At 62.7% G+C, this 57232-nt stretch carries 43 protein-coding genes, 3 tRNA genes, 1 other RNA gene, 1 pseudogene and 1 riboswitch (1 of these 49 running past the window's edge); of the genes and pseudogenes, 21 read left to right on the top strand and 27 right to left on the bottom strand.

What is annotated here, in order from left to right:
* Nucleotides 1–804, bottom strand: the 5' end (the start) of a protein-coding gene (locus tag AB7E19_RS11655) for an LTA synthase family protein (RefSeq protein WP_427935347.1). 1467 nt of this gene lie to the left of the window's left edge; 804 of the gene's 2271 nt are visible here — the first part of the coding sequence; it begins with the start codon at nt 802–804; its stop codon lies off the left edge, out of view.
* A gap of 251 nt (nt 805–1055) precedes the next feature.
* Between AB7E19_RS11655 and AB7E19_RS11660 the strand changes: the two genes are divergently transcribed.
* A complete protein-coding gene (locus tag AB7E19_RS11660) occupies nt 1056–2150 on the top strand; it encodes a hypothetical protein (protein WP_427935349.1) in 1095 nt (364 codons plus the stop codon).
* 116 nt (nt 2151–2266) lie between these two features.
* On the opposite strand, the gene lysC is transcribed toward AB7E19_RS11660, so the two are convergent.
* Nucleotides 2267–3619, bottom strand: a complete 1353-nt coding sequence (lysC, locus tag AB7E19_RS11665) for a lysine-sensitive aspartokinase 3 (protein WP_010674363.1) — start codon at nt 3617–3619, stop codon at nt 2267–2269.
* A gap of 87 nt (nt 3620–3706) precedes the next feature.
* Nucleotides 3707–3931: riboswitch (Lysine riboswitch) on the bottom strand.
* Between the two features lie 109 nt (nt 3932–4040).
* The gene (gene argA, locus AB7E19_RS11670) at nt 4041–5369 is read right to left on the bottom strand and encodes an amino-acid N-acetyltransferase (RefSeq protein WP_427935352.1); all 1329 of its coding nucleotides are present in this window, start codon (nt 5367–5369) and stop codon (nt 4041–4043) included.
* Nucleotides 5370–5621: 252 nt separating this feature from the next.
* Between argA and msrA the strand changes: the two genes are divergently transcribed.
* A complete protein-coding gene (msrA, locus tag AB7E19_RS11675) occupies nt 5622–6254 on the top strand; it encodes a peptide-methionine (S)-S-oxide reductase MsrA (protein ID WP_010674365.1) in 633 nt (210 codons plus the stop codon).
* A 303-nt stretch (nt 6255–6557) separates the two neighbouring features.
* Here the strand turns inward: msrA and AB7E19_RS11680 are convergent, their stop codons facing one another.
* From AB7E19_RS11680 to AB7E19_RS11690, 3 genes are read right to left on the bottom strand one after another with little or no spacing between them, the layout of a single operon-like run.
* A complete protein-coding gene (locus AB7E19_RS11680; RefSeq protein WP_041215402.1) occupies nt 6558–6893 on the bottom strand; it encodes a DUF3802 family protein in 336 nt (111 codons plus the stop codon).
* Nucleotides 6894–6953: 60 nt separating this feature from the next.
* On the bottom strand, nt 6954–7433 hold the full coding sequence (locus AB7E19_RS11685) for a GNAT family N-acetyltransferase (RefSeq protein ID WP_041215401.1): 480 nt from the start codon (nt 7431–7433) through the stop codon (nt 6954–6956).
* Nucleotides 7434–7436: 3 nt separating this feature from the next.
* Nucleotides 7437–7808 carry an MmcQ/YjbR family DNA-binding protein gene (locus AB7E19_RS11690; RefSeq protein WP_039038958.1) on the bottom strand — a complete coding sequence of 124 codons (372 nt, stop codon included), beginning with the start codon at nt 7806–7808 and terminating at the stop codon, nt 7437–7439.
* Nucleotides 7809–7914: 106 nt separating this feature from the next.
* On the opposite strand from AB7E19_RS11690, the gene AB7E19_RS11695 reads away from it, so the two are divergent.
* Entirely contained in the window at nt 7915–8709 is a 795-nt protein-coding gene (locus AB7E19_RS11695; RefSeq protein WP_219596838.1) for an alpha/beta fold hydrolase, read from the top strand.
* A 15-nt stretch (nt 8710–8724) separates the two neighbouring features.
* Here the strand turns inward: AB7E19_RS11695 and AB7E19_RS11700 are convergent, their stop codons facing one another.
* Nucleotides 8725–9702: a LysR family transcriptional regulator gene (locus AB7E19_RS11700; RefSeq protein WP_080988704.1), complete on the bottom strand. Its 978-nt coding sequence runs from the start codon at nt 9700–9702 to the stop codon at nt 8725–8727.
* A gap of 61 nt (nt 9703–9763) precedes the next feature.
* Between AB7E19_RS11700 and AB7E19_RS11705 the strand changes: the two genes are divergently transcribed.
* The 6 genes from AB7E19_RS11705 (at nt 9764) to AB7E19_RS11730 (ending at nt 17856) form a co-directional block, all read left to right on the top strand.
* On the top strand, nt 9764–11461 hold the full coding sequence (locus AB7E19_RS11705; protein ID WP_041215398.1) for an L-lactate permease: 1698 nt from the start codon (nt 9764–9766) through the stop codon (nt 11459–11461).
* 12 nt (nt 11462–11473) lie between these two features.
* The gene (locus AB7E19_RS11710; protein ID WP_080944315.1) at nt 11474–12295 is read left to right on the top strand and encodes a (Fe-S)-binding protein; all 822 of its coding nucleotides are present in this window, start codon (nt 11474–11476) and stop codon (nt 12293–12295) included.
* Entirely contained in the window at nt 12288–13724 is a 1437-nt protein-coding gene (locus AB7E19_RS11715; RefSeq protein ID WP_427935357.1) for a LutB/LldF family L-lactate oxidation iron-sulfur protein, read from the top strand. The genes AB7E19_RS11710 and AB7E19_RS11715 overlap by 8 nt, the downstream gene beginning before the upstream one ends.
* A 1-nt stretch (nt 13725) precedes the next feature.
* Nucleotides 13726–14370 carry a LutC/YkgG family protein gene (locus AB7E19_RS11720; RefSeq protein WP_427935359.1) on the top strand — a complete coding sequence of 215 codons (645 nt, stop codon included), beginning with the start codon at nt 13726–13728 and terminating at the stop codon, nt 14368–14370.
* Nucleotides 14370–17162: an FAD-binding and (Fe-S)-binding domain-containing protein gene (locus AB7E19_RS11725; protein ID WP_427935361.1), complete on the top strand. Its 2793-nt coding sequence runs from the start codon at nt 14370–14372 to the stop codon at nt 17160–17162. The genes AB7E19_RS11720 and AB7E19_RS11725 overlap by 1 nt, the downstream gene beginning before the upstream one ends.
* Nucleotides 17163–17298: 136 nt before the next feature.
* Nucleotides 17299–17856 carry a hypothetical protein gene (locus AB7E19_RS11730; RefSeq protein ID WP_427935363.1) on the top strand — a complete coding sequence of 186 codons (558 nt, stop codon included), beginning with the start codon at nt 17299–17301 and terminating at the stop codon, nt 17854–17856.
* A 257-nt stretch (nt 17857–18113) separates the two neighbouring features.
* On the opposite strand, the gene AB7E19_RS11735 is transcribed toward AB7E19_RS11730, so the two are convergent.
* The 4 genes from AB7E19_RS11735 to AB7E19_RS11750 all read right to left on the bottom strand — a co-directional run bounded on the left by AB7E19_RS11735 (nt 18114) and on the right by AB7E19_RS11750 (nt 23708).
* Nucleotides 18114–18815, bottom strand: a complete 702-nt coding sequence (locus AB7E19_RS11735) for a cold shock domain-containing protein (RefSeq protein ID WP_324046040.1) — start codon at nt 18813–18815, stop codon at nt 18114–18116.
* Between the two features lie 562 nt (nt 18816–19377).
* Complete coding sequence (locus AB7E19_RS11740) at nt 19378–20418, bottom strand: lipocalin-like domain-containing protein (RefSeq protein WP_427935366.1); 1041 nt, start codon at nt 20416–20418, stop codon at nt 19378–19380.
* A gap of 173 nt (nt 20419–20591) precedes the next feature.
* The gene (locus tag AB7E19_RS11745; protein ID WP_427935368.1) at nt 20592–23006 is read right to left on the bottom strand and encodes an FtsX-like permease family protein; all 2415 of its coding nucleotides are present in this window, start codon (nt 23004–23006) and stop codon (nt 20592–20594) included.
* Between the two features lie 21 nt (nt 23007–23027).
* Nucleotides 23028–23708 (bottom strand): ABC transporter ATP-binding protein, encoded by a 681-nt coding sequence (locus tag AB7E19_RS11750; protein WP_010674380.1) that lies wholly within the window; start codon nt 23706–23708, stop codon nt 23028–23030.
* Between the two features lie 152 nt (nt 23709–23860).
* On the opposite strand from AB7E19_RS11750, the gene AB7E19_RS11755 reads away from it, so the two are divergent.
* The 3 genes from AB7E19_RS11755 to AB7E19_RS11765 all read left to right on the top strand — a co-directional run bounded on the left by AB7E19_RS11755 (nt 23861) and on the right by AB7E19_RS11765 (nt 26494).
* Complete coding sequence (locus AB7E19_RS11755) at nt 23861–24334, top strand: DUF4357 domain-containing protein (protein ID WP_010674381.1); 474 nt, start codon at nt 23861–23863, stop codon at nt 24332–24334.
* A 135-nt stretch (nt 24335–24469) separates the two neighbouring features.
* The gene (nhaD, locus tag AB7E19_RS11760; protein ID WP_427935371.1) at nt 24470–25894 is read left to right on the top strand and encodes a sodium:proton antiporter NhaD; all 1425 of its coding nucleotides are present in this window, start codon (nt 24470–24472) and stop codon (nt 25892–25894) included.
* A gap of 33 nt (nt 25895–25927) precedes the next feature.
* Nucleotides 25928–26494 (top strand): pyridoxamine 5'-phosphate oxidase family protein, encoded by a 567-nt coding sequence (locus AB7E19_RS11765; protein ID WP_045525131.1) that lies wholly within the window; start codon nt 25928–25930, stop codon nt 26492–26494.
* A 59-nt stretch (nt 26495–26553) separates the two neighbouring features.
* Here the strand turns inward: AB7E19_RS11765 and AB7E19_RS11770 are convergent, their stop codons facing one another.
* The 16 genes from AB7E19_RS11770 to AB7E19_RS11845 form a co-directional block, all read right to left on the bottom strand.
* Complete coding sequence (locus AB7E19_RS11770) at nt 26554–27750, bottom strand: Bcr/CflA family multidrug efflux MFS transporter (protein ID WP_427935373.1); 1197 nt, start codon at nt 27748–27750, stop codon at nt 26554–26556.
* Between the two features lie 52 nt (nt 27751–27802).
* Entirely contained in the window at nt 27803–29491 is a 1689-nt protein-coding gene (locus tag AB7E19_RS11775) for a hypothetical protein (protein WP_427935375.1), read from the bottom strand.
* A 69-nt stretch (nt 29492–29560) separates the two neighbouring features.
* Complete coding sequence (locus AB7E19_RS11780) at nt 29561–30823, bottom strand: hypothetical protein (protein WP_427935405.1); 1263 nt, start codon at nt 30821–30823, stop codon at nt 29561–29563.
* 106 nt (nt 30824–30929) lie between these two features.
* Nucleotides 30930–31490, bottom strand: coding sequence for a hypothetical protein (locus AB7E19_RS11785; RefSeq protein WP_286700710.1), 561 nt, complete (start codon nt 31488–31490; stop codon nt 30930–30932).
* Between the two features lie 142 nt (nt 31491–31632).
* The gene (locus AB7E19_RS11790) at nt 31633–33057 is read right to left on the bottom strand and encodes an FAD-dependent oxidoreductase (protein WP_427935378.1); all 1425 of its coding nucleotides are present in this window, start codon (nt 33055–33057) and stop codon (nt 31633–31635) included.
* A gap of 75 nt (nt 33058–33132) precedes the next feature.
* Nucleotides 33133–33972, bottom strand: coding sequence for an FTR1 family iron permease (locus AB7E19_RS11795; RefSeq protein ID WP_261999452.1), 840 nt, complete (start codon nt 33970–33972; stop codon nt 33133–33135).
* A complete protein-coding gene (locus tag AB7E19_RS11800) occupies nt 33972–36941 on the bottom strand; it encodes a YncE family protein (RefSeq protein ID WP_427935380.1) in 2970 nt (989 codons plus the stop codon). The genes AB7E19_RS11795 and AB7E19_RS11800 overlap by 1 nt, the downstream gene beginning before the upstream one ends.
* A gap of 4 nt (nt 36942–36945) precedes the next feature.
* Nucleotides 36946–37395 (bottom strand): hypothetical protein, encoded by a 450-nt coding sequence (locus tag AB7E19_RS11805; RefSeq protein ID WP_103261862.1) that lies wholly within the window; start codon nt 37393–37395, stop codon nt 36946–36948.
* Between the two features lie 118 nt (nt 37396–37513).
* Nucleotides 37514–37999, bottom strand: coding sequence for a YqhA family protein (locus tag AB7E19_RS11810; RefSeq protein WP_010674393.1), 486 nt, complete (start codon nt 37997–37999; stop codon nt 37514–37516).
* An 82-nt stretch (nt 38000–38081) separates the two neighbouring features.
* Nucleotides 38082–38783, bottom strand: a complete 702-nt coding sequence (locus tag AB7E19_RS11815; RefSeq protein WP_010674394.1) for a peptidase — start codon at nt 38781–38783, stop codon at nt 38082–38084.
* A 31-nt stretch (nt 38784–38814) separates the two neighbouring features.
* Complete coding sequence (locus AB7E19_RS11820) at nt 38815–39615, bottom strand: transglutaminase family protein (RefSeq protein ID WP_202014519.1); 801 nt, start codon at nt 39613–39615, stop codon at nt 38815–38817.
* Complete coding sequence (locus AB7E19_RS11825) at nt 39612–40538, bottom strand: alpha-E domain-containing protein (RefSeq protein WP_010674396.1); 927 nt, start codon at nt 40536–40538, stop codon at nt 39612–39614. Before AB7E19_RS11825 ends, AB7E19_RS11820 begins: the two co-directional genes overlap by 4 nt.
* Nucleotides 40532–41968 (bottom strand): circularly permuted type 2 ATP-grasp protein, encoded by a 1437-nt coding sequence (locus AB7E19_RS11830; protein WP_427935384.1) that lies wholly within the window; start codon nt 41966–41968, stop codon nt 40532–40534. The genes AB7E19_RS11825 and AB7E19_RS11830 overlap by 7 nt, the downstream gene beginning before the upstream one ends.
* 358 nt (nt 41969–42326) lie before the next feature.
* Nucleotides 42327–44039 (bottom strand): hypothetical protein, encoded by a 1713-nt coding sequence (locus tag AB7E19_RS11835; RefSeq protein ID WP_427935386.1) that lies wholly within the window; start codon nt 44037–44039, stop codon nt 42327–42329.
* A 225-nt stretch (nt 44040–44264) separates the two neighbouring features.
* Nucleotides 44265–44340 (bottom strand) — tRNA-Asn (locus AB7E19_RS11840).
* A gap of 2 nt (nt 44341–44342) precedes the next feature.
* Nucleotides 44343–44418 (bottom strand) — tRNA-Asn (locus AB7E19_RS11845).
* A 467-nt stretch (nt 44419–44885) separates the two neighbouring features.
* On the opposite strand from AB7E19_RS11845, the gene dauA reads away from it, so the two are divergent.
* From dauA to AB7E19_RS11890, 9 genes and pseudogenes are all read left to right on the top strand, one after another.
* Entirely contained in the window at nt 44886–46622 is a 1737-nt protein-coding gene (gene dauA, locus AB7E19_RS11850; RefSeq protein WP_322132002.1) for a C4-dicarboxylic acid transporter DauA, read from the top strand.
* Between the two features lie 270 nt (nt 46623–46892).
* Nucleotides 46893–46980, top strand: a tRNA-Ser gene (locus AB7E19_RS11855).
* A gap of 223 nt (nt 46981–47203) precedes the next feature.
* A non-coding RNA gene (locus AB7E19_RS11860) (RtT sRNA) lies at nt 47204–47333 on the top strand.
* A gap of 696 nt (nt 47334–48029) precedes the next feature.
* Nucleotides 48030–48548, top strand: coding sequence for a type VI secretion system effector Hcp1 (gene hcp1 / locus AB7E19_RS11865; RefSeq protein ID WP_042015720.1), 519 nt, complete (start codon nt 48030–48032; stop codon nt 48546–48548).
* A gap of 283 nt (nt 48549–48831) precedes the next feature.
* Nucleotides 48832–50877, top strand: coding sequence for a type VI secretion system tip protein VgrG (locus tag AB7E19_RS11870; protein WP_427935388.1), 2046 nt, complete (start codon nt 48832–48834; stop codon nt 50875–50877).
* The gene (locus tag AB7E19_RS11875; RefSeq protein WP_427935390.1) at nt 50867–51595 is read left to right on the top strand and encodes a DUF4123 domain-containing protein; all 729 of its coding nucleotides are present in this window, start codon (nt 50867–50869) and stop codon (nt 51593–51595) included. Before AB7E19_RS11870 ends, AB7E19_RS11875 begins: the two co-directional genes overlap by 11 nt.
* Nucleotides 51592–56460 carry an RHS repeat-associated core domain-containing protein gene (locus tag AB7E19_RS11880; protein ID WP_427935392.1) on the top strand — a complete coding sequence of 1623 codons (4869 nt, stop codon included), beginning with the start codon at nt 51592–51594 and terminating at the stop codon, nt 56458–56460. Before AB7E19_RS11875 ends, AB7E19_RS11880 begins: the two co-directional genes overlap by 4 nt.
* A 2-nt stretch (nt 56461–56462) precedes the next feature.
* Nucleotides 56463–56819, top strand: coding sequence for a hypothetical protein (locus AB7E19_RS11885; protein WP_146042856.1), 357 nt, complete (start codon nt 56463–56465; stop codon nt 56817–56819).
* A gap of 297 nt (nt 56820–57116) precedes the next feature.
* Nucleotides 57117–57232, top strand: a pseudogene (locus AB7E19_RS11890) (IS481 family transposase); the annotation flags it as partial.

Genomic DNA, 57232 nt, shown 5'->3' on the forward strand with positions numbered 1-57232 from the left:
CAGCCCCATATAGAGGCTGAAGCCCGCGAGGGCACAGAGGCTCCAGCCCAGCACCATGCTGCCCCAGGCGAGGTAGTAGTGCTCTGGCCGAAAGCCCGACCAGAACAGGAATTCCCCCAGCTTGAACACCACGAAGCCGTGAAGCAGCACGAAGGTGAGGTTGCCGAGCAGCAGGCTGCCTGCCACCCGGGCGCGGTAGCTTCGGCGCAGCCGCGGCAGCAGGGCCTTGAGCACGGCGGCGCTCACCAGCAGCACCAGCAGCAGGCTGGTCATCAGGTAGAGGAGGTTGAAACCGCGCTCCGGCAGGGTCTGGAGGATCTGGCTGTATTCGGCGCTCTCCGGCCTGTCTGCCAGCAGCAGCCCGATGCGCAGCTGGTAGCGGCTGTCCAGGGCGTCGTCGGGGGCGCGCAGGGCGCTGTTGAGGCTCAGGGTGCAGCGCTCCTTGCGGCACTTCTGGCGCTTGTCCACCGCCTGGCTCAGCTGATCGATGCGCACCCCTTTGTCGTTGAGCAGCTCCACCCGCACCTTGTCCCCCTCCTGCAGGGGTTTGAGCAATTGCCACTGGCTGCGCACCACCAGATAGAAGCCCCGGTTGTCACTTTTGTAGAGCAGGCTGTAGCGATTGAGGGTAGCGATGGGCTGATCCGCCGGGCCCAGAATGAGGGGGGCGGCACGCCCGAGCCAGCTGACGGGGTTGAGCAGCGGCAGGGCGAGGGTCAGCAGCAGCAGGGCGGTCAGCAGACCCAGCAACAGCCCGGCCAGGGGCTGGGAGGCGGGGCGGTGGCCGGTGACGGGGGCATTCATAAGGGCTCATCCTTGGAGCGGTCATGGCAGCGACGACTGCCTCTATTTTGACCCGATGGTGCGTGGCTTGTTCCTTGATGTCAATTTAATGACAACAAGATGAATATTCCGTGATGAGCACAGTGAAGCAATTTGTGATCCCGATCTGCCAGGGGCACTCATTCTGTGATGAAAGCGTCATCATGAGCCTTTGCTGCTGGTCTGGGAGGGGGGCGCTGTTTAGTCTCTCAGTAACGGTTGGAGGTACATGTATGAATCCCAAAGTTGCGGCGCGTCAGGCCAGATTGCTCCAGATGCTGGAGAGCAAAGAAGAGATCCGGATCGGGCGGGAGCGGGACTGCCCCCTGCCGCTGCCCCAGCTCGTCCGGCTGACCGAGGATCACCCGGACGTCGTCAAGGTCTACGGTCACGGGCTCACCGCCGAGGTGTTCCATCTCAAGGTGGAGGGGCACCACTGGTGCCTGAAACGCTGCCGCCAGGACTCTCTGGTGGCCAATGTGGACGGCAAGACCGCCTTTCTCACCGAGCAGGAGCGGCGCCGGGAGATAGAGAGCCTGCGGGAGCTGCACCCCACCATCCTCTCCAACGTGGTCTGCACCAGTTTCGGCTCCGCCCGGGCCGGGGTGCTGGTCTCCCCCTGGCTGCGGGGGGAGCCGGTGCGCACGCTCTGCGAGCGCAACCTGGCGCAGATGCTGGCGGTGGAGGCGGAGCTGGCCCGCTGGGGCTGGTTTGACTGGGATCCGAGCCCGGGCAACCTGCTGGATGACGGCCAGCATATCTCGGTGTTCGATTTTGGCTACATGTGGCCCTTCGATCCCCTGCACGAGTTCAACTCCAACGGCCTCACCGATCCCGACTTCCATGTGCCTGAGCGGCTGGAAACCCGCACCCTCTCCGGGCTCTGGCTGGACGAGGCGGATCCCTTGCCGCTGTTTCGCCGCTGGCGCGAGCTCTGCCTCGCCTGGGCCAGGGGAGAGCTGCAATACCTGTCGCGGGAGGGGGCGAGCGCCCCCGTGCTGGCGCGGATGCAGGGACTGGTGGGGGAGTGGAGTGCGGCGCTGGCAAGCGACGAGGCGCTGGCGGCCAACTGGTGGCGCGACATGTACCGCAGCCATCGGCTCGACATCCTGGACGATCTCAGCGGCAAGAGCTGCGGCCCGCTCACCCTGCGCCGCCTCGACTGGCTGGAGCAGGCGGTACGGGAGCACTTCCCGGCCCTGGTGGACAATCTGGCCCCTGACGAAGCGGGGCTCGGTCAGGCCGGGTTGCTGCAACGGCTGGGAGGGCTGCGCGAGCAGATCCGGGCCAATCTGCTGCCCACCCGGGCTACCCTGGTCACCAGCTGATGGTGGAAGAAGAGTGACAAGAGGGGCGCCGTGGCGCCCCTCTTTGCTGAGTGGGGAAGGCCGCCCCGGGTGTGATGTGGCGGAGGAGGCTCGTTGTGTGCCAGCGCCGGGGCGACTCAGTCGAGCAGTTCCCGGTGCAGGCAGTTGACGATGTGGCCCGCCTCGTCCTCTTTGACCAGGAAGCAGAGGTTGTGGGCGCTGGCGCCGTAGCAGATCATCCGGATGTTGTGCTCGCGGATGGCGTCGAACACCTGGCTGCCCACCCCGGCCGCTTCGCTCATGCGGTTGCCGATGAGCGCCACCAGGGCGAAACCGGTCTCCACTTCCACCTTGCACAGCTGGCCGAGCTCCGCCAGCACCTTGTCGTTCAGGATGGGTTCGCCGTTGCTCTGGCTGCCGGTGTGATCCAGGGTCAGGGAGACGCTCACCTCGGAGGTGGTGATGAGATCCACCGAGATGCGGTGACGGGCCAGGATGCCGAACACCTCGGCCAGGAAGCCGTAGGCGTGGAACATGTTGAGGCTGTGCAGGGTCACCAGCACCTGCTGGCGGCGCAGGGCCACGGCCCGGAACAGCGGGTTGCTGCGGGTGGTGGCGCGGATCCAGGTGCCACCGGCGGCGGGATCCTTGGCGGAGCCCACGAACACCGGGATGTCCTGGCGCAGCGCGGGTTGCAGGGTGGCCGGGTGCAGCACCTTGGCGCCGAAGGTGGCCATCTCCGCCGCCTCCACGAAGCTGATTTCGGGGATGGGGCGGGCGCGGGTAACCAGGCGGGGATCCGTGGTGTAGATGCCGGGCACGTCGGTCCAGATCTCGATGCTGCCTGCGTCCAGTGCCTCGGCCAGGAGGGCCGCGCTGTAGTCGGAGCCGCCACGGCCGAGGGTGGTGGTGCGGCCATCGCCGTCGGCACCGATGAAGCCCTGGGTGATGACCAGGCTGTCACCCAGCAACGGGCCCACCGCCTGCTGGCAGAGGGCGCGGGTCGCCGCGAGATCCACGGTGGCCTTGCCAAAGCGGCTGTCGGTGCGCAGCAGTTGGCGCGCATCCTGCCACTGGGCCTTGACCCCGCGCTGGTGCAGGAGTTCGGTGAAGAGACGAGTGGACATCAGCTCGCCGCAGGCGATGAGGCGATCGGCGAGTTCGGCGTCGGTGTGCTGACTGGCCTGACGGGCCATGGTGCGAATGTCGCCGAGCTGGGCATGGATGAGGGCGCTCACGTCGCTCGGGTTGCCAAGGGCGGCCAGAATGGCCAGCTGGATGTCGGCAAGCCTGGCAAGCTGGGCATCCTGTCCGGCTTCGTCCAGTTCACCCTGAGCCAGGCTCACCAGCAGGTTGGTGACGCCGGCGCTGGCGCTCAGCACCACCACCCGGGTCGCCGGATTGGCCAGCACCACATCGGCGCAGTGGTTCATGGCCGCGGCATTGGCGACGCTGGTTCCGCCAAACTTGGCGACATTGATCGGGTTCATTGCATACTCCTGTCTCAAGGTGAAAATCCGGTTTCATCGGGCAAATAGAGAGGAGGAGGCAAAAAATGGCAGGAAAACGCGAGGATCCCGGCCAGAAGCACTCCACCTGCAGAGCCCATCCCGTACCCGCCCCAAGTGGGGCGCGGTGTGGGATGACCACTACCGATGACAACCCGGGGGATTCAGCCCCCGCAGCCGACGTGGCGGTGTCCAGTCACTCGCCTCGTCTCGGCGCTGCTCCCCCTGACCCAAGTTCACCGGACACTGGTGTCCTCCCCTGGGCTGCCTGGGCAGCGCTCCTCTTCTGGTGCCACCTGTGACAGGTGGCGTGCATGTACAAATACCTTGGTCTGGATTGCACTGTCAATCGAGTTCGTAAAAAAGAACAAAATTGACGGTAACCAGGCACAAGATCAATCAGTTACGAAATGGTCTTGGACAAAACCTTGGAGCGACGCTGCCAGTTGTAGAAGCGCTGGCGCTCCACCGGCAGATCTTCGACTTCCAGGGGATCGAAGCCCCGCTCCCGGAACCAGTGGATGGAGCGGGTGGTGAGCACGAACAGGCGACGGATGCCGAGCCGCTTGGCCCGCTCGGCCACCTTGGCGATCAGGGTGTCTCCCCGGTTGGAGTTGCGATACTCCGGGTGGATGGCGACGCAGGCCATCTCGGCCATGGCTTCTTCCATGAAGCAATAGAGGGCGGCGCAGCCGATGATGAGGCCGTCCCGCTCGATGATGGTGAACTTGTCTATCTCCATCTCCAGCTGCTCCCGGGAGCGGCGCACCAGGATCCCTTCCTCCTCCAGCGGACGGATGAGATCCAGGATGCCGCCGATGTCTTCAATGGTGGCGGCCCGGGCCCGCTCGGCGCTTTCGCGCACGATCTGGGTACCCAGCCCCTCGCGGCTGAACAGCTCCTGCAGCATGGCGCCGTCGTCCTGATAGCTCACCAGGTGGGAGCGGGGCACGCCACCCCGGCAGGAGGCGATGGCCGCGCGCAGGTAACGGGCGGTGCCGGACATCTCTTCCCCCGCCTGCTCCAGCGCCACCAGCAGCTCTTCGGCCTGCTCGGGGAAGAGCTCGGAGATGGCCTCCCCGTGCCTGTCCATGACCCCCTGGGTGCTGCTGAAGCAGATGAGCTTGTCGGCTTTGAGATCCACCGCCACCCGGCGGGCTACCTCTTCCGAGCTCAGGTTGAAGCTCTCGCCGGTGACCGAGCAGCCGATGGGGGAGATGAGCACCAGGCCGTGCTGATCCAGCTGGCGGGTGATCCCCTCCACATCGATGCGACGCACACGGCCGCTGTGGCAGAAGTCGATGCCGTCATCCACACCCAGCGGCTGGGCGGTGACGAAGTTGCCGCTCACCACACTGATGCGGGCCCCCTGCATGGGGGTGTTGGCGAGCCCCATGGAGAGCTGGGCGGTGATGTCGTATTGCAGACCGCCGCACACCTGCTTGATGATGGCGAAACTGGCATCGTCGGTGACCCGGATCCGCTTGTGATACTGGGCCTGAATGTCGGCGCGGGCCAGGGCCTCGTCATTTTGCGGACGCGAACCAAACACCAGTACCAGGCGGATCCCCAAGGTCTGCAGCAGGGCGATGTCGCTGACGATGTTGGCGAAATTGGGGTGACAAATGGCTTCCCCGCCGATCATCAGGACGAAGGTGGCACCCCGGTGCACATTGACATAGGGGGTGGATTGCCGAAAGGCATGGACCAGGCTGGGTTCGCGTTCACGCACGTGTTTCATTCCATAAAAAAGCAGCAATTCGCCCAATATATGAAAATAAATTCACAAATCAAGACTAAATATCGACATGGTGTTTTTTTGTCGCCATTTTGACCAGTGCGGGCGGGGAGGGGAAGACGCAGGCGAGGGCGGGAGGGTCGCCCCGGGGGCCGCTCCCTGGTTGATCCGGGCTAATAACCTGATATCTTCGGTGTTCCTTTTCGTCAGCCGCATTGCGCGGGGTTTTATACAAGGACAGGGCATATGGAGCAGATTATTTCACCGGCAGAGGCGCTGCCGGGACGGCGGGAAGCGCTGGAGATTGGCCAGGTGCACGCAGTAAACGGCCACCCGACCCAGGGACCCTGGCCCGAGGGGATGGAGCTTGCCTGGTTCGGCATGGGCTGTTTCTGGGGTGTGGAGCGTCTGTTCTGGCAGCAGCCCGGAGTCTATTCCACCGCCGCCGGGTATCAGGGGGGGCTGACCCCCAATCCCACCTACAAGGAGGTGTGCAGCGGCCTGACCGGCCACGCCGAGACGGTGCAGGTGGTGTTCGATCCCAAGGTCATCAGCTATGGGGATCTCGTCAAGCTGTTTTGGGAACACCATGATCCGGCCCAGGGGATGCGCCAGGGTGGCGACATCGGCACCCAGTATCGCTCCGTCATCTTCGTCGGGGACGACACCCAGGAGGCGATTGCCCAGCAGAGCCTGGCCGCCTACCAGCAGGCCATGACGGCGAGCGGTGACGGGCGCACCATCACCACCCGCATCCTGCCGCTGGCCCCCTTCTACTATGCCGAGGATTATCACCAGCAATATCTGGAGAAGAATCCCGAGGGGTATTGCGGCCTGGGGGGCATTGGCGTCTGCCTGCCTCCCAGCCTGAATCGCTGAGGCGTCATTGCATACCACGGGGGCCATCAGGCCCCCGTGTCATTGTGATGAAAAATAATTGAAAAAAATGCGTCAGGTGGGGAACTAAACTGAACCCTGGCTGACCAACAGGGTAGCGACCACGGATGGTTGCCAAGACCAGACACATTTTTTTGCCCCGAAATTCATTACTCTGACAAGCGCGATGAATTGACAATGCTAGCAAGCAGGGCTGCCCGATGAGGCGGCCCTTTTCATTGGGCGCCCCGCCTCACTCCTCGCCTCATTGCATCTCGTCCCCTTGCCGTCACGGCAGGGATGGGATCAGCCGATGGTGCTGTCGAACAGGTTCTTGATGAGGTCGATGAACTCGATGAGGAAGGCTTGCTGGGCTTCGCTGGGGGCGGACAACCAGACGGCGGAGAGCACCTCTTCCAGGTCGGCGACCACGGCATCGGCTTCCTGCATGATCAGGAAGCGCACCTTGGGGTCGAGCTGGGGGTTCTGCTCGCAGATGGCCATCAGGTTGTCGGCCACCCGGCTGCTCACCAGATCCTCGATGGTCTGGGCACCGCCGCCTTGTTGCTGGCTCTCGAACAGACCCAGACTCTCTACCAGATACTCGATCAGCGCAATGTAACCGTCGCTCTCTACCACCATGATGGCTGCCCTTTCTTCATTGCCTTGGGGAAATGGTGCGTATTTTAGTGGCTGAACCCGTCATGGCAAGCGGCAGTGGAGCCGATGGCGGATAAATTGGACACCGCCGCGCTCCACCGTCTCCAATCCGGTCAGCAGGAAGCCGTGACGCAGGAAGAGGGCGAGGCTGAAGGCGCTCGCCTCCGTGGTGAGGCTGCCAAGCCCCATCTGGCTGGCGGCTGCCAGCACCCGCTCCAGCAGCAGGGTGCCGAGCCCCTGGCGCGGATGATCCGCGCTCACGTAGAGCAGGCTGAGATGACCGTCATCGCTCAGGGTGGCAAAGCCAAGGGGCACATCGTCTTGCTCGATGACCCAGCCATGGTGCTCGCGCAACTGGCTGGCAAGCCCCGGGTGATGGGCGCCCCTGGCCCACTGCTCCACCTGCTCCGGGCTGTAGTGTGCAGGCCCCAGGCGGCGTACCGACTGCTCGAACAGATCCAGCAGCCTTGGTATGTGCGCCTCCTCGAGGGGGACGATGCGAGGAGAAGAAGGAGACGGCATGGGTCAACCCTCCCTGATGGTCGCGCGGGGGGCCTGGGGCCGCTTCGCCCTGGGCAGACCCGCCACCACCCGCTCATAGGAGTGGACTATCCAGCCCTGCCAGAGATCGTCAGACAGGCCTTCACTCAGGGTCACCGTGTTCCAGTGCTGCTTGTTCATGTGCCAGCCCGGTTTCACCTCGGGGTGGATCTCCCGCAGCAGCAGGGCGAGCTCGGGTTCGCACTTCAGGTTGATGGAGAGGGGCTCCGCCTGCCAGTCCACCAGGGCAAACATCTTGCCTGCGATGCGGTAGACCAGGATCTCCGGGCCGAAGGGGGTGTCCTCGGTGGCGCCGGGCTGGCTGAGCAAAAATTCACGCAATTGAACGAGGGTCATGGGGACTCCAGGCTGGTCCGATCATGGTGGAAGCATGTTCACCGGGGTGAGCCTTCTGTTAATATGCGCGCCGAGTATACCCCCCATCACCCCGGGAGCCCATGAGATGTTGTACCACAAGACCTTTGAACTGGGTCCCGATCGGGATTGGGTGGTGTTCGTGCACGGTGCGGGCGGCAGCTCCTCCATTTGGTTCAAGCAGTTGCGGGCCTACCGGGAGCACTTCAACGTGCTGCTGCTGGACCTTCGCGGTCACGGCCAGTCCAACCAGCTGCAGCAGGTGGTAAAGGGGCACTACAGCTTTCGGGAGGTGACCGAGGACATCCTGCGCCTGCTGGATCACCTGCGCATCCCCCACGCCCATTTTGTCGGCATCTCCCTTGGCACCATCCTCATTCGCCACCTGGCGGAGCTTCGCCCCGAGCGGGTCAAGAGCATGGTGCTCGGCGGTGCCATCCTGCGTCTCGACATCCGCTCCCGGGTGCTGGTGCAGCTTGGTCGCCTCGGCCAGCACTTCCTGCCCTACATGTGGCTCTACCGCCTGTTCGCCTTCATCATCATGCCGCGCCAGCACCATCAGGAGTCCCGCAACCTCTTCGTGCGCGAGGCCAGAAAGCTGTGCCAGAAGGAGTTCAAGCGCTGGTTCCGTCTCGCCACCGAGGTGAACCCCCTGATGCGCTACTTTCGCGAGCGGGCCCTGCCCATTCCCACCCTCTACGTGATGGGGGAGGAGGATCACATGTTCCTCGCCCCGGTGCGCGAGCAGGTGGCCCGCGACCCTTACAGCCGCCTCGAAATCATCGAAAAGTGCGGCCACGTCTGCAACGTGGAGCAGCCGGATCACTTCAACCGCCAGTCCCTGGCGTTTCTCTCCCGTCAGGCGGCGTCGTCCGCTCTTTGAAGCCCGACAAGGGCCTCAGATGAAGTAGTGGCCAATCTCCAGATAGCGCTGGCGGATGTGCTCGATGAGCAGCCTTATCTTGCGCGGCGGCTGGCGGGTGAAGGGGTAGACGGCGTAGATGCCGAGCTTCTTGCCCACCCGGTCGGGAAACAAGTCCACCAGATCCCCCTGCATCAGGTCGTGATAGACCAGACAGCGCGGCACATAGACGATGCCGCGCCCCCCCAGCGCCGCCTTGCGCAGGGCTCCGGCGTTGTCGGTTGAAAAGCTCCCCGACACCGACACCAGATAGTTGCCCTCTTCCCCCTTGAAGGCCCACTCCGAGGCCCCCGTGCTCTGGTAGGCGTAGCGCAGGCAGTTGTGGGTGAGCAAATCCGACGGCTCGCGCGGTGCCCCGAAGCGGCGCACATAGGCGGGGGCGGCGCAGATGACCCACTGGGAGTCGAGAATGTGGCGGGCAATCAGGCTCGAGTCATCCAGATAGCCGGTGCGAATGACCAGATCGAACCCCTCTTCCACCAGGTTGACGAAGCGGTTGTCCAGCGACATCTCCACCGTGAGCCCCGGGTGCTGCTGGCAAAAATCGGCTACCGCATCGGCGAGCAAGAGCTCGCCGGAGATGGTGGGCACCGACATCCGCACATGACCGCTCACCTTTTCACCAAATCCCGCCACCGCGTCGAAGGCGTCCAGTGCGGCGGCCTTCACATTTTTGGCACCCTGATAGAGCGCCTTGCCCGCCTCGCTCAGGGTGAGCCGGCGGGTGGTGCGATAGAGGAGCTGCACCCCGAGCTCCTCTTCAAGACGCCCGATCCGCTTGCTAACCACTGAATTTGTCAGGGAATTTTGTTCAGCCACCTTGCTGAAGGAGCCGGCCTCCACCACCTGGGCGAAGAGGATGAGGTCGTCGGTACTGGCCATATTGATCAACTTTTGGAACGAATGTTGTTCATTATTTCCATATATCGCGAAAAAGGAACAGGGTAAGGTCACGTCCGCTTAACAAAACAACAACAAGGTGCGCCTCTGCACCCCTCTGGACAAGGACGCAATGATGACAGACACCCTGCTGGCCCTGGTGGCCTTCTCGCCGATCCTGGTGGCCGCCGTGCTGCTGGTCGGCCTCAACTGGCCCGCCAAGCGCGCCATGCCCGTCGCCTTCCTGTTGACCGTGTTCATCGCCCTGTGGGGCTGGCAGATGAGCCCGACCCGGGTCTTCGCCTCCACCCTGCAGGGGCTGGTGATCACGGTGACCGTGCTCTGGATCGTGTTCGGCGCCATCCTGATGCTCAACACCCTCAAACACACCGGTGCCATCACCGCCATTCGCGGCGGTTTCACCAACATCTCGCCGGACAGGCGCATCCAGGCCATCATCATCGCCTGGTGCTTCGGCGCCTTTATCGAAGGGGCCTCGGGTTTTGGCACCCCGGCCGCCATCGCCGCGCCGCTGCTGGTGGCCATCGGCTTCCCGGCGCTCGCCGCCGTGCTGCTCGGCATGATGATCCAGTCCACCCCGGTGTCGTTCGGCGCGGTGGGCACCCCCATCCTGGTGGGCATCAACAAGGGGCTGGATAACCAGGCCATCGGCCAGACCCTGAGCGCCGGTGGCAGCAGCTGGGACATCTACCTGCAACAGGTGACCACCAACGTGGCTCTCATTCACGCCACCGTCGGCACCCTGATGCCGGTGCTGATGGTGATGATGCTGACCCGCTTCTTTGGCCGCAACCGCAGCTGGACCGAGGGGCTCTCCATCCTGCCGTTTGCGATTTTCGCCGGGCTCGCTTTCACCGTCCCCTATGCCCTCACCGGCATGCTGCTCGGCCCCGAGTTCCCGTCCCTCATCGGCGGTCTGGTGGGGCTGGCCCTGGTGGTGACGGCGGCGCGAGCCGGTTTTCTGGTGCCCAAGAACTCCTGGGATTTCGCCCCCGAGAACGAGTGGCCCGCCGAGTGGCTGGGCTCCTTGAAGCTCGATCTCAAAGAGGCCGCCGGTCGCCCCATGTCGCTCATGCTGGCCTGGCTCCCCTATGTGGCGCTGGCGCTCCTGCTGGTGGCGAGCCGGGTGAGCCCGGAGTTCAAGGCCAGCCTCCTGTCGGTGAGCCTCGCCTTCACGGATCTGCTGGGTGAGAAGGGGGTCAGCGCCTCCATTGAGCCGCTCTACCTGCCGGGGGGCCTGCTGGTGCTTTGCGCCCTGCTCGCCACCTGGCTGCAATCGCGCTCACTCGCCCCCTTCGGGCGGGCGCTGGGGGAGTCCAGCCGCACCCTGATCGGCGCCGGCTTCGTGCTGATTTTTACCGTGCCCATGGTGCGCATCTTCATCAACTCCGGCGTTAACGGGGCGGATCTCGCCAGCATGCCGGTGACCACCGCCAACTTTGCCGCCGGGCTGGTGGGGGAGTTCTTCCCGGCCCTCAGCGCCACCATCGGCGCGCTGGGGGCCTTTATCGCCGGATCCAACACGGTATCGAACATGATGTTCAGCCAGTTCCAGTTTGAAGTGGCCCAGACCCTTGGGGTCTCCACCGCCGCCATGCTGGCCCTGCAGGCAGTCGGCGCCGCCGCGGGCAACATGATTGCCATTCACAACGTGGTGGCGGCCTCGGCCACCGTGGGGCTGCTCGGTCGTGAGGGGGCGACGCTGCGCAAGACCGCGCTGCCGACCCTCTACTACCTGCTGGTCACCGGCCTTATCGGGCTGGCGCTCATGTACAGCTTCCACATCTCGGACGCACTGCTGCAGCTCAAGTAAGGAGAGCAAGTGATGAAGGTAATGCGGGTCTACCCGGCCAAGCCGGCCGATGTCTATCTCTACGCCACCTGTCTGGTGGACCTGTTCGACCCGGTGGCGGGGCTCGATGCCATCGCCCTGATCGAGCGGGAAGGGATAAGGGTGCACTTTGTCGAGAAACAGACCTGCTGCGGGCAGCCGGCCTACACCTCGGGTCACGAGGAGGAGGCGCGCAAGGTGGCGCAAAGCCAGATGGCGCTCTTCCCCGAGCCCTGGCCGGTGGTGGTGCTGTCGGGCTCCTGCGGCGGCATGATGCACCACCACTACCGCCGACTCTTCCCCGAGAGCCCCGAGGTGGCCGATTTTTGCGATCGGGTGTTCGAGCTCACCGAGTTTCTGGCCCGGGTCTGCCGGGTGCGCTGGCACGGGGTGGGGGAGGCGAGCATCGTCATGCACACCTCCTGCTCGGCCCGGCGCGAGATGCAGGTACACACCACGGCCCGCAGCCTGCTGGGGCAGCTCGATGGGGTCACCTTGCATGAACAGGCCTACGAGAGCGAGTGCTGCGGCTTTGGCGGCACCTTCTCGGTGCGCCACCCCCACATCAGCCAGGCCATGGTCGAAGACAAGACCCGCCACCTGCTGGCCACCGGCGCCGACACCCTGGTGAGCGCCGACTGGGGGTGCCTCTTGAACATCAAGGGATCCCTGGCCTATCAGGGCAGGATCTTGCCTGCCACCCACCTGGCGAGCTTCCTGCTCGCCCACAGCCGCCCCGACAGTGACGAAATAGCTCATAACGGCGCCGCTGTTAGCGATTTGGCTCATGCCAAAGAGGCCCAGCCCCATGTCTGATCACGCCAAGTATTCGCCGCGCCGCTTCCATCCCCAGGCCGAGGCGGCCCTGGCCGACCCGGTACTGCGCCAGAACTTTCGCGGTGCCATGGATTACCTGCGCGCCAAGCGCCGGGATGCCTTCGCCGACCCCGCCGAAGAAGAATCGGTGCGCGATGCGGCGGAGCAAATCCGCCAGCGCTGTCTCTCGCGTCTGCCGGACCTGCTGGAGCAGCTCGAAGCCAACTGTGAGCGCAACGGCATCCGGGTGCACTGGGCCCAGACGCCGGCCGAGGCCAACGCCATCATCCTTCGCATCGCCCAAAAAAACGGGGTGAGCAGCATCGTCAAGGGCAAGTCCATGGTGAGCGAGGAGGTGGGGTTCAACCACGAGATGGCGCGCCACGGCATCCGCTGCCTTGAGAGCGACATGGGGGAGTTTATCGTCCAGCTCGACGGCGACACCCCGTCCCACATCATCATGCCCGCCATCCACAAGAACAAGCAGGAGGTGAGCGACACCTTCGCAAGCAACCTGGAAGGCTTCACCCCCACCACGGACGTGGACGCCCTGATCCAGACCGGGCGGCGGGCCCTGCGTGAAGAGTTTCGCCGCGCCGGCATGGGGCTGTCGGGGGTCAACTTCGCGGTGGCTGAGACCGGCAGCCTGTGTCTCGTGGAGAACGAGGGCAACGGGCGCATGTGCACCACTGTGCCCAAGGTCCACGTGGCCATCACCGGCATCGAGAAGGTGGTGGAGTTCTTATCCGACGTGCCGCCGCTTTACAGCGCCCTGACCCGCTCGGCCACCGGACAGGCCATCACGACTTACTTCAACGTCATCAGCGGCCCGCGCCGGGCAGGGGAGCTGGACGGCCCGGACGAGGTGCACCTGGTGCTGCTGGACAACGGCCGCAGCCAGGCTTACCGGGACGAAGAGCTGCGCAAGACCCTGCAGTGCATCCGCTGCGGCGCCTGCATGAACCACTGCCCGGTTTACACCCGCATCGGCGGTCACGCTTACGGCACCATCTACCCAGGCCCCATCGGCAAGATAGTTTCCCCCCATCTGCTGGGGCTGGAAAGCACCCAGGATCTGGTGACGGCCTCGAGCCTGTGCGGTGCTTGCGGCGAGGTGTGCCCGGTGCGCATCCCCATCCCCGACCTGTTGCAGCGCCTGCGCCGGGAGGCCAAGCACGACGCACAGCCCGGTCACGAACCGCTGGCGGGGCAGGGGGCGGCCAGGAGCCGACTTGAGACCCTCGCCATGCAGGGCTTTGCCTTCGCCGCCACCCACCCACGCCTCTATCACGCTGCAACCGGGGTGGCCGGTCGCTTGCGGGGCTTGATGCCCAAATACCTGGGCCCCTGGACCCAGTGCCGCGAAGCCCCCAAACCCGCCCCCCAGAGCCTGCACGCCCTGCTGCGCCAGAAGAAGAAGGAGTCCTGAGATGTCGAGCAAAGAGGCCATATTAAGCCGCCTGCGCGGCGCCGCCGCCCCCATGGCACATGCCCCCCATGGTTGGCAGCCCTGGCGCGGAGAGGATGCACAGGCGCGGCGCGAGCGCTTTGTTGCCGGGATCCGCGCCAGCCACGCCGAGATCCTCACAGTCCAACAGGTAAACCTGGCCCGGGAGCTGAGCACCTGGCTGGATGAAGAAGGCGTGACGCATCTGGCCTGTGGCCAGGGCGGCCGCTGGCAGGAGGCGGTCGCGGCCGCCTGCGCCGGGCGATCTGTGCTGACCCCCTCTGGCGAGTTCGCGAGCTGGAAGGACGCGCTGTTCGACGTCTGTCAGGCGGGCATCACCCACTGCGCGGGGGCCATTGCCGATACCGGGACGCTCGTATTGCTGCCGGATGGCGGCGAGCCGCGCACCTTGTCCCTGGTGCCCCCCTGCCATATCGCCCTGCTGGCGGCCTCCACCATCGCCGACAACCTGGCAGGGCTGGTGGCGGCCGGGCGCTGGCAGCAGGCCATGCCCACCAACCTGCTGCTGGTCTCCGGCCCCTCCAAGACCGCCGACATCCAGCAGACCCTGGCCTACGGCGCCCACGGCCCGAGTCGCCTCTTGGTAGTGCTGGTGGAGGACTACTGATGCGCTGGAACCAGTTTGATGCCGCCGTGCTCTCGCGCATCCCGCAGGAGCGGCTGGTGAGCGACCCGGACTTGCGATTGGCCCACGGCACGGACGCCAGCTTCTACCGCCTGGTGCCCGAGCGCATCGTGCGCCTCGACTCTTTGGATGAAGTGCGCTTCGTGCTGTCGGTGTGCCGCGAATTGGGCCTGCCGTGTACCTTTCGCGCCGCCGGCACCAGCCTCTCGGGCCAGGCCCTGAGCGATTCGGTGCTCATCACCCTGACCGATAGCTGGCGCGGCCACCGCATTCTGGACGAGGGCGAGCGCATCGCCCTGCAACCCGGAGTGATCGGCGCCGATGCCAACCGCTATCTGGCCCCTCTGGGGCGCAAGATTGGGCCGGATCCCGCCTCCATCAACGCCTGCAAGCTTGGCGGCATCGCCGCCAACAACGCGAGCGGCATGTGCTGCGGCACCGCCCACAACAGCTATCACACCCTGCACGCCATGACGTTGCTGCTGGCCGATGGCACCGTGCTGGAGAGTGGCGATCCCCAGAGCCGCGCCGCCTTTGCGGCCAGGCGCCCGGAGCTGCTCTCGGGACTCGCCGCCCTGCGCACCGAAGTGCTGGCGAATGCCGAGCTTGCCGCCAAGATCCGCCACAAGTACCGGCTCAAGAACACCACCGGCTACGCCATCAACGCCCTGCTCGACCATGAGGACCCCGTCGATATCCTCACCCACCTGATGATTGGCTCGGAGGGGACCCTCGGTTTTATCGCCGAGGTAGTGCTCGACACCGTGCCCGAATACCCCCACAAGGCCTCGGCCCTGCTGGTGTTCCGGGACGCCGAGCAGGCCTGTCTGGCCACCTCGCGCCTGAAAAGTGCGCCGGTTGCGGCGGTGGAGCTGATGGATGGACGATCCCTTCGCTCGGTCGCGGGCAAGCCCGGCCTGCCGGACTTTATCAAGGCGCTGGATCTGGCTGCCTGCGCCTTGCTGATCGAAGTGCATGGGGAATCGAAAGAGGAGCTGGTGGATCGCTGCGAGCAGGTGATGGCCATGGCGGCCGAGTTCGCCCAGGTCGCCTCTGTGCCTTTTACCGGCGACAGCGCCGGCCTCTGGGCCATTCGCAAGGGGCTCTTCCCGGCGGTGGGGGCGGTGCGCACCACCGGCACCACCGTCATCATCGAGGATGTCGCCTTTCCCATCGAGCGTCTGGCGGAAGGGGTAGCGGGGCTGCAAGCCCTGTTCGATCGCTTCGAATACAGTGAGGCCATCATCTTCGGCCATGCGCTGGAGGGGAACCTGCACTTCGTCTTTACCCAGGGGTTCGACGATCCGGCCCAGGTGGCCCGTTACGGCGCCTTTATGGATGCGGTGGCCGAGCTGGTCGCGGTGCGCTTTGGCGGGTCCCTCAAGGCCGAGCACGGCACCGGCCGCAACATGGCCCCTTATGTGGAGTTGGAATGGGGGCCTGAGGGGATGGCGCTGATGCGCCGCATCAAGGCGCTGCTGGACCCCGATAAACTGCTCAATCCCGGTGTCATCATCAACGACGACCCCAACGCCCACCTGGCCCACCTCAAGCCCATGCCGGCGAGCGATGCCATCGTCGATCCGTGCATCGAGTGCGGCTTTTGCGAGGCGGTCTGCCCCTCGCGCACCCTGTCGCTGTCGCCGCGCCAGCGCATCGTGCTCTATCGGGAGTTGTCACGCCGTGGTCGCAGCGGTGAAGTGGCAGGGGATCTTGCCCGGCTGTTTGACTATCAGGGGATAGAGACCTGTGCCGCCACCGGGCTCTGCGCCGATCGCTGCCCGGTGGGCATCAACACCGGCAGCCTGATCAAGAAGCTGCGCAGCGAAAAGTACCAGCGCTTCGTGCCCATCGCCCGCTGGAGCGCCGATCACTTCGCCGGCGTTACCCGCACCGCCCGCAGTGCGTTGGGCCTAAAAGCCATTGCGGGCAAGGTGTTGGGAGACAAGGCGCTGGCAGGATTGGTGAACGGGGTTCGCCATCTGAGCGGCCAGCGCACCCCCGCCTGGTTGCCCACCCTGCCGGGGCCGAGCCGCTACCGGTGGCCGCAAGGGGAGGGGAGCCATGGCGGATCCAGCGAGCGCGCTGTGGTCTATTTGCCGTCCTGCGCGAGCCGGGTGTTCGGCCAGCAGGAGGAGGTCCCGTCACTGCCGGACGTGGTGTTATCCCTGCTCAATAAAGCGGGCTGCCGGGTGATAGTGCCGGCGAGAGTTGAGGGGCTCTGCTGCGGCATGCCCTATGACAGCAAGGGGATGAGCGAGGTGGCGGAAGCCAAGCGTACTGAGCTGGCCGAGGCGCTGTGGCAGGCAAGCGAGCAGGGGCGCTGGCCCGTGCTGCTCGACACCAGCCCCTGCGTGCAGCGACTGCTCTCGGGGGCGCTCGGCAAGGGCCTTCGGGTGTTCGAGCCCTCCGCCTTTGTGCTGGAACACCTGCTGCCCCATCTCAACCTTGTACCGATTGATGAGACAGTGATGCTCCATATCACCTGCAGCAGCCGGCGCATGGGGCTGGGGGAGGCGATGCTCAGTGTCGCCCGTGCCTGCGCCCGCGAGGTGATAGTCCCTGAGCATATCCAGTGCTGCGGCTTTGCCGGTGACAAAGGGTTGATGACCCCGGAGCTCAACGCCGCCGCACTTGCCAGCCTGCCCGCTCAGGTGCCCAGGGATTGCCGTCAGGGATTCAGCAACAGCCGCACCTGCGAAATGGGGCTCAGCCAGCACGCTGGCATTCCCTATCACAGCATCCTCTATCTGGTGGATCAGGCGGCGAAATAGGGAAACAAAAAACGGCAGGATAACTATCCTGCCGTTTTCAATGGGGTGAACAAGGTGGCTTAAAAACGGGACTTGTCTGGTGCTACGTGCTATGAAAGGGGCCGATGCTGATACGAACGATGGCAAGGAAGGATTGATGACGCCGCTAAACCACTATCTGCCTGCCTATCACTTCTGTGAAGTGCACGTTCGCGACATTGCCGCCGACCCGCGCACCGTCATCCAGGCGGCGTCCAACTATCGACCGGAAGCGGATCCGGCCTTTCGCCACCTGATCGGCTTGCGGGAAGTGCCGATGCGCCTTGGGCATCTTCTCGGTCGCCAACAGAGCGCCAGCCCGCCTCCCTTTGGCTTGGACAGATTCGTGCCGCTCGACAGCCATGACGACAACACGCTGCTCTACGGCCTTGTCGGCCGGTTCTGGCGGCCGGACTTTGGTCTGGTGACCATGGCGGACAGTCAGGCTTATCTGGACTTTGCGGCGCCAGGCGTCGCCAAGCTGGCCCTGGGGTTTTCGGCCAGCCGCCAGCCAAACGGCACCACCCGGTTGACCACCCAGACAAGGGTGTTCTGCCCGGATCTGGCCTGCCACCTCAAGTTCGCACCTTACTGGTATCTGATCCGCCCCGTCAGCGGCCTGATCCGGCGCCGGATACTGGGCGCCATCAAGGCAGAGAGTGAAAGAGGGTTGTAAGGCCATGCCGGAGTGTTCACCTGTACTTTCACTTTTTGGCACAAACAGAAGATGAGGGATTAATGACGTCTGAGTTCCCCATTGCCGTGCCTGCAGCCATGGAATACAGCCGCACCTGCGAAATGAGGTGGTAACAGTATTCCCTATCACAGTATCCTCATCCGGTTGATCAAGTGGTGAGATAAAGAAGTAGGTGCAAGAGTCGGGAGTTTATCTGGCCATTAACTGCTTTACGACCAGTTCCCATTAAGTCATGTTCAACTCAGCCAAGATGCGATAGACACTAACCCTACTGGAATAACGATCATCATTACTAGAACACCAAGGCAGCCGCTACCCCGGTTTGATGATGAGTGGAAATCATTATTTGTTGTGTCTCGGTTACTCAACCATTCAGCATGGCAACTTGAGCAATAGAGTTTCATTGTTCCCGTATTCCAAGCGCGAATGGTGCGATTGTCAAACGGGGCATTGCAGCGACAACGAGAACAGGTAAAGAATTTTTTTGAAGGTTTTTTGGGACGACTGAAGAGAGCAAGTAATATCATTGCAAACAATGCAATAGGAAGTGATATCGTAATGTCTTTTTCTTTATAATATTTAAAGCCAGTAAAAGTTATCAAAACTATAGCCAAGATTAAAAAAACATAATCCAGAGGTGTTTTTCTGACAGGTTCAAGTATGATTTTTTTATCACTTGGCCCTCCCTTAGAAAGAGAGCTTTGTTTGGAAGGTTGTTTGATAGGACGAAGAGTCCAACCTTCATAGTAAACTTCTGTCGCTCTCACCCGTCGCTGACTATCGGTGTCAGTCTCAAACAACACCTCGTCATTAATCTGTGGCCTTCTGTCATTAGGGTTCACAGCAGAGATATGGAAGAATATTTTTTCTGAACCATCCTCTGGCGTAATAAATCCAAAGCCCTTGCCATCATTCCATTGAGTAACTTTCCCTTTCATTTTCTTCCCTGGGTATCAAATGTTGAATTGACTGTGTTAATGAACAAGGGATTGACAAAGAAAATTATTTTTTATTCTTGTATCCCTAGGTGCTTTCTACATAGAGGAGGATCTCACTGAGATTGTCATGTCGTATAACACACTCAATCTCGATTTTATAAACCCTGCCTAACTATAAAACAATGGTGTTTACTGGTATCCAGTTATATTTCATTACTCACTAAATCACACGACTACCGCACGGAATATAGCCTCCATTGTGCTGTGGTTAACTGATTGAGGATGTACGAACCGTAGTCGCTCCCTGGCTGCCTTTAGGGCTATGAGGGGCGCATAAACAGGGTACCAAGTACAGCAGCATATGTTGAGCAAAATGTTTTACTTTGGGTGTGGGTTGGTGAGTATTTTTGATGGGGATCAGAAATTGGATAGGGCAGGATATTGGGTGCTGGCTGTTATTGGGAAGTTGCCTCAGAACCAAACCGTAGAGATGGTAATGGGGCGTAGACTTCGCCCCGTAACACACAAAGAGACGCAGCGAGAAATGAGGCAGGCCTTGGGTTCAATACCCCGTCATCTCCAGATAGCCGACGCCCTTGGCATCCCCCGAGACGGATACCGCCCCTTCCCAGTAGTCAAAGCGTCCCGTCATGGCCTGATTGGCTTGGCGGGCACGGATCGTCAGGTTCAACTCGGCGGCTTCCAGCTGCCACTCGATGGGGTAGGCTTGCCCCTTGGGGCCGCGCCAGGTCTTGCCGGGGGTGAGGCGGATCTGCGCAGGGTTCAGCACCCGGCTGCTGCCGTCTCGTTCAATCAGGATGCCGTAGCGGTTCTCAGGCTCAGTGTGGCCCGCTTTGGTGCGCAGGCGAAACAGCATCAGCTCGCGCCCGTCATCAAGTTGCAGCGAAAACCAGTCCCAGCCCGATTGCCACTCGGCCAATACCGAGCTGCTCCACTCGTGATCAAACCACCCCTCACCGCTGACGGTGCGGGTCTCCCCATCCAGGGTCAGGGTGCCGCTGATGGTCAGGCGGGGGTAGGAGTAGTAGAAGGAGGCGTTGCCCGGGCTCTTCTCGCTGTAACCCGCTTTGCCTTGCAGCACCGCGGGCTTTGCGGCACTTACCTTCACATCAAGATCCCCCGCCTTGCTCTGCACCTTGAGGGTGGCGGGAAAGAGCGATTCCCCTTGAGAGGTAAGCACCCACTCTTTTAGCCAATACTCACCGCCGCTGGCACCGGCGAGCCCTGGCCCCTGGCGGCTGGTGCGCTCGTCCTGCTGGTGGCTGCCTTTGCTCACATCCGTGATGGCGAACTGGGCCAACCAGAGTTGAGGGGTGAGCCAGGGGTTCTCCGATGTGATCTCCTGCTCGATGCCTTGGCGAAACAGGGTCCACTGCATGCCGTAGCCGCGCCCTTGCTCGTCTTTGAGGTTGCCAGTGAGATACCACCACTCGGAGCGGTAGTCGGGGTGGGCAGCGTGATCCGCGGGCAGGTTGATGGACTGACCCGGCAGGGCCTTTTTGAAGTGATCGTTGCCGCCACCCAGGATGCTCCCCAGATCGCTGGCCTGCGCGTGGCCGCTTATGGCAACAAGCGGGACCAAGAGGGCTGCAAGCCAAGAGGACAAGATTCCCCTCACCCTGGACCTCTCCCGAAGGGAGAGGGGATGGTTCGCGGCAGCTCTGTGCGCTTCTCTGCGCTGAATCAGGGGCGGTGACAGAGATCTGGTCAATGGGAACGTCAAGCCATGGCTGAGCCAGTGCGTCAACCAATATGTCATACCACTCTCCTTGCGGCGTACCAGGAGGCGAGCGCGCCACAGACGGGGGCGAGCAGGAGCGCCGTGACGGCGTGCAGGGGGGCGGCCTCGAAGGCCAGCCGCCAGCCAAAGGCGCGGGGGTTGACCACCTCAATCAGCACCCAGGCAAGGCCATAGCCCACCGGCAATGCCAGGATCGCCGTGAGCAGCCCGAGGCCTGCCCCTTGCCACACCAGCAGCCGGCGGCAGTGGCGGGGGCTCAGGCCAAGGCTTTGCAGGGTCTGCAACTCGCCGCGCCGGGCCAGCCCCAGCACCATGAAGGCCGAGCCGATGCCGACGAAGGCGATCCCCAGAATGAGCAACTTCAATAGCTCGGTCACCACAAAGGTCTGATCGAACACCCTGAGGGCGGCGGCGTGGATGGCGGGGGCGGGCAACAGGTTCACCTGCTCGCCAAACTGGCTCCTGAGCCTGTCGCCAAGGTGCTCGGGGTCCGGGCTGAAGAGGGCAAGGGATTGCACCTTGCCCCCTTCGAAGGCATGCAGTATCTGCCCCTTGTCGCTGCCGTAATCCTGATAGACGCCGGTGACGGTGAAAGCCCTCGGCCCCCCCTCGCTGGTTACCTCGAGGCGCTGGCCCACCCTGACCCCGAGGCGTACCGTCAGCGGTTCGCTCGCCAGCACCTCGTCGGGGGTGGCGGGCCAGCGCCCGGCCAGCAGGGGATAGGCGGCTTTGAGCTCGGGGATAAAGTCCATCTGCGCCCACTCGATGGGCTGCCCCTGCCAGCGGGCGGGGAGCACGGCGCGGCGGGAGGCGGCGCGCACGTCCGGCGCTGCAAGGATGGTGTTGAGGGTCTGCTCGCCGAGTGCGCCCCTGCTGCCAGCCACCCCCTTGGGAGCGGTGACGTAGAGATCGGCGGCCAGGCGCTGGCCGAGCCAGATCTCCACGCTCGAGCGAAAGCTCGACACCATGACCCCGATGCCGATGGCCGCGGCGATGGCCAGTTGCAGCGCCATCACCGCGATGGCGGTGCGATCCAGGTGATAGAGGGTTTCTGCCACCCCGAGCCGGGCGGTGAGGGGGCCGCGTGCACGCAGCCGCCCCAGCAAGGAGCGAAGGGCATCGGGCAGCAGGAGGGCCATGGCGAGCAGCCAGCCTCCGGCCACGAAGAGGGCGCCGCCAAGGCCGGTTTCTGGCCGCCATAGACACAGGGCGCACAGCAGCAGGATGGCGATGGCAAGGCCCCGGCGTTGCCAAGGGTGAGCCGGTGGGCGACTGTTGCCCTCTCGCAGCGCAAGGGGGGATTGGCGCAGCAGTTGCCACCAGCCGGGCAGGTTGGCGGCAAGCATCCCCAGAAGACCGATCACCAGCGCCTTGCCAAGGCTCGTCGGGGAGAGGCGCAGCAGGTCGATGGGGTTGGGGCCATAAAGATCGGCCAGCGCCTGGGTGAGCTGCCCCATCAGGGCGAGGGCCAGCAGGCTCCCCAGCAGCAGCCCGAGCAGGGTGCCGAGGGTGGCGAGGATCAGGATCTCCAGGGTCAGCCAGCGCAGCACCCGGCGCGGCGGCATCCCGAGGATGATGAGCTGGGCGAGCAGGGGGCGGCGCACGCTCTGCACGAAGCGCTGGGCGTTGAACACCAAAAACAATCCCACCGCCATGGCGAGCAGGGAGAGGGCGGTAAGGTTCAGGGCCAGCGCATCCCCGAGCTGGCTGGCATCGAGCGCCGGGCTGATGGGCTCAAGCCAGAGGGGCTGATGGGGGGCATAGGATTGCAGGGCAGCCTGCAAGGCCGTGGCCTCTTGCTCGCTGAGCTTGAAGACGATGCGATCGAGCCGTCCTTCCTTGCCAAGCAGCGGCTGTGCGAGGCCGATGTCGGTCACCAGCAGCCGCTCCATGGGGACGGCGCCGGGCTCGAAGGTGCCCGCCAGGGTCAGGGTCAGGGGGCGTTGCCCCTCATCCCCCAGCACAAAGGTTCGCGACTGGCCCGCTTGCCAGTCAAGGCGCCTCGCCTCGGGGGCGGCCAGCCAGACGCTGTCGGCGCGATTCAACGAGACATCGGGTTGGCTGTCTGGCGCGTCGCCAAAGAGGCGGCGCAGGGGGCCGGGGTTGAAGAGATCCATCCCCAGCAACTGGAAGCTGCGCCCCTGTTCGTCCTTGAGCCAGGCGTGAAGCTCTGGCATGGCGTCAAGGTTCGGCTGGCTTCGCACCAGCCTCACGTAGACTTGCTCATCCAGGCCCCCCTGGGGGGCCAGGCGGTAGTTGGCCTCCCCGGCGAGCTGGCTGCGGGCAGCGACGAAGTTGGTGCGGGCGCTGTGGTTCAAGAGCTCGATGGCCACCACCAGGGTGACCCCGAGGGTGAGCCCGGCCAGGCTCATCAAGAGCAACCAGGGGTGAGCGCGATAGAGGCGCAGCAGCGCCTTGAGCGGCAACATCAGCAGGCCTCCCGGCAGACGTCAGCCATGGCGGCGCCCCTTGAGCTCGACCAGCTGCCCCCCTTCAAGGCGCAGCACCCGATCCGCCAGGTCGCCATAGCCCGGGTTGTGGCTCACCAGCAAGAGACCGGCGCCGGTATCGCGCACCGCGCTCATCATCAGGGCCATCACCTGCTCGGCGTTGTGTTCATCAAGGCTCCCGGTGGGTTCGTCGGCGAGCAGCCAACGGGGCTGATGAATGAGGGCGCGGGCCAGCGCCACCCGCTGGCGCTGGCCGCCGGAGAGCTGTTCCGGCCAGGCGTGGCGTTTGTGGCTCATGCCAAGGCGCGCGAGCAGGGCATCGAGGCGCCCATCGTCCTGGGGCAGGTTGTTTATCTGAAGGGGCAGGGCGAGGTTCTCGGCCACGGTCAGGGTCGGCAGCAGGTTGAAATCCTGATAGACGATGCCGAAATGGCGGCCACGCAGGCGGGCCCGCTCGTCTGTCGGCAGGGTGTCGAGGCGGGTCTCTTCCAGCCAGATCTCCCCCTCGTCCGGGGCGATGAGACCGGCGATGAGGTTGAGCAGGGTGGACTTGCCACAGCCGCTTTGCCCCAGCAGCAGGCAGGTTTCCCCCGGGGTGAGGGCGAGATCCAGCCCCTCAAACAGGGGGAGCGTCTCGCCGCCGTTGGCGAAGCGTTTACTGAGGTTGCGCAGGCTAAGCATGGGATAACCGTTTGATGGTCAATGGCTTTCACAATGTCCGTCACTATGCCAGTTAGTGATCGCGCCTGCAAAAGGGATGGGGATCCTCGCTGGATCCCGCTCGCCTGAGGTGGTTAGAATAGGGCCTTCCATGGGTCACAGGATGAGCAAGGATGTTACACAAGCAAGTCAGTTTTATCGTCGACAGCAAGGGCGTCAAGCAGGCTGCCGTGGTCCCCATCGATATCTACAACGAGCTGATGACCCTGCAAAAGGCCCTCTCCGACAACAAGCCGGGGGAGCGAGAGCTCTACCACTTCAACGGCAAGGGGGCAGAGGCCCATGGTTATCCGGTGGGCAAGCGGCAAAACCCCGGTTTCATGGTCCAGGCGGGCTCCACCGCCAACGGCGAGGATGCGGCTTCCCTGCGCGAGGCGGTGATCGAGCTGCGCCAGGAGCTGCTGGGCAAGGGGGTGCTCGTTCCCCACCCCGAAGGGGGCTTCATCTTTACCGCCGATCAGCTCTTCAACAGCCCGAGCTTGGCCGCGAGCCTGGTGGCGGGCAACAACCGAAGCGGGCTGGATGCCTGGCAAAACAGCGCAGGCTACACCCTCAAGCAATCGGGTTTTGGCAAGAAGACCTCCTGATGACGGGGCCCGGCAACGGGCCTCGCTCATGTTTGCCTGAGAGCCCGCGGCGGGCCGCTCATCAGGATGACAAGGAGGGCGGCTTCCCTTTGCGCTGCTAGCCTCAATGCCAGACGCCTGCCAGGAGATGCCGCCATGTCTGGACTCCTTCGCCTCGTGCCCGGGGCGGCCCTGCTCAGTGCCCCCGCAGTTGCGGGCAACGGCCCCCTCGATCTGACCCACAGCGTGGTCGGGTTCTTCGCCCTCGCCATCTTCGCCCTGGCTTATGCCCTGGTGATGGCCGAGGAGTACCTGAAGCTGCGAAAATCCAAGCCGGTGCTGGTGGCCGCCGGCATCATCTGGATAGCCATCGGCCTGGTCTATGCGGGGCAGGGGCAAAGCGAGCTGGTTCAGGCCGGGTTTCGGCACAACCTGCTGGAGTATGCCGAGCTGATGCTCTTCTTGCTGGTGGCCATGACCTATGTGAACGCCATGGAAGACAGGCTGCTGTTCGCCGTGCTGCGGGTACGCCTGGTGCAGGCGGGCTTCAGCCTGCGTACGCTCTTCTGGTTCACCGGTTTTCTCGCCTTTTTCATCTCCCCCGTGGTGGACAACCTCACCACGGCGCTGCTGATGTGCTCAGTGGTGCTCAACGTGGCCAACGGGGAGCGCCGCTTCATCAACCTGGCCTGCATCAACATCGTCGTGGCAGCCAATGCGGGCGGCGCCTTCAGCCCCTTTGGCGACATCACCACCCTGATGGTGTGGCAGGCGGGCAAGGTGCCGTTTCAGCAGTTCTTGCTGCTCTTCATCCCCGCCCTGCTCAACTTCCTGGTGCCGGCCACCCTGATGAGCCTGATGGTGCCCCGTCTGGTGCCCGCCATGCCGGGCGAGATGGTGGTGCCAAGGCGCGGCGCCGTTGTCATCGTGCTGCTCTTTGTGCTCACCATAGTGACCGCCGTCGCCTGCCATCATTTCCTGGGGTTGCCCCCCGTGCTCGGCATGATGATGGGGCTGGGCTACCTGCAATTCTTCAGTTTCTATCTGCGAAAGACCCAGCCCGTCACCCTGGCCCGGGCACGGGCGCTGTATGAGCGCACCGGGGACGAGGCCAGGCTGCTGCGTCTGGGCTCGGTGGTGCCGTTCGATGTGTTCAACAAGATTGCCAAGGCGGAGTGGGACACCCTGCTCTTCTTCTACGGGGTGGTGATGTGCGTCGGCGGCCTCGGGTTTATGGGGTATCTGGCGCTTGCCTCCCATTTCCTCTATGAGGGTGGCGATCCGACCCTGGCCAACGTCACCATCGGCCTGCTCTCCGCCCTGATCGACAACATTCCGGTGATGTTCGCCGTGCTCTCCATGGAGCCGCAGATGAGCACGGGGCAGTGGCTGCTGGTGACATTGACCACCGGGGTGGGGGGCAGTCTGCTTTCGGTCGGCTCCGCCGCCGGGGTGGCCCTGATGGGGCAGGCCAGGGGCATGTATACCTTCGTCGGGCACCTCAAGTGGTTGCCTGCCATTTTGCTTGGCTATATGGTCGGCATAGGGGCGCACCTGTGGCTCAACAGCGCCCTGTTTTAGGCAACCCGGTTCCAGGCACCAGGGAGAGGCAGGATGGGACAACTGTTCGAGGCGCTTTCGCCGCGCCATGTCACCTTTATCGAGGGGCAGAAGATCTTCTTCGTCGGCACGGCAGCCGCGAAGGGATCGGTCAATCTCTCCCCCAAGGGCGGGGATTCGCTGCGCGTCCTCGATGCCCACACCCTGGCCTGGCTCAACCTGACCGGCAGCGGCAACGAGTCCGCAGCCCAGGTGCTGCAACAGCCGCGCATGACGGTGATGTTCTGCGCCTTCGAGGGGGCGCCGCTTATTCTGCGAGCCTATGGCCAGGCACGGGTGCTGCACCGCACTGATCCGCAGTGGCCGTCGTTGCTGGCGCTGTTCCCCCCAAGCGTCGCGGCTCGCCAGATCTTCCTGCTGGACATTGAACGGGTCCAGACGTCGTGCGGCATGTCGGTGCCTCTTTATGAGTACCAGGGGGACAGGGAGGATCTTGCCAACTGGTCGGCCCGCCAGGGGCAGGAGGGGATAGAGGCCTACTGGCGCAAGAAGAACCAGCTAAGCCTGGATGGGCTGGAGAGCGAGATCCTGGCGCGCAGCGGGTTGCAGGCCGATGACTGAGGCCTGCGCCCCGATGCAAAAGGCCCTGTCCATGGACAGGGCTTTTTCATTGCAGGGCATCAGGGGACGCGCTTGCCGCTCAGCAGCCAGTAACTGAGGGCCGACCCCAGGCCGCAACCAGCGATGGCGATGGCCATGGGGAGCGGCGATTCGGGGGGATTGAGGTTGACCAGCACCCCCACCAGGGCCCCAAGGCCAAAGCGCAGGGTGCCCGCCAGCGCCGAGGCGGTGCCTGCGGACTGGGGGAAGTGGCCCATCAGGCCGGTCATGGCGTTGGCCCCCACCAGGCTGATGTGGCCGACGAAGAGCACCACCGGGATGACGATGCCCCACAGGCCCCCGGTCTGGCTCCAGGCGTTGTAGATGAGCAGGGCCCCGGCGAGCGGCAGCACGGTCAGGCCGTATCGCAGCATGCGCTCGGCACCCACCCCTTTCACCAGCCGGCTGTTGGCGAAGGTGACCACCATCATCAGCAGAATATTGAGGCCAAAAAGCCAGCCGTAGTGCTCGGTCGGCACCTTGAAATACTCGATGTAGACATAGGGGGATGCGCTCAGGAAGGCGAACATGCCGGAGCTCGACAGGGCGCCGCACAGCACATAGCCCATGGCACCACGGTGGGAGAGCACACCCCAGTAGTTGAGAAGCACCTGCCCGAGTCGCAGGGGCTGTTTGTGCTCGGGTTTGAGGGTTTCCTCAATCTTCCACTGCATCACCAGGCAGATGAGCAGGCTGATGGCCACCAGCAGCCAGAAGATGACCCGCCAGTCGCTGTGAGCGCTGATATACCCCCCCACCACGGGGGCCACCAGGGGGGCGAGGGTCATCACCAGGATGACGAAGGACATGGCGCGGGAAAACGCATCCTTCTCGAACAGGTCTCTCAGCAGGGCGTTGACCACCACCGAGCCAGCCGCCCCGCCAGCTGCCTGCAACATGCGCCAGGCGAGGAGCTCAGGCAGGGAGTCCGCCATGGCGCAGCCTACGGAGGCCACGGCAAACATCGTCAGGCCCGCCAGGATCACCGGCTTTCTGCCGAAGCTGTCGGCGAGCGGCCCGTAAAAGAGCTGGCCGATGGCAAAGCCCCCCAGGAAGGCGCTGATGGTGAGTTGGGCACCGTCGATGCTGGTAGCCAGATCCCGGGCGATGGCGGGAATGGCGGGCAGATACATGTCCACCGCGAGGGGAGTCAGGCCCGCCAGGGCGCCGAGCAGGATGAAGAGGAAACGGGGGGAGAGGGAGCTGGCTTGGGGCATAGGGTATCCGAGTCGTGGGCTGGGCCGGGTTAAGAGGCAGGTGTTGAGTCTATCAGTTTTGGCGGGCGCGATCAGGTGCATCCTGCCCGATGCCCTTTTGTTTGGTGTGGCGCCAGAGCAGCCAGAGCCAGGCAAGCCATCCGAGCAGGGAGAGGGCATTGCCGGTGCGCTCCGGCCAGCGTGCCGCCAGGGTCAGGGTGAGGCTGTGGTGGCCCGCCGGAACCCAGAGTTGCATCAACCCCTGGCGATTGGCGCTCACCGTCAGCGCCAGGTGCCCGTCGAGGCGGGCCTCCCAGCCGGGGTAATGGTATTGGTGCAGGACCAGCCGGGTCGGCACCCGGGCCTTGACCTCCAGCGCCAGGGCGCGGGGTTGCCAGCGGGTCAGGCTCCAGCTCGCGCCTGGCGGTTCGGCGCTGACAGGCGGCTGGAACTCCTCCTTCCAGGCGAGCAGGGTCGGGGCGAACATGCCCCCCGGCACCTGCCTTGGCCTGTATTCCCGGGCACTGCGCTTGCTGTCGAACTCGAATGCCATGGCCTCCCGTTCGGGGGCCTGGGTGAGGGGGGCATGACGCACATAGGCCAGGGTGGAGAGGAGGGTCAGCAGAAATACTCCCCACCAGAGCCCCTGCCAGAGACGATGGGGCTGGGTGCCGAGCGCCACCACGGCGACCGTGGCAAGGGCGAGCACCAGGTTGAGCCGCCAGGGAAACTGCACCCGCTGCAAGGGGGGAAGCAGGCTCCAGAGAGGCTGGCTCGGGGGCAGCATCATCAGGAAGGCGACGACGCCGATCGCCCCCCAGCACAGCAGCTCGGGGTGGCGCGGCTCCCGGGCGGCGGCCCAGGCGATGAGCAGCAGGGCCAGGGTCAGCATGCTCTGCCACGCCAGGTGACCGCGAAAACGCCAGTCCTCCCAGGCGCTGGGCAGGCGGTCGAGAAAGTTGAGCCTGTAGTCGAACATGCCGCCGCGCATCAGCTCCATGGAAATGGCCCCCTGATCCACCAGGGCGGGCAGCAGCAGGGCGGCTGCCATGCAAAGCCCCACCCCCTGGGCGCCGAGGGCTTGCCAGCAGGGCGTCAGAGTGCGGGTGCGTCTGGCGAACCAGAAGGCGCGCAAGGTGACCAGCCCCATCATGAGCAAGAGGCTGGGGAGGTGGGAGAAGGCCAGCAGCGCCAGCCCCAGGATCAGCAGGGGCAACCCCTGAGGTCGTCCGCGGTGGGCGAGATCCTGCCCCAGCAGGATAAGGGGAGCCCAGGCGAAGGCCCAGAACTCCGCCAGGGCGAAGCGGGCATAGAGATCCATGGCGACATGATAGGGCAGCGCCAGATAGAGCAGGCTGGCGGCCAGGGCCCGGCCAGGGGGCGTGGTGGCACGCAGCCACAGATAGGCAAACACCCCGGAGAGCAGCAGGGCCAGGGTGGCGCTGCCAAGCAAAGGGTAGATGGCTTGCTGGGGGTGGGCACCGGGCCCGGCAAAGAGGGCGCTGACGTAGTAGGGGAGCGGGGGATAGAAGAAGAAGGTGGGGCTGCCGAAGCCGCCGTTCATGGCCATCAGCCAGCGGGGATAGAGTTCCCCCTGCCAGAGCTGGCGGGCAAAGTAGTGGCCGGAGAGCAGGTGATGAAACAGATCGTGTCCCTGGCTGCCCCCCTGCCACCAGAGCGGCAGCATCAGCAGGGCGCAGGCCAGCAACAGGGCCAGCGCGACCCGGATCCCCTCCCTGGTTCCGCTCGTGTTTCTTTCCATTGCACTGGTTCCTGACAGACCCGGCTGTGAGTGTAGACGAGTCGTGCGATGCCCTCGCAAGTGCCCGGTTCAGCGGGGCAGGGCGAGCCAGAGGCCGGGTTCGGCGTGAAAGCGGGGGGAAAACCAGAGGGTGTCATAAGGGCCTGGTAGCGCCTCTGCCCCCAGGGGGCGGCGGCTGAGGCGGCAGGCCCCCTGGGTGAGCGCAAGGGCGGCATCCCCCCGGTACCAGCCGTCGGTGACGGGCAGGGTTGTGGTTTCCCTAAGCAGCCTCACTCCCCACTGGGTCACCAGCGCCGGGCAGTTTTTTTCGGCGACCCTGGCCGCCTGCACCATGGCGGATGGACGGGCTGGGGTGAGGGTCACCGCGAGCAGCAGCAATCCGGCCAACGCGACCAGCCCAACTCCTCGGCGTGGCAGCCAGCCTGCCAGCAGCACGATACCGAGCAGGGTGATGGGCGCGAGATGGCGGGGATTGTCCGGATTCTGGCCAAACAGGGTCCAGAGCAGCAGGGCGAGCCAGTAGAGCGTCCAGAGCAGGGAGGGGGCTGGATTGTGATCCTTTGACCGTAGCCAGAGTGGCAGTACCAGCAAGGCCCCCATCAAGAGGGGCCAGAGCGGGGTGAGCTGCTCGTTGAAGGTATTCGCCCAGCTCAGCAGTCGATCCCCGTGGGCCGCCGCCGTGTTGCCCCACAGGGTAAAGTGGCCGTCGGTAAAGCGCCGCCCCTCGCCAAAATAGGCCCAGCCATCGGCCTGCCAGACAAACAGCAGGCAGGCTAGCCCCACCAGCGCGATGGGGAGCACAAACCTGACGCGCGTGCCCTGCTGCGCCATCCCCAGCCAAAGGGGCAGCAGGGCCAGCACGAAGTAGGAGGGGCGCAGCGCCAGCATGAGGCCCAACAGCAGACCCGCCAGCGCTATCTTGCGCTGTTGCAAAGCCAGGAGCGCGCCCAGCCAGGCGGCCAGCGCAGGCCCGTCGGACAGGCCGGAGAGCGCCAGGGTCGGGGTGAGCGGCAGGGCCAATACCAGCAGCCAGACAGGCGCCAGCAGGCTGGGCCGCTGCCACAATTTGACCGCGAGGGAGGCGGCGAGCGGCGCCAGCAAACTGCTCCCCAAGAGGCTGGCCCACTGCACCGCGCGGGCCGGATCGTCCACCGCCAGATTGATCAGCCGTGCCAGCCAGATAAAGGCGGGGTAGCCTGGAAAGTGGGGAGAGAACTCCAGCACGCTGAAGCGCACCACCCCGTGGGCAAAGTTGAGGGCATCGTCGGAATCGAGCGCCACGGGGAAGGTCAGTAGCCAGCCAAGCCAGGCCAGTTGCAGCAGGATCAGCAAGTAGGGTCGATTAGCGAAGCGTAATCGGCCGTGATGACGCCCCCCTTCTCCCCGTGCGGGAGAAGGGTTGGGGATGAGGGCGGCCGCCGTCATCGATGAGAGGTCATCAAAGCGGTGCCAGCACGGCCATCAGCGCTTTTTCGGCATCGCTAAAGGCAGCGGCATCGGCAGGTTTGGCACCCACCCCGAACACTCCCGGGTTGCCGATGGCATCGAGCACCTTGGCCAGCGCCTGTTCGGCGGCCTTGCGATCTCCTTCATTCAGGGAGGGGAGGATCAAATCCAAGAAGCGCTTGCTCTTGACCACCAGCACCTTGGCGGTCTGGTAGTCGCCAAGGTTCTGGCTGGCCCCCTCGAGGCGGCGCTCGATCTCCGCCTTGTAGGCCCGGTTGAGCAGGGCGGCGGTGGCTGCGGCGTCTTTGGCCTTGATGGCGGCTGCCAGCGGTGCTTGCAGCTCGACCTTGTGGTGCTGTTCCAGATAGGTCAGCTCCTCGGCAATCTCGCTCAAGGTGGCGCTGGCATCCTTGCCGTCAGTGGCTGCGCCCAGCAGTGCCTCGCGGGCATCGATCAGCGGCTCCTTGCCGGCGGCGGCGTAGGAGTAAGCCTGCGCCTGCCCGCTCAGGGTCAGCAGCAGGGTGAGGGCGAGTAAACCCGGGCGGATGGTCATCCTGTTCTCCTTACTTATGCCAAGAGGTTATGCCCATGGCGCGGCACTCAGGCCACGCTCTGGGTCTCGATCACGGTATTTTCGTTGCGATGATTGAAGGTGTTGCGGCGTCTGTCTGCCTGTTGAACACCAGTCATCGTGCTCACGCCACGCTCTGGGTTTCAATGACGGTATTTTCGTTGCGATGATTGAAGATGGCGTGACGTCTGTCCACCCCGTCGATCACCATGTCTGCGGCCATCATCCCCATCTCCATGGCGGTGTCGGTGAAGATGTAGCGGAATGTCCCCTGACGGCCGGTCATGATGAGGTTGCTTATCGGCATCAGCGCCTTGATGGCGTCGTTGCGGCGGGCCTGATAACCCAGATCCATCAGCGGATAGGCGTATTCACTGCGCGCTTCGAATGTCTCATCGCCGAGCTTCTGGGTATCGACGCCGAGGCTCGCCAGATCGGCGGTGACCCGGCCGCGCAGATCAGAGAGCGGTGCCTGCCAGGTGGCATCGCCCGGGTTGCAGGGGATCTCCAGCATCACCGAGGTTTGGCCCTGTGGCGCCATAAAGGGGCTGCGCCGGCGCGGCTCCTGCAAACGGGTCGCCAGAATATGGGGGTCGGAGAGGTACTGCCAGGTGTTGTCCGACAGGTTCTCCTGTTTGAGAGGCATATTGACGAAGCGAAGCGACCGGTAGTGCAGATCGCACGGCAAGCCCAGATGCTGGCAGGTAAGCGGCAGCGGCAGGGTGGAGATCACCTGATCAAAGCGCTCGCTCTGTTCAACGTTATCTTGTGACCAATACACCCGTTCGATGCGGCCATCAGCCTGCTCGAGGCGGGTGATGGTGGCGCCGGTTTTGAGCAGGGCCCCTTCGGCCACCAACCGCTCCCCCAGGGTGGTGAAAATCTGGCCGAAGCCATATTTGGGATAGCGGTATTTGCGGGCATAGGTGCGCACCGACATGCTGCCGTTGCGCCTTGGCAGCAGGCGGCGCGCCACGTCTTTGAGATCGATCAGGCTGATGCGCTGGCCAGCCCAGTCGGCGGAGAGCTGGTCCGGGTTGATGCCCCACAACTTGCCGGTGTAGCCCTCGAAGAACTGGCGGTAGAGGGTACGGCCGAAGTGGCTCTGGATCCACTCGGCAAAACTCGCCTTGGCAAAATCGGTGGGTTTCTTGGCAAAGGGCAACAGCAGCAGATCCTTCACCGCCCCGGCCATCAGGGCCAGCGGCGCCGTCTTGAGCAGGTTGGGCAGGTTCAAGGGGTAGTCATAGGTACGCCCGCCAAAGCGGATGACGCTCTTTCGCTCGGCGTGGAGCAGGTCGTCCCCCATCAGCTCGTCGATAAAGGCGAGCAGATCGGGGTTCTTGGTGATGAAGCGGTGGCCGCCGTAGTCGAAGCGATACTCGCCGTCGCGCCCCTTGAAGGTCTGGGTGGCGCACATGCCGCCGACGACCGGCTCCTGCTCGAACAGGGTGACCGCAAAACCGGCCTGGCGCAGGCGCCAGGCGGCCATCAGACCGGCAGGGCCGGCGCCCAGCACCGCAATGTGCTTCTTGTTGTTGTCGTTCATGAGTGTTCCGAAACGGCGTGATAGCTGGGGGAGCCCGCCTGTGCGCGGCTCCCGAACAGAGTGTGATCCCCGGGCTCAGCCCCTGGTCGGGGCGGCGCTCCCCTGGGGGCGATAGCTGCGATGCCAGAGGGTGACAAAGATCATGAGGTAGCAGGCCCAGGTCAGCAACTGCAGGCCGGCCGGTGAGGCGTTGTAGCCAAACAGGGCGCGCAGGAAGGTGCCGAATACCCCCTGATCGTCGAGGATGTGGCTGATGTTGAAGACCGGCGTGGTCCAGAAGGTGATGACGTCCGCTGCCTGCAACATGTTGACGGCGGACGAGAGCAAGCCTGCGGCGATGATGATGATGAGCAGGCCGGTCCAGCGGAAGAAGGGGGCCAGCGCCACCTTGCGGGTGGAGCGCAGCAGCCCCCACACCAGCACCACAGAGACCAGCAGCCCCGCCAGCGCCCCCATCAGCCCCTGGTGCAGATCCACCCCTTGCCCGGAGTAGACCAGGGCCGAGAAGAAGAGCACGGTTTCAAACCCTTCGCGCATCACCGCCAGGAAGGCGAGCAGTACCAGACCAAACAGGTTGCCACCGTCGATGGCGGCATCGATGCGCGCCGTCATGGCCCCCACCTGGGATTTGGCCTGTTTTTGCATCCAGATAGCCATATAGGTGAGCACCAGGGTGGCGAACATCAGGATCCCCGCCATCAGCAAATGGTTGTAGCGCTCGCTCTCGAACTGGCTCACCACCACCTGGAACAGGAAGGCGACGACAAGGGAGGCGATAAGACCGAGGCCCACCCCCAGATAGATGAACTTGTTGTAGCGGCTCGCCCCCAGCTTGGCGAGGTAGGAGAGGCAGATGCCGACCAGCAGGAAGGCTTCCAGCCCCTCGCGCAGGGTAATGAGAAAACTTGCGAACATCAGGATTGAGGCTCCGTATCGGGCGTGAGGGGGAGGGGCTGCAGGGTCAGTTGCAGCCGATTGAGTTGCACTATGGGTGGCTCCGGCAAGCTCGGCTCGGCGGCGCGCACCGCATCATTGACCCACTTGGGGTAGGTGCGGAAATTGAGTTTGATATCGGCCTTGAAGGGGCCCTGGGCATCCGCCGGCAGCGGCCAGGCTTCATCGCGCCAGCCATCGGCTGGGATGCGGGTGTCTTCAATGAGCTTGGCGTAGCGCCAGAACTTGAGCCCCACCGGCTTGCCCTCGGCATCGCCAAACACTTTTCTAAATAGCCGCGCATCCTCAGGGACGGCGCCGTTCACCGGCTGGCCGCTTTGGAGCACCAGCTTGCCGCTGGCGTCGGTGACGGTCAGCTCCAGCCAGAGTTCACGGAAATCGGCGACCCCGGTGGGCAGGGCGTGGCCGGCGCCGGTATTGGCGACTCTCACCACCAGCGCGGGCTGGCCACTCTGGTTTTCAATGCGGGCCGAGAGGGTGGCGCTGGAGCGCAAGAGCGCCAGGCTCTCCTGCTCGAGGGTTGCACTTCTCAGCCCCACCAGCTGGTGCTGGGCGCCGGTAAAGTTGTGGCGATAGAGCCGTTCTTTCACTGTGCCGTTTTCGGTGGACTGGCCCGCCACCGGCGCGCCGCCGTTGCCAGGTGTAGGGTTCATATGGCAGTCGATGCAGGTGCGCCGTTTGGCGGGATCTTCGGCTTTGGCGAAGCTGGATTTTTCCCACTCATCCCAGGTGTTGACGATATTGGCGCCAGAGCCCGGGGCAAACTCGTTGTGGCACGACTTGCACAGGGCCGCGTCCCGGTAGAAATCCTTCTGGTAGGAGGCCTTGTGCATGGCGGGGCGGGCGTTGATCTGCCGCTCGGCCAGCCAGTGCTGGAGGCTGCCACCGGCGGCATCCTCGAACACATAGCTCTCGCGGTCTTTCAGATTCACCGTAAAGGCGCTGTTGCCGCCAGCATCCTCGAGCCGGGTGATGCGATGGCAGAGCACGCAGCCGGTGCCTTCTTCCACCACGGGCTCGCCTTTCTGGTGTGCTGCGATCAGCGAGGCACCGCCCCGCTCAAACATGTGGGAGCCCTTGGGCAGATCCTGCTGGCCGTTCATTACCTGCTGGGGCATGTGGCAGCCCTGGCACCACTGGCCGAAGGCTTCGCCCTCGGTTTCGCGGGCCAGCGCCTGCACCACCTTGTAGTAGGGGTGGGAGTTGCCCATCAGCCGGTGGTTGCTCTCGCTCCAGTCCTGGAACGCCTGTTGGTGGCAGTTCTGGCAGGAGGCGGAGTTGAGCCACTCCTTCGGGTGAGTGGTCGGCGCCTTGGCAGGATCCCTGCGCGGGGCATCGAGCCTGAGCCAGTTGGCAAGATAGGGGAGGTTGCCATCACTGGTCACGAAGGCGTGCAACTCTTCCATCATCGCTTTCACCTCGGGCTGGGGCCTCGCGGGGTCGACCGGCTCGGCGCCATCACGGGTGTCATGGCCCATGCCGCCCTGGGTCTGCTGGGTCATGCGCAGGTATTCGCCGATAAAGTCCCCCGCCACCATGTTGGCGAGGTTGGCGTGGCCGTTGATGGCATTGTCACCGCTCTGCTGGCGGTGGGCCGCCATCAGATAGCGGTTGGTGAAGTTGAACCCGTCCAGATGGCAGGAGTTGCAGCTCATCCAGTTGTCCCCCGCCATGGGGAAGCGACTGTTGGCGGCAGTGTTGCCGAGGTTGAACAACCGCTCGCCGCGCTTGAGCGCTTCGGGGCGGGGATCCGTCTCTACCAGTTTGGCGAAGTGAGGCACATCGACGGTGACCCGAGCAAACGGGCCGCTGCCGCCGCTATTGAGACGGGTGAGATCCTGCCCCATGACGTTGTGCACCAGGATGTGGTCGCCATCGATCAGCAGATCGCGCGGATTCTGGCCCGGCAGGTGACGCAAGAGCTGGGTCGCCTTGGCGCCCCCCTGGAACTTCTTGCGGCGGTGGCGGTTGCTGTTCTGCTTGCCGCTGCGCGACAGGTCGAACACTAGTAGATCTTCCGAGCCCGCCAGGGTCAGGTAGACCCGCTTGCCGTCGGCGGCGAAGCGCGCCGCAAAGGGGTTGGAGACGATCTGGCTGCGGTTGCCGACGCTGGGCAGGTTGATCTGCAAGAAGAGCTGTTTTCTTTCATCGACCCGCTCCTTCTCTTCATCGAGATCGATGATGGAGACCGCCGGGAAGACGGTGCTCTGAAACTGGAAGGGGTGGTCGAAGCTCCAGAGCACATGGGGCAGCCAGGCTTCGCTGCCATCGGGGGCGAGGGCGATGCCGTCCAGCAGGCGCGGCAATCCCTGGGAGTCGCTCGGGGTATCGCTGTGGGTTTCCGCCAGGGTGATGAGCTTGGGCTTGGGCAGAGTAGCCCCCTTAGCGTCCTTCTCAAGCTTGGCAAGATCATAGATGGCGAGCTGGCCTGTCATGGCGTGGGTGAGCAGCAGGCGATCGTCGTTGGTCAATGCCAGCCCGCGGGGAGTCTCGGCGGTTTTTGCATCCAGCTGGAGGTTGCCCGCCCTGTCATAAGCCTGAAGGCGCCCTCCCTCGAACAGCGTGACCCAGAACCACTGCCGCTTGGGATCGAAGATGACGCCATAGGGCCTATGGCCGGTGGGGATCGCCTTTTCCAGCTCGAGTTCATCATCCAAGAGCAGCAGGCGATCGCCGCTGTAATCGGTGACCAGCAGGGTGCCGTCATCGGCGCGGGCCAGCTGGCGCAGGTCGCCCCCCAGCTGCACCTCGTTGAGGCGCTTGCCAGTGCCCCGCTCGAGCAGGGTGACGGAGCCGGCACTCTGGTTGGCAGTGACGAGGCGCGGGGCGCTCCCCTCGTCATAGGCAATCATGGCGGCGCCCATCTCCCGGGCCGAGGCGGTCCCCAGCAGCAGGGCGGCCAACATCAGGGATAACAACAGCTTCAACATAAGATCAGGTGCGCCATTTCAAGATGGTCCAGCGCCAGGCGTGGCGCAGCACCAGGGGCGTCAACGCGAGGGCGCTCAGCCAGTGGGCCCAGCTGGCAAGGTTGCCGAGGCTGTCCCCCGGGGTGCCGTGCAGCACCAGCACCAGCCCGCTGGCCAGACAGACCAGCAGCAAGGCTTCGATGATGCGCCCCGTGGTGCGCAAAAAAGGCTTGCGGCTCTTGCGCAGCAGGCTGCGATGGGAGAGCCAGAAGGCGCCAAACAGCAGGGGAAACAGTGTGAGCGAGAGGGCGACGTGCAAAAACAGGTTCCAGCGCGCCAGGGACCAGGTCGGCGTCAGGGGTTCCCACAGCAGCAGACCGGAGAAAAACATCAGATAAAGGGCACCCTCGGCCGCCTGATGGTGATAGGCCAGCCATTGCCAGCATTGTCGTGGTGAGAGGGAAAGACTCGTCATGGGTGCTCCAGCTCCCGGGCGGTTCAGCCCGGGGCGAGCAAGTTTACAATGCAGTAAGGGTAATGAAAAGAGTTATCAATTCGGCTCTTGATGAATAGACCCTGAATGGCATCGGGCCCTATTTGTGCTCCGCCAGCCGCTCGGTCACCGCATAGATAAGTGCCGCGGTGGAGAAGGCGAGGAAGACGATGACCGACCACTTCATCTCGATCTCGTTGCCGGTGCCGTCGTCGAGGAAGGCTTTGAGCACCTCGATGCCGGCGATGGTCACCAGAGAGTTGATGACGATGAGCTTGAGGGACGCGAAGTTGATCTTGCTGAGCCAGTTGTCGCCGAGGGCCGCTCGCTGCTCCGGGGTCTTGATGAACTGCACGTAGCCGCAGATGGCCACCAGGATAAGCATCTGGGCCACCAGCACGAAGTCCACCAGGGTGAGTACCCCCGTGATGAGATCCAGATAGTGGATGTCGATGATGTCGCGGCACAGCACATAGAGCTGCATGGCGAACTTCACCATCAGGAGGGCGACACAGATAAGGATGCAGACATAGAAGGGGAACATCATCAACCGGCTGCCGTTGAGCATGACGTTGAAGCGGCGCATGGGAAACTCCATCGAAAAGGAAGGCAGCCAGAATATCCGGAAAGAAAGGAGCGGGAAAGCGCCTTGGCGCCTCCCGCCCGGCCTAGAGGGGGAAGGTGGGAAGACCCTGGAACAACTGTTGCAACCCCTCGCCCCAGGCCTTTCGCAGCGCCACGAAATGGGGATTCTGTTCGGTGATGCGGTGCTGGTTCGTCGCCGAGAAGCTGCCCTCGTGATAGACCAGGGCATCCAGAGGCAAGCCCACCGACAGATTGCTGCGCAGGGTCGAGTCGATGGAGATGAGGGCGCACTGCAGGGCGGTCTGAAGCGGCGTCTCATGGTGAATGATGCGATCGATGATGGGTTTGCCGTACTTGCTCTCACCAATCTGGAAGTAGGGGGTGTCGGCGCTCGCCTCGATGAAGTTGCCCTCCGGATAGATGTGGAACAGGCGGTGGCGCTCCCCCCGGATCTGCCCCCCCAGCAGGATGTTGCAGCCGAAGTTGATATGGCCCTGCTGCTGACCCCCATCCCGGCTGATGACGGTGCGTATGGTCTGGCCGATGAGGGCGGCAGCCTCGTAGAGGCTGGGGAGGGCAAGCAGTTCCTGCCCCTCCGTCAGCAGGCTGATGACGCTCTGGGTGGTGGCCAGATTGCCGGCGCTTTGCAGCACTATCACCCTGTCCTCCCGGGTGAAGAGGTGCAATTTGCGGAAGGTGGCGATGTGATCCACCCCCGCATTGGTGCGCGAATCGGACGCAAACACCATGCCGTCTTGCAGGCACATGGCGACGCAATAGGTCATGACCGCACTCCCGCCAGGACTCTCCCGGTCTTCATTGCTGCTGTCCATCCAGGCGGGTCACCTGTGCCTGGCTCTGCAACTGTTCGCACCCGCCGCCATAGCGCACGCCGCGCACCGGACAGGCATCCAGATAATCCATGCCGACCGCGAGCTTGAGGTGCTCACTGGTGGAGCTGGTGAGGTTGGTGACGTCGAACGTGTGCCAGCGCTCCTCGATCCACACCTCGGCCCAGGCGTGCATCGCCACGTGGCTGTTGTCCTGGCTGTAGAGGTAACCGCTCACGTACCGGGCCGGCAGGCCAGCGTGGCGGCAGCAGGTCAGGAAGACATGGGTGTGGTCCTGACAGACGCCGCTGCCCGAAGCGAGGGCCTCGTCGGCGCTGAAGGTGGCATCCGTGCTGCCGGGCTGATAGGGCATCAGCACCAGGATGCGTGCCATCAGGCTCTGCAAGTCGGCCAGGGTCGGCGCCTCTGGCAGGCAGGTCTTCGCGAGATCCTGCAGGGCCGGGGTCGGGCGGGTGAGGGGGGTGGGCCTCAGGTAGCTCAAGGGAGAGATGAGGGAGGACTCCTCATCTTCCGGGGCGTCGTCGCAGATCTCCACCTCCCCGTGGGCGCGGATCAGGATCCCCTCGTGGGGGGACTCCAGGCTCAGCACGTGCAGTATGTTGCCGTAACCGTCCGTGGTGCAGGTGGCCTCCCCCGGCAGCTCCAGCTCCCAGGAGAGGATCTGCTGGCGGGCCGTGCTGTGGGGGGTCAGGCGCAGGTACTGGGTACTGCGGCGCACCACGTCGGCATAGTGGTAGCGGGTCTGGTGATCGATGATGAGTCTCATAATACCTCCAGGTAGGCGGCGTGGATGCTCTGGCCGATGGCGCCGATGTCGCTGAGGAAATCACTCAGGTACTCCTGCATGCCGAGGGCAAAGACATCGTCGATGGCGCCATAGGTCAGATGGGCGTTGAGTATGGTGGTCAGGCGCCGGGGCGTCTGACCGGCGTTGCCCTCGATCTGGGCCAGGATCAGCTCCATCTCGTCGAGACAGGCCCGCAGGGAGCGCGGCACTTCATTGCGCAGAATCAGCAGCTCGGCGATGGAGGCATGGGAGAGCGTCTTGTAGAGGGTCTGGTGGGCCTCGTAAGCGCCCACTGACCGCAACAGGGCGTTCCAGCGGTAGAACTCGCGCACGCTGTCCTCGTCCTCCCGGATCACCTGATACTTCACGGTCAGGATGCGCGCCGTGTTGTCGGCCCGCTCGATGAAGGTGCCAAGGCGCAGGAACCAGAGCACGTCACCGCGCATGATGGTGCCATAGGTGGCGCCGCGAAACTGGTGGGAGCGTTCCTTGATCCAGTCGAAGAACTCCTGGGCCTGGCCGCTGGAGAGCCCCGCCTGGCGGCGCCGGCGGATCTCTATCCAGGCGGCGTTGATGCTCTCCCACACCTCACCGGGGATCTTGCCCCGCACGGCGTGGGCGTTGTCCCTGGCCATGCGCAGACAACTGAAGATGCTGCTCGGGTTCTCCTCGTCGAAGCAGAAAAATTGCAGCAGGTTCTCCATGTTCACCTGGCCGTAGCGGGCCAGGAAGGGCTCGTGAGTGCCGCTGATGGTGAGGGGCGCCACCAGCTCGCTGTGATCGGCGTCGATGGAGGGCATCAGCGACATGGTCTGGGTGACGTCCAGCATGCGCGCCGTGTTCTCCGCCCGCTCCAGGTGGCGGGACATCCAGTAAAGTTCGCTTGCGGTGCGGCTCAGCATGGGCTGCCCTCCATGACCCAGGTGTCCTTGGTGCCACCGCCCTGGGAGGAGTTGACCACCAGGGAGCCTTCGGTGAGGGCGACCCGGGTCAGGCCGCCCGGTACCAGGCGCAGCTCCTGCCCCGTGAGAACGAAGGGGCGCAGGTCGATGTGGCGGGGGGCGATGCCGGCGTCGACGAAGGTCGGGCAGGTGGAGAGGGAGAGGGTCGGCTGGGCGATGTAGTTATCCGGCCGCGCCTTGAGCAGTTCGCGAAAACGGGCCAGCTCCTCGCGACTGGCGCAGGGGCCGATGAGCATGCCGTAGCCGCCGGCGCCATGGACCTCCTTGACCACCAGCTCCTCCAGATTGGCCAGCACGTGGGAGAGGGCAGCCGGCTCGCGGCACTGCCAGGTGGGCACGTTGTTGAGAATGGGATCTTCCTCCAGATAGAAGCGGATCATCTCCGGCACATAGGGGTAGATGGACTTGTCATCCGCCACCCCGGTGCCGATGGCATTAGCCAGCACCACGCCGCCGGCGCGGTAGACCGAGAGCAGCCCGGGCACGCCGATGAGGGAGTCCGGGTTGAAGGCGAGGGGATCGAGGAAGTCGTCGTCGATGCGGCGATAGATGACATCCACCCGTTTCAGCCCCGTGGTGGTGCGCATCAGCACCTGACCATCCTTGACCACCAGATCCGCGCTCTCCACCAGCTCCACCCCCATCTGCTGGGCGAGGAAGCTGTGCTCGAAGTAGGCGCTGTTGAAGCGCCCCGGGGTCATCACCACCACGCAGGGGTTGTCCACCGGGCTGCTCTCGCGCAGGGTCTGCAGCAACAGGGCCGGGTAGCGCTCCACCGGGGCGATGGGCTGGTTGTGAAACAGCTCCGGGAAGAGGCGCATCATCATCTTGCGGTTCTCCAGCATGTAGGAGACCCCGGAAGGGGTGCGCAGGTTGTCCTCCAGCACATAGTACTCACCGTCGTGGTTGCGGATGATGTCGACCCCTGTGATGTGGACATAGGTGTCCCGGTGCAGGTCGACCCCCTGCATGCAGGGCTGGTACTGGGCATTGGTGAGGATCTGGGCGGCCGGGATCACCCCCGCCTTCAGGATGCGCTGATCGTGATAGATGTCGTGCAGAAAGGCATTGAGGGCGGTGACGCGCTGGCGGATCCCCTTGTCCAGATGTTGCCACTCCCGGGCGGGAATGATGCGGGGAATGCTGTCGAACGGGATGAGGCGCTCGGCGCCGTCCCCATCCCCGTAGACGTTGAAGGTGATGCCGACCCGGCGAAACAGCAGGTCGGCCTCTTCACGCTTGCGCTCTATGCTCTTCTCGTCGGTCTGGTGCAGCCACGAGAGGTAGGCGTGGTAATGATCGCGAAACTGGTTGTCGGTGAGCAGCATCTCGTCGTAACAACCGGGTCCGGGGGGCTTGATGGGCAGCATAGGCAACTCCTTGTGACGTCCCTGCGTACATCACAAAGTGCAAGGGCTGTGCCAGCCAATTGAGTCGCTATCGAGGCCAGTGTCAGTAATTTTTCATTGAAAAATCATATGGATGACTTTTATGTCATCAAGGGTCAAGGCAGGGCGCACCAGAGTGGTACCCCATAGAGGGTAAGCCTGCGCCATCTTGTGGCAACAGGCCATGAGGGCAAGGGACGGGCGCATCGGGATGCGGGGGCGGAAGGCGAGCGCCCTTGCCCCGAGGTGGGGCAGGGGGATAAGAAAGAACCCGACCGATGGCCGGGCTTGGGGGGATTCAGGCACCGGGAGTGGAGGGGCGGCCTGCTGGCCCCAACGTTCAACCTTCTGGCAGGGGATCATGCAGGGACGGGGCCAGGGCAAACCAGGCCGAAGCCAGGTCCGGGTTGCCCAGCGGCGTCGCGGCCATGAGGTCACGAACGTCAAACTCGTCCGGCACGCTGGCGGCGTGATGTTCCCAGACATGATCCAGCGTGGCTTCCTGCCGTGCGGGCAGGGCGGCAATCTCGGCGGGGCTGCACAGTCCGTGGTGCAGGAGCTGGGGAGCATAATCGAGCATGAGCTGCTCCCGGCAGGCCGTGCGGATGTCGTCCCTGCTCCCCAGGTGACGCAAGGCTTCCAGGTTGCCAGCAAGCCAGCCGAGGCGGGCTGCTTCACAGCCGAGGTCGTGCCATGCGGCCAGTTTGTCCGTCGCGTCGGCCAGTTGCTGATTCATCTGTCGGCGCATCCGCAGCAGCAGTTGGCCCAGGGGTGTGCCGTCATCCAGGGATTCATCAGGCCAGGCCAGAATATCCTTCGCCACCTTCATCAGGACGGGCATGCTGTCTCCCTCGGCGGTGCCGACCAGATCGCACAGTTGCAGGGTAGGAGCGATGCGATTTCGCAGGAATTTTCCCTGGGCACCACACCGCTGCATGCAATGTTGCAGGGAGGTTCGCATCAGTTCGACGGCGACGGCCTTGACCAGGCCTGCGTCGGTCTGAAAGCGGGAGGAGTGCCGTCCATCCGGCAAATGTCGCTGTTTTATCCCTTCATACAGCGCCATGGCGGCCAGCCCCGTGACATAGGCACGAGTCAGTATCCGGCGGTGCAGGGCATGGTGCGCCAGCGGTATGACCCGCCCGTTGTGGGCGTGCAGCGTTCGTTGCTGCGCGTAATGAATGGCCAGCGCGAGGCTCAGTTTCAAGCCGGGGATCAGGGAGGCGGTCAGCACCAGTTTTCCCCACTCAACACGGCGCAGGGAGCTGAAGAAAATGTCGCGTTGGCTGGCAAGACGAGAGTGAAAGATGCCCCCTGCACTGATGTCGTGCTCATGACCCCTGAGCCATGCCCAGCGGGGGAGCGTTACCTGCTCGAAGGTGATGATGGCGTGATCCACCACGTCGAAGTAGGGGAGGTCGAGCACGTCCGGGCTGGAGACGCTGACCCCCTGACACAGTGCGCCACGGGCGTCCCGGCAGGGCACCAGAAAGGGATGAATGCCACAGTCTTGCTCGCCGACCCACAATCTGGCCATTACCACGCTGCTCTTGGGTTGCCCTTCCAGGGCGATGTAGGGCATGAACTTGGCGGCATGCCGATGGGGCGTATGGAGGATAAAACCGTCAGTGGCACAGTCGTAGCGGACTTCGGTTGCCATGCTCATGGCATTGTTGCCACAACCCAGTTCGGTGACCAGATAGAGCCCGTGAGTGCGCAGGGCCAGAGCCTCCTCAATCTGGCCGATGATCTCCGGATGGTGCCGATCCCCCAGCTCCAGCAGCGTGCCGAGATAGAGATTGTAATGACTGGCCAGCAAGGGGCAGAGCCCCCCTTGCCGGGTCAGGCAGGGAGACTCCATCAGGGTGAGGAGGGGGGCCAGGTCGTCAACGATATCCTCTTGCCCGAGTGCAGCCGTGCTGGCGACAGTGTGGAAAATCCGGTAGATGGCCCGGGTCCGTTGTGCCTTCTCGAGATGATGGAGATCGGGGAACAGGGTGTCGTTGAGTGCCAGAGCATGCAGGCGACTGGCCAGTGAAGCAGGGTGTGACATGATGGCTCCTTGACTGGATAGATCCAAATGATCCCTTTCGAATCAATCATAGTCTTTGGGATCTCTGTGACACCCTGGTGATGAGTAAGGGCCGTCATCGAAGGCCATGGGGAATCAGGAACGCAAGCAGGTGGCGGTTTGGCGCGCCATCGGGCAGGGGGGCCGTGGACAGGCCAGGAAGAGCAGATATGAAAAAGCCCAGCCAAAAGGCTGGGCTTTAAAATGTGGCTCCCTCGACAGGACTTGAACCTGTGACATACGGATTAACAGTCCGCCGTTCTACCGACTGAACTACGAGGGAATTGGCTCCTCCTACTGGACTTGAACCAGTGACATACGGATTAACAGTCCGCCGTTCTACCGACTGAACTAAGGAGGAATGGCCTGTCTCGTCGAGACGGGGCGGATATTAATGGCCCATCTCCCGGGTGTCAACCCGCCTGTCGGCGTAAAAAATGGCTTTTTGGCCCGTTTGCCCAAAACTTGGGCAGCGCGGACTATTTTCAGCACAATCAGGAGCTTGAGATCGCGCCTTCGGTCGGGTTGTGCCTGCTTGGTATCCTGATTCCCGCATACTGCCAGGAGGAGGCGTGGTGTCGTTCATCCGCAGAGTACCGTGCCCGGGGAAACCTGCCGTGGCGGGAAACGGCGTTGATATTCGGGGTGTCACCGACAATATTGCGCGCTCATGGCCATTTCTTGATCCCGCCCATCGAATTATCTGGCCGGGTCGGGTATGGTTGCCTTCGATACCATCGCCGCGTCGACAGCTCTGCCGGCCCTTGATGATGATCGGGTGCCGGTTCACCCCGGCCTTTGTCTCCCTCTTCTGGTATTACCCTAGACATGCACAATCAAGCTTCCTTACAAGGCGTGAAGCTGGCCATCGCATTGCGCCAATCCTGCATTGACGAACCCTACAGCGTGGCGCGCTTTGGCCGCGACCTCATCGCCGGCATCACGGTCGGCATCATCGCCATTCCCCTTGCCATGGCGCTGGCCATCGCCAGTGGGGTGCCGCCCCAGCACGGGCTTTATACCGCCATCATCGCCGGCATCGTCATCGCCGTGACCGGGGGATCCCGCTTCTCCATTTCGGGCCCCACCGCCGCCTTCGTGGTGATCCTCTACCCGGTGGCCCAGCAATTCGGCGTGGGCGGCCTCTTGATGGGCACCCTCATCTCGGGCTGTTTCCTGGTGGCCATGGGCATGGCGCGTCTCGGGCGCCTCATCGAGTACATTCCCCCCTCGGTGACCCTGGGGTTCACCGGTGGTATCGCCATCGTCATCGCCACCCTGCAGATCAAGGATTTCTTCGGCCTGCAGGTCCTGGAGATGCCGGAAACCTATCTGGGCAAGGTACAGGCGCTGGCCCATGCCCTGCCAAGCTGGCAGTGGGGGGACACCCTCGTCGGGGTGGCGACGCTGGCGGTGCTGCTGCTCTGGCCGAGATTGCGCCTGCCGGTACCCGGCCATCTGCCCGCCGTGCTGGTGGGGGTGGGGCTCGGGTTGGGTCTGCACCAGTTCGGGGTGGACGTCGCCACCATTGGCAGCAAGTTCAGCTATACCCTGGCCGATGGAACCCAGGGTATGGGCATTCCCCCCATCGCGCCGACCCTGGTGATGCCCTGGGCGCTGCCGGGGCCGGACGGGGCGCCGGTTGAGTGGAACCTCGCCGCCATCGAGCGGCTGCTGCCCGCCGCCTTCTCCATGGCCATGCTGGGGGCCATCGAATCCCTGCTCTGCGCCGTGGTGCTCGATGGCATGACGGGTCGCAAGCACAGCTCCAACGGCGAGCTGGTGGGGCAGGGCCTTGGCAACATCCTGGCCCCCTTCTTCGGTGGCATCACGGCGACGGCCGCCATCGCGCGCTCCGCCGCCAACGTGCGGGCCGGTGCCACCTCGCCCATTTCCGGTATTGTCCATGCGTTGGTGGTACTGGCCGCCATCCTGGTACTGGCTCCCTGGCTCTCCTGGTTGCCGCTCTCTGCCATGGCCGCCCTGTTGCTGCTGGTGGCCTGGAACATGAGCGAAGCCCACAAGGTGGTGGATCTGGTGCGCCGGGCGCCCAAATCCGATGTACTGGTGCTGCTGGTCTGCCTGTCGCTGACCGTCATCTTCGACATGGTCATCGCCATCACCTTCGGGGTGATCCTGGCCTCTTTGCTGTTCATGCGCGAGATAGCCAAGATGACCAGGCTGCACAACCTGGCGGATCACAAGCGCTATGCCAGCGAGGTGTCCCCCTCGACCCTTGTCTACAAGATCAACGGACCGTTGTTCTTTGCCGCCGCCGAGCGGGTCTTTGACGAATTGCTTGCCCAGGTGAAGGACCACAAGGAGTTGATCCTGCAAATGGAGGCGGTCTCCATCCTGGATGCTGGCGGTCTCACCGCCTTCCAGCAGTTCGCAAAACGCATGGCCAAGGCGGGGGTCCGTCTCAAGGTGGCTGAATTGCAATTCCAGCCCCTCAAGACCCTGGCGCGGGCCAAGGTGCGTCCGGTGGCGGGAGAGCTGGAGTTCTACGGCTCGCTGGAAGAGGCGATTCGAGGAGAACATTTGCACGAAGCGGTTGAAAATTGATGGAAAGGGATAGGAAATGGCATATTTTTAGTCACTTGGTTCGCTTATTGAGCAAACAGTGGCAAAAGATAAAAAATTGCATTGACCGCCTCGCGCCTATCCCTTACATTACGCCCCGTTCCAGCGCAACGGCGCAGCGAATTCGTGTTGGCTGAACACGTTAAAACACAGACCAAAATTGGGTGCGGTGTCCGAGTGGCTGCCCACCGACGAAGTCGGCAAGATGCACGCGCAGCGTGCTCAGAAAGCCACTTCAAGCAGTAAAAATTTGGTGAGGTGTCCGAGTGGCTGAAGGAGCACGCCTGGAAAGTGTGTATACGGCAACGTATCGAGGGTTCGAATCCCTCCCTCACCGCCAAATAAAACAAAAAGCCCCGTCGAAAGACGGGGATTTTTGTTTTATCCGGTGACGGGCGGCTTGGTTCGGGCCCTGGTTCGACAGGCGGGCAGGATAGCCCGCATGGACGGCCAGAGGCCGCCCGCAGGGCGAGCGCCAGGGACGGCGCGAGTCAATCCCGACCCATCCTCAGATGTTAAAACCGACCTGATGGTCGGTTTTTTGCTTTGGGGAAGCGTCATCAGCTCATCTCGAAGAGGGGGGGGTGAGAATCCTCACCGGGTTCGAGCAGAGCAGCTTGCTGCGATGAACGGCCGCAGGCCGCCCCGAAGGGGTGAGCCACGCAGTGGCGAATCATCCCTCCCTCACCGCCAAATAAAACAAAAGGCTCCGTCGAAAGACGGGGCCTTTTGTTTTATCCGGTGATGGGCGGCTCGGTTCGGGCCCTGGTTAGACAGGCGGGCAGGATAGCCCGCAGGGCGAGCGCCAGGGACGGCGCGAGTCAATCCCGACCCATCCTCAGATGTTAAAACCGACCTCATGGTCGGTTTTTTGCTTTGGGGAAGTGTCATCAGCTCATCTCGAAGAGGAAGGGGGAGTGTCCCCGTCGGGTCAAGCAGAGCAGTTTGCCGGGATGAACGGCCGCAGGCCGTCCCGAAGGGGTGAGCCACGCAGCGGTGAATCATCCCGCCCATACAGCCAACTAAAACAGAAGGGCCGTCGCGAGACAGGCCCTTTTGTTTTAGTTGCCGACAATCTGATCATGCCTGTGATGGGGGTGGCTCGCAGGCGAAGCGGAGATTCCGCTGGCCTGGTTTGGGGAAGCAACTTGAAGGCAGAGATAAACTCCGCCACGCGCAATATGTTGCATTCATGCCAGTCATTTATGCTGCATGTGCAAGGTTTAATGGGTAAATGCATTGATTGCGCAACTTGTTGCGTCATGGCGCCGGTGCGCGAATCGGTTTTATATTCAACTAATTGTTTTAAAACAAAAAAATGTCTTGGCATGGTCACTGCTAACGGATTCGGACGAGTGTCATAACCGTTCAACCATCAGGAGCAATTCCATGCCAACTCCATGTTATATCAGCATCGAAGGTCAAACCCAAGGCAACATCACTGCCGGTGCTTTCACCTCCGATTCCGTCGGCAACATCTTCGTGCAGGGCCATGAAGACGAGATGCTGGTACAAGAGTTCCAGCACGTCGTCACCGTACCGACCGATCCGCAATCCGGTCAGCCGGCGGGTCAGCGTGTCCACAAGCCGTTCAAGTTCACCGTTGCCCTGAACAAGGCCGTGCCGCTGATGTACAACTCCCTGGCCTCCGGCGAGATGCTGCCGAAAGTGACCCTGAAGTGGTATCGCACCTCCGTCGAGGGCAAGCAGGAGCACTTCTTCAGCACTGTGCTGACCGATGCCACCATCGTTGACATCGACTGCCAGATGCCCCACTGCCAGGACCCGGCGAAGTCCGACTTCACCCAGCTGATCCAGGTCTCCATGGCCTACCGCAAGATCGACTGGGAGCACACCGTTGCCGGCACCTCTGGTGCGGATGACTGGCGCGCACCGATCGAAGCGTAATTCTGAGCCAAAGGGCACTGCTTGCGGTGCCCTTTTATCGTCTCTGCAAGGACAACCTGCCCGGAGACCGTATTTCCGATTTTTCAACCCACGCATTTTTTCTTCTGTCCGTTTGCCTGGTGTGAGCGGGTACAAGAAAAAATCCGAGTTTACGTCTTGCCGCACGCCGTCAAGGGCGTGCGGCAGCCATGGTGAAAGAAAAATCCAGGCGATGGCGAAGCTCTCACACGGCTTGATGTGCCCCACCTGATGGGGCCGCACGATATTTCAGGGGCGCGCAGCGATGGCAGACAGCACAGGATTACAATTTACCGTCAAGGTGGGGGCCCTGCCCGAGAGCACCTTTGTGGTGGCCGAGTTTGCACTGGATGAGGCGTTTAACCGGCCGTTCAGCCTGCGCCTGGAGCTGGCGAGTGCCCAGCCCGACATCAACGTTGGCGCCGTGCTGGACCAGCCGTGCGAGCTGCTGGTGTGGTACAACGGCGAGCTGCAGCGCCGGGTGTGCGGAGTGGTCAGTGACTTCGCGCAGGGGGACAGCGGCTTTCGCCGCACCCGCTATCAGCTCATGGTGCAGCCGGCCCTGTGGCGGCTGTCACTTCGCCAGAACTCCCGCATCTTCCAGGCGCAGAAGCCCGATGAAATCCTCTCCATCCTGTTGCAAGAGCACGGCATTACCGACTACGCCTTTGCGCTCAAGAACGAGCATGCCAAGCGGGAATACTGTGTTCAGTACCGGGAGAGCGACCTCGATTTTGTGAACCGCCTCGCCGCCGAAGAGGGGATGTTCTACTTCCACGAGTTTGAAGCAGGCAAGCACCGCATCGTGTTTGCCGACGACGCGGCGGCATTGACTCAAGGCCCCGAGCTTTTCTTCAACCTCGGCAATCGTTCCCTCGAGCAAGGCCCCTATGTGCGCCAGTTCCACTACCGCGAAGCGGTGCGCCCCTCGGATGTGGAGCTCAAGGACTACAGCTTCAAGACCCCGGCTTATGGCCTCTCCCACAAAAAGCAGGGCGCAGAACTCGAGCACCAACGGGACACCTACCAGCATTTCGATTTCCCGGGCCGCTACAAAGCGGACTCGAGTGGCAAGGCGTTTGCCCAGCATCGGTTCGATGCGCTGCGCAACGATGCGGTGGCGGGCAGTGGCAAGTCCAACAGCGCAGCCCTCTTGCCGGGCCAGACATTTTCACTCACCGAGCATCCCAACGGCAGCCTCAACACCGACTGGCAAGTGGTGCGCATCCAGCACACCGGCTTGCAGCCGCAGGCGCTGGAGGAGGAGGGGGGGAGCGGCCCCACCATCTATCACAACGAATTCGGGGTGGTGAAAGCGAGCACCACCTGGCGGGCACGCATCGGCAGCCCGGAGGCCCCTCACAAGCCCATGGTGGACGGCCCGCAAATCGCCATGGTGGTGGGCCCCGACGGTGAGGAGATTTACTGCGACGAACATGGCCGGGTGAAGCTGCAGTTCCCGTGGGACCGCTACGGCAGCTCCAACGACCAGAGCTCCTGCTGGGTGCGGGTCTCCCAAGGCTGGGCCGGCGGTCAGTACGGCATGATGGCCATCCCGCGCATCGGCCACGAGGTCATTGTCTCGTTCCTGGAGGGGGACCCCGACCAACCCATCGTGACCGGTCGCACCTACCACGCCACCAATCGACCGCCCTACGAGCTGCCAGCCAACAAGACCCGCACCGTGCTGCGCACCGAAACTCACCAGGGGGAGGGCTTCAACGAGCTGCGTTTCGAAGACCAGGCTGGCAAGGAAGAGATTTATATCCACGGTCAGAAAGACCTGAACGTGCTTATCGAAAATGATGCCGCCTGGCACATCAAGCACGACGAACACAGAGACATCGACAATGAGCGGGTGACCCGCATCAAGGCCAATGATCACCTCACTGTGAACGGTGAAAAACGGGATCACATCAAGGCCGACTATTCACTCGGCGTTGACACCTCCATGCACCAAAAACTGGGTGACAGCTGGCTGACACAGGCCGGGCAGGAAGTGCACGTCAAGGCCGGTGCCAAGGTGGTGCTGGAGGCGGGCTCAGACATTACCGTCAAGGTCGGCGGCTGCTTCATCAAGGTCGATGGCGGCGGCGTCACCCTGGTGGGGCCCACCATCAAGATGAACTCGGGCGGCAGCCCGGGTGCCGGCTCGGGATGGGGCGGCAAGTCACCACTGGGCCCTCTGGGTGTCAGTGTTCCCCCCAAACCCAAGGTACCGCTCACTCCTGCCCAACTGGCCACCATGAAGAGTGCCGCCCCTTTCTGTGAAGAGTGTGAAAAATGCAAGGAGGGTGGCTGTGAGATTTGAGAGCACACCGCTGGAAGCGTGGATACAGAGGCAATCAGCCCCTCTTTATGCCGTGCTGGCGGGGGCCTGCGATGCGGCTCCCTTGCAGCACTACTACCAGCTCGATGGCCGCGAAACGCCACGCGGGCTCTATCTCGGCACCCCTTATGAAGACTGGCATCCCGTCATGCCCTATCTGGTGGCCCTCGACAAGGAGAGCCCCTTTATCGAGTGGGCGCAGGGCGCCGAGGCGAGCGACTGGGGCTGGATAGTGGCGAGCGAGCAGCCTGTCGATGCCCTCTATGCCCATCTGCAGGGGCTGACCCAGATCTGGCACCAGGGGGAGGCGGTCTTCTTCCGTTACTGGGATGGTGTGTATCTGAAGCGCATTCTGGTCCAGCTGGGAGAGGGCTTCACCGCCCTGCTGCCTGGAGTGAACGGGATCTGGGTCGGGGGGGACGGCTTCGAATGGGCTGCGTCAGAAGCCGCAGCATCACGCGCATTCCCCTGGTGGGAGCTGCCCCCCGCCATTGCCGCGACATTGGCGAGACAGGATCCCGCCCCTCTTATCAACAACCTGATGCAGCAACTGGCGGATCACAACGGTCAGCTCTACTGGGCGTTTCCCGAGGCGAACCTGCGCTGCAAGGTCGCCCGCTTTGTCTCCCGTCATCCATCCCCCGATATCGATCTGTTTCCGGCGCTGGAAGCGGCGCTGATCTATGAGGTTCAAGCATGAGCAATGTCGGCCAGGCCGTCTTCAACGAAGTGATCGCCGATTATCGCAACGTCCTGAGTGCCTATCGCAAGGATGCCGAGAGTTTCTTCCTGGGTGACATGCTCAGCATGGACATGGAGCAGACCATCAAGGTGGGCGACAAGACCATCACGGCATCGTCCGGCAGCAAGAAGGCGCAGTCCGTGGTGACGCAGTGCCCGCTGAGCGGCACGCTGCGGCTGGTTCATCTGTTCGAATCCGTCAGGTTTATTCCCATCGGCAATACCCCGTACAAGGTGGAGGCGGGGAAGCTGGTGCGCGGACGTTTTGTCAGCGAGGCGGTAGTCAAGGAGGGAACCCTGGATGCCAAGGGTATTGCCGAGGTTGGTAAGCTGACCCCGGGCAAGTCCTATCGGGTGACCTTCTACCCCAATGTGAAGAAGAGCGATCTGGATGCGCTGTTTGCCTCTTATGCCCCGGTTCAAAAAGATCTGGAGGCCTGGCTCACCAAGGAGTGGAACAGTGAGCACAAGGCTGCGTGGGCCCGTTACAGCGGCACTGGTGGCGGGTTTGGCAGCCATGCGCTGGCGGCGGCAAGCGGTATCGGCAAGGCACTGGTCGGGGTGTGGGACGATCTTAAAACCATCTACAACCTGCTGGCCGATCCGGTAGGCAACGCCAAAAAGCTGGCCGAGTTCGGGGTGGACGCAGCGGCCATGGCCAAGGCCGGAGCCTCCCAGATGGAAGCTGCCATGCTGGTACTGCAAGATGAAGCACTGCTTTATCTTTATGCCTATGCCCTGGTGTGCTGGGTCAAGATGCTGCCCCCGGATCAGCAGACCGAGTTTGGTGCTCAGGTAATTTCGTCGGTATTGATTGACGTGATCATCGGGGTGGTACTGACCGGCGGGGCAGGCCTGGCTGCACGCTATGGTGCCAAGGCTGCCACCATGGCCAAGAACAGTGACCGGGTCATGCGACTGGTCACCTCCTTGGTCAATCTCTCCAGGAAACACAACCTGGCCCAGCACGCCCAGCAGGCGAAGAAGGTGCTGGTCGCCGGGGCTGCACCGTTGAGCCCGGCCAAAAAAGCGGATCTCAAGCTGGTCGATGGCAATGCCAACACGCTGGTGGAAAAAGGCACGGCGGCCAAACGCCGATTCCAGGGGCACACCGAAATCAAGCAGGTGAACAAGACTCCGGATGCCTCCAAGCAGGCAGTTACACCGGCCAACCGGCCCCATCAACCGGAAGCCAGCACCTGCAAGAACAACTGCCCGGTCTCCATGGTGACGGGGGAGGAGTTGCTGGCACTGCAAGATGGCGAACTGCCGGGTCTGCTTCCCTTTGTCTTCGGGCGCCTCTATCGCACCTCCGCCGTCGCGCAATCCTGCGGCATGGGACTTGGCTGGACACATGCCCTTGCGCACCGGCTTGAACGTCACGGCGATACCCTGACCTGGTGGGATGAGGAGTCCCTGGCAACGGAATTGCCGTTGCCATCCGCCGCCAGACCCATGGTGACCAATCTGCTGTCGGAGGCGGCGGTCTACCTCGGTGACGAGGCTGATGAAGTGATCCTGGCCAAGGCCGGTTCGCCGTTCCTGCATTTTACCTGGCATGGCGAGATTGGGCGGCTGACCGGTTTTTCCGATCCCTACGGCAATCGACTGACAGTGCGTTCTGACCATCAAGGGCGCCCCGCCTGGGTTGAAAATGAGGCTGGGCTGGCCCTTCGTCTCGCTTACGAGGGCGACCACATCATGGCGCTCGAGTTGCAGCGCTTTGATGGCATTGCCTGGCAGCCCCAGGCCACGCTGCAACGCTACCACTACGATGACCATGGTCACCTGGTAGCGGCCGAGAATGGGGCCGGGGAGTGCGAGCGTTATCGCTATCGTGATGATGGGGTCATTGTGGAGCGCCGTCTGGCTGGCGGTGCCGGTTTCTTCTGGGAGTGGGAAGGGGAAGGCAAGGCTGCCCGAGCCATCCGCCACTGGAGCGATGTGGCGGGTTTTGATGTCACCTATGGCTGGGATGATGACAAGGGCGAGGTGACGGTACTCAATGCCGATGGCAGTCAGGAGGTGTATCAGCACGACAGCCAGGCACGTCTTGTCCGCCAGCAGGATCCGGATGGTGCGATAACCGAGTTTGCCTACAACGACAAGGGTCAGAAAGTACTGGCCCGTGATCCGCTGGGGGCCGAGACCCATTATCACTACGACGAAGAGGGGATGTTGGCCCTCGAAGTGGCTCCCGACGGCAGTCAGACTGCCTATCACTACTGGGATGGCCGGGTTCGCAAGGTAGTGCAGGGGGAGCGCGAATGGCGCTTTGAGCACAATCCGCAAGGGGATCTGATTGCCAGGCTGGATCCCCTGGGGAACGAAACCCGTTATGGCTATACCCCCCAGGGCAAGCTGTGCTCTGTGGTTCACCCGGACAGCACCCGCACCGAACTGGTGTGGAACCGCCTTGGCCAGTTGATCGAAGAAAAAGGGGTCGATGGCGGGACAAGCCGCTGGCGCTATGACGAGCGGGGCCGCCAGATCGTGCGGCAAGACCCGCGTGGCGCAATCACACGCTATGAATGGGACGCGGCAGATCGCCTCAGTGCCGTCCATCTGCCCGGGGGCGGCATTCGCCGCTATGAGTACAACGCCTATGGCAAGGTCACGGCTCAGTGGGACGAGCTGGGTCGCGAGACACGTTTCGAATATCACCCCGGCCTGCATCTGGTGAGTCGGCGCATCAACCCCGATGGCAGCGAGCTCAAATACCGCTACGACAACGCCAAGCTCTTTCTCAGCGAGATCGAGAACGAGCATGGTGAACAGCATCGTATCCATTACCATCCCAACGGGCTGGTGGCACGGGAAACCGGCTTCGATGGTCGCACCACCGCCTACCGTTATGATCTCAACGGACGCCTGAGCGAAAAAGTGGAGTTCGGCAAGCAGGAGACCGAGCTGGTCACCCGCTATGAGCGCGACCCCATGGGGCGCTTGCTGAAAAAGTCCCTGCCAGATGGTCGCGAGATCGCCTTCGAGTATGACGGCCATGGCCAGCTCATCCGGGTCGACGACGGTGCCTGGCCCCTGGCATTTGACTACGATGGTGCCGGTCATCTGGTGGCCGAGCATCAGGGGTGGGCCTCAAGCCATTTCCGATACGATGCCATGGGACGGTTATCACACTGGCAACTGCCTGACGGCAACCGGCTTGGCTATCACTATCAGCACGGCACGCTTGGCGGCATTGATCTCAACGGCGCCGAACTCACGCGCCACCAGGTGGTGGGTGGGCTTGAGCTGCGCAGGCAGCAAGGGGCGCTCACCCAGCAGTACGAATATGACGAGCAGGGGCGCCTCTCGGCACTGCGTTTGCAGCGGGGCAAGCAGGTCGCCCGCGAGCGGCGCTATGGCTATGACAGAACAGGCAACCTGCTGCGCATCGATGACAGCGTGCAGGGGGAGCAGCACTACCGTTACGATCCGCTGGACCGCTTGCTGGAGGTGCGGGGCGAGCTGACCGAGCGCTTCTTGCATGATCCGGCCGGCAACCTCCTGGGTGAGCGTTCGGGTGGTCAGTTCGATGGGGCCCGCACCCAGGGTAACCGGCTGCTGTTGAGTGGCGATCGCCACTTCGAGTACGACGAATTTGGTCGATTGGCGCTGGAGCGGCGCGGCAAGGGCCAGCAACTGGTGACCCGCTATCACTACGACTGCCAGCACCAGCTGGTGAGGGCCGAACTGCCCGATGGCAGCACTGCCTGTTATGACTACGATGCCTTTGGTCGCCGCATTCGCAAGACGGTAAAGGGTGCAAAAGGCGAGCAGGTTACTGAATTCCTGTGGCAGGCCAACAACCTGATTGCCGAGAGCTGCTATCTGCTCGGGGACGACAAGCATCGTACTGACGAGCAGTACCGCAGCTTTATCTATGAACCCGGCAGTTTCAAACCCCTGGCACAGCTGGAAGGGGAGGGGCAGAAGGCCGAGGTATTCCACTACCAGCTTGACCACCTGGGCACGCCCTTGGCACTGACCCGCACAAGCGGGGCCACCGCCTGGCAGGTGCGCTATCGCGCCTATGGTAATGTCTGGCGTGAAGAGATCGCCGAGGTGGCAACGCCCTTGCGTTTCCAGGGGCAGTATTTTGACGCCGAGACGGGGCTTCACTATAACCGCCACCGCTACTACCAGCCCGATACGGGTAGATTTATCACCCCTGACCCGATAGGTTTGGCCGGTGGCCTTAACAATTATCAGTATGCTCCTAACCCGACTGGCTGGGTGGATCCACTGGGGCTAAGTAATGTGCCGGGACAGTGTCCATTGGATACACCTAGAGCTCGGATCCCAGTTGAGCAGCAAGATGTATTCAAACAATTTGAGCAGCATCATACTGGCCAGTTTAACGATGACCATGCATTGGTTAGCGCATTTGAGAATGTGAGGGACAATGAGTCCCCATGGCCTGTTGGGTTTACTCCTAAGACGCGAATTATTCAGCCTGGAGAACGTTTTAATATGATCACTAATGAGGGCAGAGCTCAGTTTCCAGGTCAATTTGGTACTCAAAGTGAGATCCCTAACTCTAGCTTTGGTAGAGCAAATCTCGCAATCAAAGAAGAATGGAAAGGAACACTTGATAGAAGAGTTACCTATGAAGTACAACGTCCATTTGACATAGAATATGGTCCCGTTGGACCACAAATAGAAAAAATGTCTGATGGTTCATACAAGTATTATCCAGGGGGAGGAGAACAGATTAGACTTCTTTACAAAGATTTCGAAAATGCTGTTCCCAGTAAGAAAAATAATTATACAGATAACGCTTACCTAAAAATAATCTCTGATATAGCTTTGCCACAGGAGTGAAAATGAGGGTTGACTTAAATGAGAATGATATTTCTTGGGTTTATGATGGTAAAGAAATAAAAGTGATAGGTGATTATGTTGACGCTGCTTATGATAAGAAGTTAGATGGTGTGGCGGCTTTAAATGCCTCTGGCATTAGTTTTTTTGATAAGGAGGGAGATTTACTTTTCATTACCCGTTTTTCATTTAAAGAACCTGGTAGTTGCATATATTGCTTAGCAAACCAATCGGCTTCCGCAGAAAAAACAGTGAGAGTTGTTCTTGCACATGAACCGTCATTTAAAGGTGAGCGTTTTTGGCAACATGATATTAATATTGAAAATGGAACTATTTCAGAGCCACTTGCAAAATGGCGATGAATGAAAGAGTAGCTCCCTTCCGGGGATACATAATGCAAGGATGAGGTGATAGTCGGTTTAAATATAAAGTGCTACTGGTAATGAACCAGGGGCAATTTCTGGTGAGTGGGTTCCTGGCGGGAAAACTAAAGGTGGGGCAAAATAAGCCACATTGCATGGTGCGGAAAACATAAAACATGATGGATATATTGTATGGAGATGGTATTCACCTGACAGTTGCCCACAAAAGGGAGTGGTCATACGGCTTCAAACCGGATAACAAAACGGTACCCCTACCGTGTTATCTGGAGTCACCGTATGACCACCAACGAGAAAGTAGCACGTCGTAAACTCAGTCTGCTAGAGCTCGCCAAAGAGCTCAATAACGTCAGCACAGCCTGCAAGCTCATCGGCTACAGCCGTCAGCAGTTCTA

This window comes from Aeromonas sp. (assembly GCF_050252055.1).
Lineage (GTDB): Bacteria > Pseudomonadota > Gammaproteobacteria > Enterobacterales > Aeromonadaceae > Aeromonas > Aeromonas caviae.

What these genes read in the sequence shown, in the direction of transcription:
- AB7E19_RS11660 (WP_427935349.1), top strand. Translation starts at nt 1,056, where the DNA reads ATGAATCCCAAAGTTGCGGCGCGTCAGGCCAGATTGCTCCAGATGCTG.
- lysC (WP_010674363.1), bottom strand. Translation starts at nt 3,619, where the DNA reads ATGAACCCGATCAATGTCGCCAAGTTTGGCGGAACCAGCGTCGCCAAT.
- msrA (WP_010674365.1), top strand. Translation starts at nt 5,622, where the DNA reads ATGGAGCAGATTATTTCACCGGCAGAGGCGCTGCCGGGACGGCGGGAA.
- AB7E19_RS11680 (WP_041215402.1), bottom strand. Translation starts at nt 6,893, where the DNA reads ATGGTGGTAGAGAGCGACGGTTACATTGCGCTGATCGAGTATCTGGTA.
- AB7E19_RS11685 (WP_041215401.1), bottom strand. Translation starts at nt 7,433, where the DNA reads ATGCCGTCTCCTTCTTCTCCTCGCATCGTCCCCCTCGAGGAGGCGCAC.
- AB7E19_RS11690 (WP_039038958.1), bottom strand. Translation starts at nt 7,808, where the DNA reads ATGACCCTCGTTCAATTGCGTGAATTTTTGCTCAGCCAGCCCGGCGCC.
- AB7E19_RS11695 (WP_219596838.1), top strand. Translation starts at nt 7,915, where the DNA reads ATGTTGTACCACAAGACCTTTGAACTGGGTCCCGATCGGGATTGGGTG.
- AB7E19_RS11705 (WP_041215398.1), top strand. Translation starts at nt 9,764, where the DNA reads ATGACAGACACCCTGCTGGCCCTGGTGGCCTTCTCGCCGATCCTGGTG.
- AB7E19_RS11710 (WP_080944315.1), top strand. Translation starts at nt 11,474, where the DNA reads ATGAAGGTAATGCGGGTCTACCCGGCCAAGCCGGCCGATGTCTATCTC.
- AB7E19_RS11715 (WP_427935357.1), top strand. Translation starts at nt 12,288, where the DNA reads ATGTCTGATCACGCCAAGTATTCGCCGCGCCGCTTCCATCCCCAGGCC.
- AB7E19_RS11720 (WP_427935359.1), top strand. Translation starts at nt 13,726, where the DNA reads ATGTCGAGCAAAGAGGCCATATTAAGCCGCCTGCGCGGCGCCGCCGCC.
- AB7E19_RS11725 (WP_427935361.1), top strand. Translation starts at nt 14,370, where the DNA reads ATGCGCTGGAACCAGTTTGATGCCGCCGTGCTCTCGCGCATCCCGCAG.
- AB7E19_RS11730 (WP_427935363.1), top strand. Translation starts at nt 17,299, where the DNA reads ATGACGCCGCTAAACCACTATCTGCCTGCCTATCACTTCTGTGAAGTG.
- AB7E19_RS11735 (WP_324046040.1), bottom strand. Translation starts at nt 18,815, where the DNA reads ATGAAAGGGAAAGTTACTCAATGGAATGATGGCAAGGGCTTTGGATTT.
- AB7E19_RS11745 (WP_427935368.1), bottom strand. Translation starts at nt 23,006, where the DNA reads ATGTTGCCGCTCAAGGCGCTGCTGCGCCTCTATCGCGCTCACCCCTGG.
- AB7E19_RS11750 (WP_010674380.1), bottom strand. Translation starts at nt 23,708, where the DNA reads ATGCTTAGCCTGCGCAACCTCAGTAAACGCTTCGCCAACGGCGGCGAG.
- AB7E19_RS11755 (WP_010674381.1), top strand. Translation starts at nt 23,861, where the DNA reads ATGTTACACAAGCAAGTCAGTTTTATCGTCGACAGCAAGGGCGTCAAG.
- nhaD (WP_427935371.1), top strand. Translation starts at nt 24,470, where the DNA reads ATGTCTGGACTCCTTCGCCTCGTGCCCGGGGCGGCCCTGCTCAGTGCC.
- AB7E19_RS11765 (WP_045525131.1), top strand. Translation starts at nt 25,928, where the DNA reads ATGGGACAACTGTTCGAGGCGCTTTCGCCGCGCCATGTCACCTTTATC.
- AB7E19_RS11770 (WP_427935373.1), bottom strand. Translation starts at nt 27,750, where the DNA reads ATGCCCCAAGCCAGCTCCCTCTCCCCCCGTTTCCTCTTCATCCTGCTC.
- AB7E19_RS11775 (WP_427935375.1), bottom strand. Translation starts at nt 29,491, where the DNA reads ATGGAAAGAAACACGAGCGGAACCAGGGAGGGGATCCGGGTCGCGCTG.
- AB7E19_RS11785 (WP_286700710.1), bottom strand. Translation starts at nt 31,490, where the DNA reads ATGACCATCCGCCCGGGTTTACTCGCCCTCACCCTGCTGCTGACCCTG.
- AB7E19_RS11790 (WP_427935378.1), bottom strand. Translation starts at nt 33,057, where the DNA reads ATGAACGACAACAACAAGAAGCACATTGCGGTGCTGGGCGCCGGCCCT.
- AB7E19_RS11795 (WP_261999452.1), bottom strand. Translation starts at nt 33,972, where the DNA reads ATGTTCGCAAGTTTTCTCATTACCCTGCGCGAGGGGCTGGAAGCCTTC.
- AB7E19_RS11800 (WP_427935380.1), bottom strand. Translation starts at nt 36,941, where the DNA reads ATGTTGAAGCTGTTGTTATCCCTGATGTTGGCCGCCCTGCTGCTGGGG.
- AB7E19_RS11805 (WP_103261862.1), bottom strand. Translation starts at nt 37,395, where the DNA reads ATGACGAGTCTTTCCCTCTCACCACGACAATGCTGGCAATGGCTGGCC.
- AB7E19_RS11810 (WP_010674393.1), bottom strand. Translation starts at nt 37,999, where the DNA reads ATGCGCCGCTTCAACGTCATGCTCAACGGCAGCCGGTTGATGATGTTC.
- AB7E19_RS11815 (WP_010674394.1), bottom strand. Translation starts at nt 38,783, where the DNA reads ATGACCTATTGCGTCGCCATGTGCCTGCAAGACGGCATGGTGTTTGCG.
- AB7E19_RS11820 (WP_202014519.1), bottom strand. Translation starts at nt 39,615, where the DNA reads ATGAGACTCATCATCGATCACCAGACCCGCTACCACTATGCCGACGTG.
- AB7E19_RS11825 (WP_010674396.1), bottom strand. Translation starts at nt 40,538, where the DNA reads ATGCTGAGCCGCACCGCAAGCGAACTTTACTGGATGTCCCGCCACCTG.
- AB7E19_RS11830 (WP_427935384.1), bottom strand. Translation starts at nt 41,968, where the DNA reads ATGCTGCCCATCAAGCCCCCCGGACCCGGTTGTTACGACGAGATGCTG.
- AB7E19_RS11835 (WP_427935386.1), bottom strand. Translation starts at nt 44,039, where the DNA reads ATGTCACACCCTGCTTCACTGGCCAGTCGCCTGCATGCTCTGGCACTC.
- dauA (WP_322132002.1), top strand. Translation starts at nt 44,886, where the DNA reads ATGCACAATCAAGCTTCCTTACAAGGCGTGAAGCTGGCCATCGCATTG.
- hcp1 (WP_042015720.1), top strand. Translation starts at nt 48,030, where the DNA reads ATGCCAACTCCATGTTATATCAGCATCGAAGGTCAAACCCAAGGCAAC.
- AB7E19_RS11870 (WP_427935388.1), top strand. Translation starts at nt 48,832, where the DNA reads ATGGCAGACAGCACAGGATTACAATTTACCGTCAAGGTGGGGGCCCTG.
- AB7E19_RS11880 (WP_427935392.1), top strand. Translation starts at nt 51,592, where the DNA reads ATGAGCAATGTCGGCCAGGCCGTCTTCAACGAAGTGATCGCCGATTAT.
- AB7E19_RS11885 (WP_146042856.1), top strand. Translation starts at nt 56,463, where the DNA reads ATGAGGGTTGACTTAAATGAGAATGATATTTCTTGGGTTTATGATGGT.